A 47309-nucleotide genomic window follows, 5' to 3' on the forward strand; every position below is an offset into this window, starting at 1 on the left:
TGTGTCGGCGGTTCGATTCCGTCTCGCGCCATTTCTTATATTACACGGAAGGGTAGCGAAGAGGCTAAACGCGGCGGACTGTAAATCCGCTCCTTCGGGTTCGGGGGTTCGAATCCCTCCCCTTCCATCTTATACGGGCATAGTTTAAAGGTAGAACTAAGGTCTCCAAAACCTTCAGTGTGGGTTCAATTCCTACTGCCCGTGTTAAACGTTATGGCGGGTGTGGTGAAGTGGTTAACACATCAGATTGTGGCTCTGACATTCGGGGGTTCGATTCCCCTCACTCGCCTATTTTATATTTTTGGGGTATAGCCAAGCGGTAAGGCAAGGGACTTTGACTCCCTCATGCGTTGGTTCGAATCCAGCTACCCCAGTTACTATTTGCCGGCGTGGCGGAATTGGCAGACGCGCTGGACTCAAAATCCAGTGTCCGCAAGGACGTGCCGGTTCGACCCCGGCCGCCGGTATAGTATTAAAGACAAGGTTTTCGGACCTTGTCTTTTTTTCTTTGTTGTATGTCGAGTTACCAATTTTTTCCATTTTAAAATAAATCATCAAGTTTATTAGCTAATGTTTTCTGTTTGCTAGGGTACAAATGGGAATAAGTATCAATTGTTGTTGTAATAGATGCGTGTCCTAATCTTTCTTTAACAACAAGATAATCTTCCCCTTGATTTATAAGTAATGATGCATGAGAGTGTCTTAAATCATGAATTCTTATTCTCTTTAAATCTTTATCCCTTTCTAGTATTTGCTTAAACTTCTTATCAATCATATTTTTTGTAATTGTTATTGGTGTACTCTGTATTATTTGTAGTTCTTCAGTATTTTTCGTAAATTCCTCAAGTTTTTCTTTTTGTTTTACTTTCCAATCTTTTAGCATTTCTGCTAATTTCTGATTTATTGTTATATTTCTAGTTCCTGATCGTGTTTTTGTAGTATTAATGTAGCTTGTATTATTGACAAAGTATACCGTTTTGGTAACGTATATCGTATTTGTTAAAAGATTTATATCATTCCAGTTCAATGCGAGGATTTCTCCCATTCTCATTCCAGTAAAGAAAGCAATTATGAAAAACAGGTCATAACTTATTTCATCATCTCGAATAAGTTCTCTAAATTTCGTGAATTCTTCTATACTCCAAAATTTAATATCAGGCTTCCTAATTGGTAATTTTCTCAGATTCTTAACTGGATTTTTGTCAATGAGAGATTTTCTTATACCAGTATCAAAAATTTTTTTAAGTAGAATTAGAACCTTATTAATTGTATTATAGCTTAAAACTTCATTTTCATTTTGTTTTTTAGGTTTTGTTTTTAGGTATTCACGAAATTCGAATATATGGTCATACGTTAATTTATTTAAATTTGTATTTTTAAAATATGGCTTGATATGACGCTCATAATTGTTTCTTTGTGTACTTGTGTAGCTTACTTTTCTGCCATTTTTCAAATCATCTTCTTCAAGTAAGTCGAATAACATATCCGTTGTGACTACAAAGTCAAATTGTTTTTCTTTTAATTCTACAACTTGAATATGTTGTTCTAGTTCTAGGGCTTCCTTTTTAGATTTTAATCCTTTTCGAATGATACGTATTCTTTTTTGTGTGACGGGGTGGAAACCATTAGAAACATCAACGGTCCATTTACCACTTTTAGTTTTACGAATAGTCATTCATTATGCTTCTTTCTGGAGTTCAATTCCTAGTAGTTCTTCAGCGACACTGGCTGGAATTGTACCAATCCGTTTGTTATCGTAGATATTAAAACCACGATTCACTAATAGTAATTTGCCAGTATGGATAATCTTTCTTGCAGTTCCTGGAGCAAATCCAAGTTCGATAAGGTCATCTTTTGTTACAGTTTTAATCATGTGCTCTCCTTTTCTAATTAGATTAAGTAAGGGGAGGATTAACTCCCCTTGTCTGATACTTATTTTTGTTTTACATCTACTAGATGGATTGCATCCGCCTTGTAATACATTGTCGTGCTAATCATAGTAGCTTGTAAATTGTCAAATGTTACTGGTACTTCATCCATTGCTTGGATATAGTCATTATCAACTAAAGCTTCTGGATTGTCTACTGAGACTTGGGTTGATTTCTTTTTGAATTGTCCATCCTTGATTGTTACATTGTATTTCCAACCAATGATTTTATCGGTATTAAAACGTCTTTCGCTACCATCTCGGTTTTTGATAATTTCTCCGTTTGCATCTGCTCGGACTTCAGTTTCAAATTTTGGAATAACTTCATCCAATTCAAATTTTGTTCCAATGTTATTAAAATTCCAGTCATTTTGTGAAAGCATTTTTGCCATAATTAATTTCTCCTTTTGATATTTTCTTTGATTGTAGGGATTAAATCTTCTCTTTTAAAGAGAATTGCCCTTTCTATTAATCCACTTGCTAAATCTGGTGGATATTCCATTTTGTTGAGTGCGAGATAGTTAGATTTCTCATACTCATGCAGTAAATTATTGTCGTATAGAAATTTATACGCTTTTAGAATAGCTCCAGAACCTTTATAGGTAAACCATTCTAATTTTTGTTCTAGTTCTGTTTTTTGTTTTGAAATAATGATAGAGACAGGTTTTGAGTGACCTAAAAACTTTTCCCAAGATCTCAAGGGTTTTGAGAAGTGACTATCACTATAGAATCTCACTTTTTCTTTGAGATATCCCTTGGTAAAGTTGAGAAGATCTATTTCTGAATGCAACCATTCTTGAATGAAGTAGTGAGCTTTTTCTTTCCTAAGTTCTAACTCAGTTCTTATCCAATTTTCTATATACCGCTTGCTGATCCCGAGCTTCTCAGCTCGTTCTAAGCGCTTATCGTAAATTCTAAGTCTTTCATCATCATTGGGTTTTCTTAAATATAAGGTCTGACCGATTGTTTCATCTCCGTAGGTATTGTAGTAGGTGCTTTTTCCATATATAAAGCGTTTCTTCTGACAAACCTTTAGAAGTTGATTAGGAGTGAAATAGGGTGTTTCATTAAAATCATCTATTGCAATATCAATTCGTCTTACTGAAAATTGATTGTAATTGTAGTAGAGGTTGTTCAAAAACTGTCTTTCGGACAGACTATTTGGATCTAATACCATATCTCTATAGAACTCGAGTGCCTGTCCTGACATGACAAGCATGTAGGACGACTCTTTCGCTCCATAGTAGATACGGATATTCCCATAATGAAGCTGGCTATCATAGTTATAGTATTTAAGGCTCCCTTTATTCTCAATAAATAGGTCATAGTCAAGAAATAGAATGTCTTCGATTATTTCTCTTGGCGAAAATTCAGTCTTATCAAACTGAATTTGAATCCAGTCAAATACAGAACGTAAATGTTCATTTTTTGCCATAGATTTTGATTCAACTTTTTGCTTAATTTTGCCACCCTTAAAATCTCCGAAACCCTTGGAAATACTGAATTCTTTCGATGGTACACCTAACTTGCAGAGGGTGGTGTTACTACACACCCTATCGGTCAAAAATGGTCCGTCCGCATCTACGCTCATTTTCGGCTTTCTGCCTCATGGCTCAGCCGAAAACTCGCTATTAGCCGAACCTATTTTTTGACCTCTTGTTAACAAACCCTAGTAAGCCGGTTTGCATCGACTCTTCAATATCTTGGATTTTCTTTTTTAGGTTGGAATTCTCAATTTTTATCAGTCGCATTTCTCGCTTAAATTCCTGTTTTAAGGCGCTCAGTTCATCGTAGAGCTCATCTATTACTTGGTTTAGGGATTCATGCTCATTGTCTGCTAGACTCCCAAATACGGCTTGTATAGCCTCTTTTAGACCTATTTCAAGTTTTAGTTTAGCTAACTTTTGAAATTGTCTAAGGTCTTCGTCTGTAAAATCATAGGCAACTGTATAACTTAATTGATGAGTTCTGGGATTTCTACTGATAGGAACTTTAATTTTCTTAAATTCCTTGCCACTTATCTCTTTAATCAGTTGAATCCAATTTTTAAGAGTAGAGGTAGAGTTTAGGCCAGAAATTTGATTGACTAACTCTTTATTGGTCATCTTTTTGTGAAACCTCCGAAATTTTCTTGTGCAACTGAAGAGTTTTCTGTGGTATAATTGTTACATAATATGTTTTGATCTTGGAACGAACGGCACATTTGTTTCAAGATTTTTTATTTTGTCGAATCTTACCTCCTTTATTAAAATTTTTTAAATCGACTACTAGTTACATACGCTTTTACCTCCTTTTATGCTATAATATTCTCAATGGAATATTCAATCTCAAAATAAATATTCCTTATGGAATAATTCTATTTTATACCGTTTGGAATATTTTGTCAAGCTAAAATATACGAATAAGAATATCTATAGGAGAATTATGTATACAGAGGATTATAAATTTTCAGAGAGGTTAAAAACTCTCAGAAAATCAAAAAAGTTAACTCAAGTACAAATATCGGAATTAATTGGAGTTCAACAAGGGACATATTCTCGGTGGGAGAATGGAACGTTAGAACCAGGATTAGAATTCGTTGTGAAATTGGCAAATATCTTTGGGACTACTACAGATTATTTGCTGGGACAAAAACCTTATTCAATTATCAGTAGTTTACCTCTAGAACAATTAGATCTTACCAATATTGCAAACTTTTCAAAGGATGAGTTTGATATTTTGAAACATTCAATAGCAGTTTCGGTGGCAAGAAATAAAATAAAGGCAACAGAACTAAAAGATAGAGTTATAGAAAAAAATCAGTTGTCAGAAAAAGATGCAGAACTTTTGAATAAGATTTTTGAAGAAGTTAAAACTTATTGGGAAAATTAGGAGGACGCTAGTCTTCAAAATTCCCTCCCAAAATGTGTCCAAAATATTGACAGAATTCTAGCTTTTCATTATAGTTCTTATGGAACTTTTTTTCTACAACAAAATAGGCTCCATAATATCCATAGGGGATTTACCCACTACAAATAGTATAGAGCCGGTTTTATTAATGTCCTGCATTTCCTAATAAGTTAACCATGACAACACCAATGATAATCAAAATTAAACCGATAATGCTATAAACATTTAGTGTTTCTTTGAAAATCATTACTGAGATAGAGGCTATCAAAACTAAACCGACAGCTGACCATGTTGCATAAGCTATTCCTACAGGAATTTTTTGCATTGCTAGTGATAAGAAATAGAAACAAACGCCATAGCTAAGTAGGGCAGAAACGGTTGGAATAGGCTTTGTAAAACCGTCTGATAATTTCAAAAGGTTAGTTCCCAATATCTCTCCTACAATGGCGATAAAAAGATAAAAGTATGACATGTCTTTAACCTCCTATATGTCATGTTTTTGCTCTAAGAGCTATTATAGCTATCCGTTTTTTATAAATCTTGGCACAAGTCATGAGAATTTGTAGTAAAACTGTGGCAGACACTTTTTCAGAACCAATAGCTGATAAGTTTAGTATATCATAAGATAAATTTTAAATAAAGTCTTGATTTATTTCAATGTCTTGCGTGGTCTCGATTTTACTGGTAAAATTACTTTTAAGAACTTTAAAAAAGAGGCTTCTATATTTGACAAAACAATGACTTGTTGTCCCGAATGTGGGCATCCTTTGGAGAAAAAATTTTTAAAAGATGAGGGAGATATTCCTTATTGTTCACAATGTGCGAGTTTTCGTTTTCCAGTCTTTAATACAGCAATTAGTGCGATTTTATTTAATGAAAAACATGATAAGATTCTCTTGATTAAGCAATATGACATGGCTGAGCATATTTTGCTAGCTGGTTATGTGTCTAATGATATTCACAACCAATTTCTACAATCATTAAAGGCAATTAATTTAGCCTCTCTTATTACGGATATGGGTAATAAAATTGCACAAAACTAGTCCAAAACTCTTTTTAATAAGGAGTATACTTTCTAGCATTTTATAGTTACTAAAAAGTATCTAAACTTTGGAAGTGATACTAAGTTTTAAAAAATATTATGGAAAAAAAGCTTATAAAATCAATATTTCTGAGATTTAAAACTAATAATATTAGACTCAAAATCCAGTGTCCGCAAGGACGTGCCGGTTCGACCCCGGCCGCCGGTATAGTAATAACGACAAGGTTTTCGAGCCTTGTCTTTTTATTTTTTCTTCCAATTTTTTCTCTAGGAGTTACTTAAAATTATTTAATATTTTTTTCAAATTTTCTTGTAAAGTTAATTTTTTATATTCTAGTTTTACTATATGTTTACTAAATCTTAATTTATTTCTTTATAAATTTAACTATAATAGGTCTATACCATTTACAAATTACACAGAAAGGTTTATAATGTAATTGACATAATAAATATTAGAAAAATGAATTACGGAGGTTATCATTATGCCTAAATATATTAAAGCGGATCAATTTTTCTATCCTCATGGTGTGCGCCGTGGTGGTTTTCTTGAACTAGTTGATGGAAAATTTGGTAAGCATGTGGATCAAGTATCTGAGGACGCAGAAATTATTGACTATACTGGTTATAGTATTGCTCCTGGTCTTGTTGATACACATATTCACGGATTTGGTGGGGTTGATGTTATGGATAATAACATCGAAGGTACTCTTCATACAATGAGTGAGGGTCTTCTTAGCACAGGTGTTACTAGTTTCCTACCAACTACTCTAACATCATCATACGAACAATTATTAGCTGTTACTGAAAATATTGGTGCGCGTTATCAAGAGGCTTCTGGTGCTAAAATTCGTGGGATTTACTTTGAAGGTCCATACTTTACTGAGGAATTTAAAGGAGCTCAAAACCCTGCTTACATGAAAGATCCTCGCATGGATGAATTTCGTGCTTGGCAGAAGGCTGCTAATGGTCTTCTAAATAAAATTGCCCTTGCACCTGAACGTGAAGGTGTTGAGGACTTTGTACGTACGGTTACTGGTGAGGGTGTTACTGTTGCTTTAGGTCACTCAAATGCAACTTTTGATCAGGCTAAGAAGGCTGTTGACGCTGGTGCAAGTGTTTGGGTTCATGCTTATAATGGTATGCGTGGCTTAACTCACCGTGAGCTTGGTATGGTTGGTGCTATGTATGAATTGCCACATACTTATGCTGAATTGATTTGCGATGGGCATCACGTTGATCCTAAGGCCTGTGACATTCTACTTAAACAAAAAGGTACTGAAAATATTGCTCTTATCACTGACTGTATGACAGCGGGTGGTTTGCAAGATGGTGACTACATGCTAGGAGAATTCCCAGTTGTGGTTGCAAATGGTACTGCACGTCTTAAATCTACTGGGAACTTGGCAGGTTCTATTCTCAAACTTAAAGACGGTTTGAAAAATGTTGTTGAATGGGGTATTGCAAATCCACATGAAGCAGTTATGATGGCCAGTCTCAACCCAGCAAAATCAGTTCATATTGATGACGTTTGTGGACAAATCCGTGAAGGCTACGATGCTGACTTTATCGTTCTTGATAAGGATTTGGAATTGGTAGCAACTTACCTTGATGGTGAAAAACGTTATCAAGCATAATCTCTAAAGTAGAAACTAGTTTAGTTTCTACTTTTTTTAATTTAGTTTGTTATTTCCTTCACATATTACTTGATTTTATTTATGAAAAGGCTTACAATTATGATATAAACAATACAAATAAAAAAACGGAGGTAAGCTTTATGAAAGCCTATACTTATGTTAAACCAGGACTTGCTTCATTTGTTGATGTTGACAAACCAGTTATTCGCAAGCCAACAGATGCTATTGTGCGTATCGTTAAGACTACTATTTGTGGTACTGACCTACATATCATTAAAGGGGATGTTCCTGCTTGTAAGAGTGGAACTATCCTTGGACATGAGGGAATTGGTATTGTAGAGGAAGTTGGAGCAGGCGTTTCAAACTTCAAAAAAGGCGATAAAGTTTTGATTTCTTGTGTTTGTGCCTGTGGTAAATGCTACTACTGTAAAAAGGGAATCTATGCCCACTGTGAAGACGAAGGCGGTTGGATTTTTGGACATTTGATCGACGGTATGCAAGCAGAATATCTTCGTGTTCCTCATGCTGATAATACTCTCTACCACACTCCAGCTGATTTGTCTGATGAAGCCTTGGTTATGTTATCTGATATCCTACCAACTGGTTATGAAATTGGTGTCTTAAAAGGGAAAGTAGAGCCTGGTTGTAGTGTGGCTATCGTTGGTTCAGGTCCAGTTGGCTTAGCAGCTCTATTGACTGCTCAATTCTATTCACCTGCTAAATTGATCATGGTAGACCTAGACGATAACCGTTTGGATACTGCAGTTTCTTTCGGTGCTACTCATAAGATTAATTCTTCAGACCCTGAAAAAGCAATTCAAGAAATTTATGATTTAACAGATGGTAGAGGTGTGGATGTTGCTATAGAAGCTGTTGGTATTCCTGAAACGTTTGATCTCTGCCAAAAGATTATCGGTGTAGATGGAACAGTAGCCAACTGTGGTGTGCATGGTAAGCCAGTTCAGTTTGATTTGGATACTCTATGGATTCGTAACATTAACGTAACTACCGGTTTGGTTTCTACCAACACAACTCCTCAGCTTTTGAAAGCTTTAGAAAGTCATAAAATTGAACCAGAAAAATTGGTAACTCATTACTTCAAACTAAGTGAAATTGAAAAGGCCTATGAAGTATTTGGTAAGGCTGCAGATCATCATGCGATTAAGGTTATCATTGAAAACGATATTTCAGAAGGTTAATCGAATTTTGAATCCAGTTATTCTTTTTAGAATAGCTGGATTTTTTGAAAATATTAGATAATTCGTGAAAGCAAGCAAATTTCTTTCATTGTTCTTAAAATTTCGCTATAATATACGATACAAAGGAAATGAAACTATGTATCGAGTTATAGAAATGTACGGGGATTTTGAACCTTGGTGGTTCATAGAAGGATGGGAAGAAGACGTCATTAGTAGTAAGAAATTTGAAAATTACTATGATGCCTTGAAGTATTATAAATCTTGCTGGTTTGAACTGGAAAAGAAAATTCCACTATATAAAAGTCGAGGAGACTTAATGACCATATTTTGGAATCCGGAGGATAAGCGTTGGTGTGAGGAATGTGATGAATTTCTGCAGCAATATCATTCCTTGGCTTTACTGGAAGATGGTCAAGTTATACCAGATGAAAAATTCAGACCGGGTTATGAAAAACAAACTGGTTTAGAAATCCACCGGACGTGTCGCATCAAAAAAGATGGAACAACTTTTTAATAAAGTTGTTCTTTTTTTTGTATTTTCTTCGAATAATTAACTGAGGAGGGAATATGGTACAAGCACTTGCACAAGAATTGATTAGTCTCGCAAAAAAGGATGGAGCTCAGGATATCTATTTTATTCCCAAGGACAAGGGTTATGAGTTGCATATGCGAATAGGTGATGAAAGGCGTTTGATTAATAGCTATGACTTTGAAAAGTTGGGCGCAGTGATTAGTCATTTTAAATTTATTGCGGGGATGAATGTTGGAGAAAAGCGTCGTAGTCAGCTTGGGTCCTGTGATTATCAGCATGATGGCAAGGTTTCTTCACTCCGCTTATCGACGGTAGGAGATTATCGTGGTCATGAGAGTTTAGTTATTCGCCTTTTGCACGATGAAGAACAAGAGTTGCGCTTCTGGTTTCAAGACCTTAAGGAACTAGAAAAGGGCTTTAGGCAACGCGGCCTTTATCTATTTGCAGGACCTGTAGGAAGTGGCAAAACTACCTTAATGCATGAATTAGCTAAGTCATTGTTTAAGGGACAACAAGTCATGTCCATTGAGGATCCAGTCGAGATTAAGCAAGAAGAGATGCTGCAATTACAACTCAATGAAGCTATTGGATTGAGTTATGAAAACTTGATAAAACTTTCTTTGCGACACCGACCAGATCTTTTAATCATTGGAGAAATCCGGGATAGCGAAACAGCCCGTGCTGTTGTAAGAGCGAGCTTAACGGGAGCTACAGTGTTTTCGACCATACATGCAAAGAGTATTCGTGGGGTCTATGAGCGTCTTTTAGAACTTGGTGTTAGTGAAGATGAACTCGCAGTTGTTTTACAAGGTGTTTGCTACCAGAGACTAATCGGGGGAGGAGGAATTATTGATTTTGCAAACCAAAATTATTCAGAACACCAGGCAGAAAAGTGGAATGAGCAAATTGATCAGCTTCTTAAAGACGGACATATCACTGCCCTTCAAGCTGAAACGGAGAAAATTAGCTACCAGTAAGCAGAAGAAAATCATCACTCTCTTTAACAATTTGTTTTCTAGTGGTTTTCACTTGGTAGAAATCATTTCCTTTCTTGATAGAAGTCTTTTGTTGGAGAAGGAATATGTTTCGCAGATGCGCCTAGGACTATCGAAAGGAAAATCTTTCTCGGAAATGATGGGGAATTTAGGTTTTTCGAGTGCGATTGTCACTCAGCTTTCATTGGCTGAAGTTCATGGAAATCTCCATTTGAGTTTGGGGAAAATTGAAGAATATTTGGATAATCTTGCTAAGGTCAAGAAGAAGTTAATTGAAGTTGCGACCTACCCACTTATTTTGCTAGCTTTTTTACTGTTAATTATGCTAGGATTGCGGAATTATCTCTTGCCCCAACTGGATAGTAGTAACATAGCTACCTTAGTGATTAGTAACCTGCCACAGATTTTTCTCGGACTTATTCTGGCACTAAGTCTTGCATCTTTAACAGGACTGATATTCTACAGAAAATCTAGGAAGATATCAGTCTTCTCTTTTCTGGCTAAATTTCCATTTCTAGGTGTGTTTGTTCAGTACTATCTAACTGCCTATTATGCTCGGGAATGGGGAAATATGATTGGACAAGGTTTAGAGTTGGCACAGATTTTCCAGATGATGCAGGAGCAAGGAGATCCTCTTTTTAAGGAAATTGGATACGATTTAGATCAAGCCTTGCAAAATGGGCATGAATTTTCGAAAGTTGTTCAGACCTATCCCTTCTTTAGAAAGGAGTTGGGATTAATCATTGAATATGGAGAGGTTAAATCCAAGTTGGGAAGTGAATTGGAAATCTATGCGGAAAAAACCTGGGAATCCTTCTTTACCCGAGTCAATCGGACCATGAACCTTGTTCAACCACTGGTCTTTATTTTTGTAGCCCTGCTAATCGTTTTATTGTACGCAGCCATGTTGCTGCCAATGTATCAAAATATGGAGGTAAATTTTTAGATGAAAAAAATGATGATGAAATTAAAAGAAACGAAGGCAAAAGCTTTTACACTGGTAGAAATGTTGGTGGTGTTGCTTATCATTAGCGTCCTACTTTTACTTTTTGTTCCAAATCTTACCAAGCAAAAGGATGCAGTCAATGATAAGGGGAAAGCAGCTGTCGTTAAGGTGGTAGAAAGCCAAGCAGAACTCTATAGTCTGGATAAAAATGAAGATGCTAGTCTAAGCAAATTACAGGCAGATGGACGCATTACTGCTGAGCAAGCAAAAGCCTATAAAGAGTATCATGCCAAGCAAAATAAGAGTCAGTCAGTTGCAGATTAGGGCCTTTACCATGCTAGAAAGTTTATTGGTCTTAGGAATAGTCAGCCTGTTAGCCTTGGGTTTGTCAAGTTCAGTTCAATCCACTTTTGCAGCTGTGGAAGAACAGATTTTCTTTATGGAGTTTGAGGAACTTTATCGAGAAACCCAGAAGCGAAGTCTGGCTAGTCAGCAAAAGATGAACTTGATTTTAGAAGAGACAAGTATTGGGAATGGCTATCAGAAATTGGCTATTCCTAAAGGCATTCAATTGCAGTCTAATCAGTCAATTACCTTTGATAAGGCTGGAGGGAATTCGTCTCTAGCTAGCGTGAGATTTCAAACAAGGAAAGAAGTGGTTCGCTACCAACTATATCTAGGAAATGGAAAGATTAAACGTATTCAAGAAGCAAAAAATTAAGGCGGTTATTTTACTGGAAGCAGTGATTTCACTAGCCATTTTTGCCAGTATAGCAACCCTCTTGCTGGGACAGATTCAAGAAAGTAGAAAAAGAGAAGTAGAACTTCTAAAACAGGAAGAAGTTTTGCGAGTGGCTCGTATGGCCTTGCAGACTGGACAAAAGCAGTTGACTGTCAATGGCCTTACGGTTCATGTTGTCTCGAATGAGCAAGGTTTGGAGGTATACCATGGAACGGAGAAATTACTGGCGATTCAAGACAAGTAGGGTCAGAGCTTTTACACTTTTAGAATCCTTGGTTGCCCTTATCGTTATTAGTGGTAGCTTGCTCCTCTTTCAAGCTATGAGTCAGCTCTTGGTTTCAGAGGTTCGCTACCAGCAGAGAAGTGAGCAAAAAGAATGGCTTTTATTTGTGGATCAGCTAGAAGCAGAGCTGAATCGAGCCCAATTTGAAAAAGTGGAGAATGATAGGCTTTACCTCAGACAGGAAGGTAAACCCATTTCCATGGGTAAATCAAAGTCAAATGATTTCCGGAAAACAGATGCCAGTGGACGTGGTTATCAACCCATGGTCTACGGTCTAAAATCAGCTCGAATTCAAGAAAAAGGGCAGGAGCTGCACTTTCACTTTCAGTTTGAAAAGGGACTAGAGAGGGAATTTATCTATCGTGTTGAAAAAGAAAAAAGTTAGAGCAGGAGTTCTCCTATACGCTATCACTATTGCTGGAATTTTTAGTCTTTTGTTGCAGTTTTATCTAAATCGGCAAGTAGCACATCATCAGGATTATGCCTTAAATAAACAAAAACTTCTTGCATTTGCTATGGCTAAGAGAACCTATGAAAAAGCTTTTTCTGAAAATGGAGAGCAGTCATTTAATGTAGGGAAGTCAACTTATCGAAATGACGAGAATTTCTTCACAACGACTATTGACACAGGAAAAAATAAGTTTGAATTTCACTTTTCTCCTTTAAAAAAGACCGGTCAAAAGTCTGAGAAAACAGAAAACAAGTCCAAAGAAGGAAATGAGGAGAAAACAGAAGAAGGGAGCAAAAAAGAGACTGCTAGGTCTTCAAAATTAGCACCTTCAAAGAAGGGCACAGAGTAGTTTGGACGAGGTTTTTACCTGAAATCATGCTATAATAGATACATATGGAGGACCAAAAATGGCAAGTGTAAAATTGTATCTAGTGCGTCATGGGAAAACAATGTTTAATACGATTGGGCGTGCTCAAGGATGGAGTGATACTCCTTTAACAGCTGAAGGTGAGCGAGGTATTCACGAACTGGGAATTGGCTTGCGTGAATCAGGCTTAAAGTTTGAGCGTGCTTATTCAAGTGACTCAGGACGTACCATCCAGACTATGGGAATTATCCTTGAGGAACTAGGTTTGACAGGACAAATTCCTTATCGTATGGATAAGAGAATCCGTGAGTGGTGTTTTGGTAGCTTTGATGGTGCTTATGATGGGGACCTATTTATGGGCATCATTCCTCGTATCTTTAATGTTGATCATGTGCATCGTTTGTCCTATGCGGAGCTAGCTGAAGGTCTGGTAGAAGTGGATACAGCAGGCTGGGCTGAAGGATGGGAAAAACTAAGTGGTCGTATCTGGGAAGGTTTTGAAGCCATTGCCAAGGAAATGGAAGCCAATGGGGGAGGAAATGCTCTGGTAGTCAGCCATGGAATGACTATTGGTACCATTGTTTACCTCATTAACGGCATGCATCCACATGGTCTTGATAACGGAAGTGTGACGATTCTAGAGTACGAAGATGGTCAGTTCTCAGTCCAGATTGTTGGGGACTGTAGCTACCGTGAAATTGGACGAATTAAGCTAGACGAGCAAGCTAGTTCAGAACAATAAAATTCAGCACTAAATTTAGAAGAATTTTTAAAGGATTGATAGAATGCTAATGTCGTGCTTGCACAAGCTTCTGAGAGCTGAGTGCTTTGACAATAGCATTCTTTTTTGTTAGAATAGTATCAACATGAAAGCATAAGAAGGGACTGACAGAACTGTCGTCCCCTTTTGTCTATCTTATAAGGGGGAAATATGCTGTTTCAGAAAATAAAAGCCTATAAATGGCAGGCCCTGGCTTCCTTGGTTATGACAGGTCTAATGGTAACGAGTTCACTCTTGCAACCACGTTATTTGCAGGAGGTTTTAGAGGCCCTACTAACAGGTGATAATGAAGCTATTTATACTATCGGTTTTTGGTTAATTCTTGTTGCCTTGATTGGTTTGGTTGCAGGTGGGATCAATGTAGTGTTAGCAGCTTACATTGCTCAAGGAGTTTCGTCTGACTTACGTGAAGATGCCTTTCGTAAGATTCAAACTTTTTCATACGCCAATATTGAGAAGTTTAATGCAGGGAACCTTGTCGTTCGTATGACCAACGATATCAACCAGATTCAAAACGTCGTTATGATGACCTTCCAAATCCTCTTTCGACTACCACTTTTGTTTATCGGTTCCTTTATTCTAGCAGTTGTCACCCTACCTTCACTGTGGTGGGTGCTAGTTCTTATGGTCATTCTGATTGTTGCCATAATGGGTTTTATGATGGGAGTTGTGGGACCACGCTTTGCAAAATTCCAGACCTTACTAGAGCGTATCAATGCCATTGCTAAAGAAAATTTGCGTGGTGTGCGCGTGGTTAAGTCTTTTGTCCGAGAAAAAGATCAGTTTGATAAATTTACGCAGGTGTCAGATGAATTGTTGGGAGAAAACCTTTATATCGGTTATGCCTTTTCTGTTATGCAACCTGCAATGATGTTGATTTCTTACGGGGCTGTTTTTCTCTCAATCTGGCTTGTAGCCGGTATGGCAGAGTCAGATCCATCAGTTGTTGGATCCATTGCTTCCTTTGTAAACTACCTGAGTCAGATTATCTTTACCATCGTCATGGTTGGATTTTTGGGGAATTCAGTCACTCGTGCTATGATTTCCCTCCGTCGTATTCGTGAAATCCTTGATACAGAACCAGCTATGACTTTCAATGATGTGGAAGATGAAGTTTTAGAAGGAAGTCTCAGCTTTGAACATGTAACCTTCACCTATCCAAATGATGAAGAACCTATCCTAAAAGATGTATCCTTCGATATCGCAGCTGGTGAAATGGTTGGGGTTGTCGGAGCAACTGGTGCAGGAAAATCAACCTTGGCTCAATTGATTCCACGATTATTTGATCCTCAGCAAGGTTCGATCAAGATTGGTGGAAAGGACATTCGGACAGTTAGTGAAGGGACGCTTCGTAAGACAGTTTCTATCGTCCTACAAAGAGCCATTCTCTTTAGTGGAACCATCGCAGATAATCTCAGACAAGGTAAGGGAGATGCGACAGTTTCAGAAATGGAACGCGCGGCTCGCATCGCCCAGGCCAGTGAATTTATTAGTCGTATGGACTTGGCCTTTGAAAGTCCAGTTGAGGAACGTGGGACTAACTTTTCTGGTGGACAGAAGCAACGAATGTCTATTGCGCGTGGGATTGTCAGCAATCCTCGTATCTTGATTTTTGATGATTCAACCTCTGCCCTTGATGCCAAATCGGAACGTTTGGTTCAAGAAGCTCTCAACAAGGATTTGAAGGGGACGACTACGATTATCATCGCACAAAAGATTAGCTCTGTTGTGCATGCTGATAAAATTTTAGTGCTTGACCAAGGTCGCTTGATTGGTCAAGGCAAACACACTGACTTGGTTGCATCAAACCCGGTCTATCGTGAAATTTACGAGACGCAAAAAGGAAAGGAGGAGTAGGATGAAGACATTTGAATTCTTTTGGAACTATTTTAGAGTTTATAAGATATCTTTTGTCGTTGTTATTGCTATGATTATCATTGCAACGATTGCACAAGCCCTCTTTCCAGTATTTGCAGGTCAAACAGTCACGGAACTAGCTAATTTAGTTATAGCTTATCAAAATGGAAATCCTGATATAGTTTGGCAAAGTCTATTAGGACTCTTGATTAATCTTGCTTATATTTTGATTGTGCTCGTGGTGTCGAGTCTTATCTATATGGTTTTGATGAGCCGTATTATTGCCGAATCGACAAATGAGATGCGTAAGGGACTTTTTGGCAAGCTTTCTCGCTTGACTGTTTCCTTCTTTGACCGCCATCAAGATGGTGATATCCTGTCACGTTTTACCAGTGATTTGGATAACATCCTACAGGCTTTCAACGAAAGTCTGGTGTCTGTTATGACCAATATTGCCCTTTATATTGGCTTGCTGATTGTCATGTTCGCAAAAAATGTGACCTTGGCCTTGATTACGATTGCTAGCACTCCGATAGCTGTCATCATGTTGATTGTCATTTTGAAATTGGCAAGAAAATACACCAACCTCCAACAAAAGGAAGTTGGGAAGCTCAATGCTTATATGGATGAGAGTATTTCGGGTCAGAAAGCCGTTATTGTTCAAGGTATTCAAGATGATGTGATTGCAGGTTTTGTTGAGCAAAACGAGCGTGTCCGTAAAGCAACCTTTAAGGGCAGAATGTTTTCAGGAATTCTCTTTCCTGTCATGAACGGAATGAGCTTGGTCAATACAGCTATTGTTATTTTTGTCGGTTCAGCTGTTTTACTGAATGATCAGAATATCGAGACAGCGACAGCTCTGGGTTTGATTGTCATGTTTACCCAGTTTTCTCAGCAATATTACCAACCAATTATCCAATTGGCAGCGAGTTGGGGAAGTTTGCAACTTGCTTTTACAGGTGCAGAACGTATCCAAGAAATGTTTGATGCAGAAGAAGAAATTCGTCCTCAAGATGCTCCAGTCTTTAATGAATTAAAAGAGGGTGTGGAGATTCGCAAGGTAGACTTTTCATACCTGCCAGGGAAACCGATTCTAAAAGATGTTAGCATTTCAGCGCCAAAAGGGAAGATGATTGCGGTTGTTGGTCCGACAGGTTCGGGGAAAACAACCATCATGAACTTAATCAATCGTTTTTATGATGTGGATGCAGGTAGTATCAGCTTTGATGGAACAGATATTCGCGAGTTTGATTTAGACAGTTTGCGAAGTAAGGTGGGAATTGTCTTACAGGATTCAGTTTTATTTAGCGGAACCATCCGAGACAATATTCGCTTTGGTGTCCCTGATGCTAGTCAAGAAATGGTAGAAGCGGCAGCTAAGGCTACACACATCCATGACTACATCGAAAGCCTGCCAGATAATTATGATACTTTGATTAATGATGACCAGAGCGTATTCTCAACCGGTCAGAAGCAGTTGATTTCCATTGCTCGAACCCTGATGACAGATCCCCAGGTCTTAATTTTGGATGAGGCAACATCAAACGTGGATACTGTAACAGAGAGCAAGATTCAAAATGCTATGGAGGCGATTGTAGCAGGAAGAACTAGTTTTGTGATTGCCCATCGCTTGAAAACCATTCTTAATGCCGATCAGATTATTGTCCTTAAGGATGGTGAGGTTATCGAACAAGGAAATCACCATGAATTACTCAAGCTTGGAGGCTTTTACTCCGAACTTTATCACAATCAATTTGTCTTTGAATAATACTCTTCGAAAATCTCTTCAAACCACGTCAGCGTCCTAGTTTGCTCTTTGATTTTCATTGAGTATAAGCAAAAAAGTTGTCCTAATTTTGGGCAACTTTTTCTGATAAAAAATTTTTATCACGGACTTAAAAAATACATATTAGACAGGAGTGGGCAAGGATGATAAGATAAGATTATCAATGGAGAAGGAAAGGAAATCAGTGATGGCAAGAACAGTTGTTGGAGTTGCAGCAAATCTATGTCCTGTGGACGCAGAAGGAAAAAATATTCATTCATCAGTCTCTTGTAAATTTGCTGAGAGTATTCGTCAGGTTGGCGGACTTCCTTTGGTCATTCCAGTTGGTGATGAGTCGGTGGTCCATGACTATGTAGAAATGATTGATAAGCTTATCTTGACTGGGGGACAAAATGTTCATCCTCAGTTTTATGGTGAGGAAAAAACAATTGATAGCGACGACTATAACCTAACTCGCGACGAGTTTGAGCTAGCTCTTCTACAAGAAGCCTTGCGTCAGAACAAGCCAATCTTAGCCATTTGCCGTGGCGTTCAGCTTGTCAACGTTGCCTTTGGTGGGACACTCAATCAGGATATTGAAGGTCATTGGCAAGGTCTACCTTTTGGGACTTCACATTCTATTGAGACAGTGGATGGCAGTGTAGTATCTAAATTGTTTGGTAAAGAAAGTCAGGTTAATTCAGTGCATCGTCAGAGCATTAAAGATCTGGCACCCAATTTCCGTGTGACGGCTGTGGATCCACGTGATCAAACTGTTGAAGCAATCGAATCTATCGACGAACACCGCATTATCGGCTTGCAGTGGCATCCAGAATTCTTGGTCAATGAAGAAGATGGCAACTTAGAATTATTTGAGTATTTATTGAATGAATTATAACGACTAGAATCTTAGTCGTTTTTTTATTCATTATTTACGAATCTTTATAGAATCGTGTTTTTACGCAAACGTTTGAATTGTGATAAAAATTGGAAATTTTTAGTATAAAAACTTGAAAAAATTGTTAGTAAGCGTTATGATAGAAAAGAAGAAATTTTGGAGGAATACTATGTCACATATTAAATTTGATTATTCAAAAGTATTAGACAAATTTGTTGCACCACATGAAGTGGAATACATGCAAGCACAAGTTACAGCAGCAGACGAATTGATCCGTAAAGGAACTGGTGCTGGTAGCGACTTCTTGGGTTGGTTGGACCTTCCTGAAAACTATGACCGCGAAGAATTTGACCGCATCTTGAAAGCTGCTGAGCAAATCAAAGCAGACAGCGATGTTTTGGTGGTTATCGGTATCGGTGGATCTTACCTTGGAGCGAAAGCTGCCATTGACTTCTTGAACCACCACTTTGCAAACTTGCAAACAAAAGAAGAACGTAAAGCACCACAAATCCTTTACGCTGGGAACTCAATCTCATCTACTTACCTTGCTGACTTGGTAGAGTACGTTTCAGATAAAGATTTCTCAGTAAACGTGATTTCTAAATCAGGTACAACAACTGAACCAGCGATTGCTTTCCGTGTCTTCAAAGAACTTTTGGTTAAGAAATACGGACAAGAAGAAGCTAACAAACGTATCTACGCAACAACTGACCGCCAAAAAGGTGCTGTTAAGGTTGAAGCAGATGCTAACGGTTGGGAAACATTTGTTGTTCCAGATGATATCGGTGGACGCTTCTCAGTATTGACAGCAGTTGGATTGCTTCCAATCGCTGCGTCAGGTGCAGACATCAAAGCCCTTATGGAAGGTGCTAACGCAGCTCGTAAAGACTATACTTCAGACAAAATCTCTGAAAACGAAGCTTACCAATATGCAGCTGTTCGTAACATCCTTTACCGTAAAGGTTATGCAACTGAAATCTTGGTAAACTACGAGCCATCACTTCAATACTTCTCAGAATGGTGGAAACAATTGGCTGGTGAGTCAGAAGGAAAAGACCAAAAAGGGATTTACCCAACTTCAGCTAACTTCTCAACAGACTTGCACTCATTGGGTCAATTTATCCAAGAAGGAACTCGTATCATGTTTGAAACAGTTGTCCGTGTAGACAAACCACGTAAGAACGTGATCATCCCTACTTTGGAAGAAGACCTTGACGGACTTGGATACCTTCAAGGAAAAGACGTTGACTTCGTTAACAAAAAAGCAACTGACGGTGTTCTTCTTGCCCACACTGACGGTGACGTGCCAAACATGTACGTAACTCTTCCTGAGCAAGACGCCTTCACTCTTGGTTACACAATCTACTTCTTCGAATTGGCCATCGCCCTTTCAGGTTACTTGAATGCCATCAACCCATTTGACCAACCAGGTGTTGAAGCTTACAAACGTAACATGTTTGCCCTTCTTGGTAAACCAGGATTTGAAGAATTGAGCAAAGAACTTAACGCTCGTCTATAATAGAATAAAAAAGAGTGGTTTTACCACTCTTTTTGCTTTTTCTCGAAAAGAGAAATTGGACTCTGGCGAGACTTGTGATATAATATAGAGAGCGAAAAGGCAGATGCCTAGAGACTTTATAGGAGAAGATATGTCAAAAGATATTCGTGTGCGTTATGCACCAAGTCCAACAGGACTATTACACATCGGTAATGCTCGTACAGCATTGTTTAACTACTTGTATGCACGCCACCATGGTGGAACTTTTATCATCCGTATCGAAGATACTGACCGCAAACGTCATGTCGAAGACGGAGAACGTTCACAGCTTGAAAACCTTCGTTGGTTAGGCATGGACTGGGATGAGAGTCCAGAGACTCATGAAAACTACCGCCAGTCTGAGCGTTTGGAACTCTATCAAAAATATATCGACCAACTCTTAGCTGAAGGAAAAGCCTACAAATCTTACGTTACAGAAGAAGAATTAGCAGCAGAACGTGAACGTCAAGAAGCAGCAGGTGAAACACCTCGTTACATTAACGAATACCTTGGCATGAGCGAAGAAGAAAAAGCAGCTTATATCGCTGAACGTGAAGCGGCAGGCATCATCCCAACGGTTCGTTTGGCTGTCAATGAGTCTGGTATTTACAAGTGGCATGATATGGTCAAAGGTAATATCGAATTTGAAGGTGGCAATATCGGTGGGGACTGGGTTATCCAAAAGAAAGATGGTTACCCAACTTACAATTTTGCCGTTGTCATTGATGACCACGATATGCAAATCTCTCATGTCATTCGTGGAGATGACCACATTGCTAATACGCCAAAACAGCTCATGGTCTATGAAGCGCTTGGATGGGAAGCACCAGAGTTCGGTCACATGACACTTATCATCAACTCTGAAACTGGGAAGAAGTTGTCTAAACGGGACACCAACACCCTTCAATTTATCGAAGATTACCGCAAGAAAGGTTACCTTCCAGAAGCAGTCTTTAACTTCATCGCCCTTCTTGGATGGAATCCTGGTGGGGAAGATGAAATCTTCTCTCGTCAAGAACTTATCAACCTCTTTGATGAAAACCGCCTTAGCAAATCTCCAGCGGCTTTCGACCAGAAGAAAATGGACTGGATGAGTAATGAGTACATTAAGAATGCGGATCTTGAGACTATCTTTGAAATGGCCAAACCATTCCTTGAAGAAGCAGGACGATTGACTGATAAGGCTGAGAAATTGGTGGAACTCTACAAACCACAAATGAAGTCAGTGGACGAAATTGTTCCATTGACAGACCTTTTCTTCTCAGATTTCCCAGAATTGACAGAAGCAGAGAAAGAAGTCATGGCTGGTGAAACCGTTCCGACTGTACTTGAAGCCTTTAAAGCCAAACTCGAAGCCATGTCAGACGATGAGTTTGTGGTAGAAAATATCTTCCCACAAATCAAAGCAGTCCAAAAGGAAACTGGTATCAAAGGGAAAAATCTCTTCATGCCAATCCGTATCGCCGTTTCAGGTGAAATGCATGGTCCTGAATTGCCAGATACCATCTACTTGCTTGGACGTGAAAAATCAATCCAACACATTGAGAAAATGTTGGCAGAAATTGCAAAATAGCATACAAAAAGAGCTCAAATATTGAGTTCTTTTTATATGTATACTTGTTTGAAAATGCAAAGATTTTAGTGTATAATATGAATTGACAGGGCAAGGAAATAAGTTAGTGAGATGGTATTTTTACAGCTAGACTCGGCATAGTCTAACATTATTCCTAATGTTGGTTAGTCTACTTATTTTTTCTTTGCGTTTTGCTGGATAGAAGTAGAAATTCTTTTGTTCATGCAATTACCATCCCTTACAATGACTTTGTTTTCGATCACCAGAGTTTCTCTACAAAGATTTTGGTCCAATTTGTCCAGCTTTTTAGAGAAGTATATCTACTCTTTCTTCTCCAAAAATAGAAAGAAATCGGATTTGTCCTGTTACCTTGCGTTAAGCAAGGTTTTTTTGTGGAATAGTACTGGGAGATTTACGATTTCTTTTTGGAGTGGTATAATATTAACTATCCTGATGAATAGAGGAACTCAAATGAAAGAATTTAACAAATCAATAAAATTAGAGCATGTGGCTTATGATATCCGTGGTCCAGTTTTGGAAGAAGCGATGCGCATGCGCGCAAATGGTGAAAAGATTTTGCGTCTAAATACAGGAAACCCAGCTGAGTTTGGCTTTACGGCTCCAGATGAGGTTATCCACGACTTGATTATGAATGCGCGTGATAGTGAGGGATATTCTGACTCCAAAGGGATTTTCTCAGCTCGCAAGGCCATCATGCAGTATTGTCAACTGAAGAAATTCCCCAATGTGGATATTGATGATATCTACCTTGGAAATGGGGTTAGTGAGCTAATCGTTATGTCTATGCAAGGGCTTTTGGATAATGGCGATGAGGTCTTGGTTCCTATGCCTGACTATCCTCTTTGGACTGCTGCTGTCAGCTTGGCTGGGGGAAATGCCGTTCACTACGTCTGTGATGAAGAAGCGGAATGGTATCCAGACCTAGATGATATCAAGTCTAAGATTAGTTCAAATACCAAGGCCATTGTTTTGATCAATCCGAATAACCCAACGGGGGCTCTCTATCCTAAAGAACTCTTACTAGATATCATCGAGATTGCTCGTCAAAATGACTTGATTATCTTTGCGGATGAAATTTACGACCGTATGGTGATGGATGGCAATGTCCACACACCAGTCGCTAGTTTGGCTCCAGACCTTTTCTGTGTCAGCATGAATGGTTTGTCTAAATCTCACCGTATCGCTGGTTTCCGTGTTGGTTGGATGGTCTTGTCTGGACCTAAACATCATGTAAAGGGCTACATTGAAGGTCTCAACATGCTCTCAAACATGCGTCTCTGTTCGAACGTCCTTGCTCAACAGGTGGTTCAAACGTCACTAGGTGGTCACCAGTCAGTGGATGAGTTGCTTCTTCCTGGTGGTCGTATCTATGAGCAAAGAAACTTTATTTATAATGCCATTCAAGATATCCCTGGTTTATCAGCTGTTAAGCCAAAAGCAGGTCTTTATATCTTCCCTAAAATCGACCGCAATATGTACCGTATCGATGACGATGAACAATTTGTCCTTAATTTCTTGAAACAAGAAAAAGTGCTTTTGGTACATGGACGTGGCTTTAACTGGAAAGAACCAGATCACTTCCGTATCGTTTATCTACCACGTGTCGATGAGTTGGCCCAAATACAGGAAAAGATGACTCGCTTCTTGAAGCAGTATCGTAGATAAGGCTTTCATAGCAAAAAAGCTGGAAACATTTGTCAGAGCTATTGACAAATACGTAAGAATCAGATAGAATAGTAAAGTATGTTTAGTAACTGATCACTTTATAGCCGGCTAAACGAATACAAAATCTATGAGGAGGTATTCATCGTGAAACGTACTTATCAACCAAGTAAACTTCGTCGTGCGCGCAAACACGGATTCCGTAACCGTATGTCAACTAAAAACGGTCGTCGCGTATTGGCAGCTCGTCGTCGTAAAGGACGCAAAGTTTTGGCTGCATAATCCAAACAAATGAAACAAAGAAGTCAGTAGGAACTCGAGCCTACTGATTTTTCTTTTATTTAAAAAGATTGTTTTCTAAAGTTATTGATTGAGAATAAACATTTTAGAAGACGTCTTGAAAAAATCACATATAGAAAAAGCTCAAGATCAGAAGATAATTTCTCTGATTTTGAGCTTTTCTTTATTCTTTCAAATGATAAGAGTAGCTAGCAACGACGACATCTTCGTGCCATCTGAGAGCATATTTTAATTTAAGGCTCATTTGATTGTGGAGGATATTTTGCCAAGGTTTGTTAGGGATAAATTGGGGTACAAGAACTGTAACCGTGTAGTTCTTTTTCTTGGCTTCTTGAGAAATCTTTCGAACATATCGAACTGTAGGTGTGATAATATCGCGATAGCTGGTATTAATGTTTTTAAGAGTAATATTTGGGAAGTAGTCGGCAAATTCTTGGAGGATTTCTTGGTCTTTTTCCTCAGTTTCCTTGGTGGAAATGTGCATAGCCAAAACTTCATCTCCTATGCTTTGAGCGTAATTAATCGCTCCAACACTGACTCGAGTAACATTTCCTACTAAGACAAGGACGACATTGCCATCGTAGCTTTGTTTTTGAATCCCTTCATAAAGTCGAAGTTGCTTGGCCACTTTTTGGTAATGACTGTGGATGGACAGAAATAGGAAGGTTAGGACCAGGATAATTGGGAAGAATGGCCAGATATCTCCAAGTCTGAAGAGGAGTAGAATAAGAACGATAGCGTAACAAATGATGGCACCGAGGATATTTGCAAAGGCAGATTTTAAGAAATGAGAGCCTTTTTCTTTTTTCCAATGGCGAATCATCCCTGTTTGAGAAAGTGCAAAAGGAACGAAAACTCCGATAGTATAGAGAGGAATCAAGCGTTCCGTATTTCCGTTAAAAATGAGCAGAAGAATCATAGCGCCAAAGGCTAGTGTTAAGATACCGTTTGAGTAACCTAGGCGATCTCCCTTCTCCATAAAGAGATGGGGCATGTACTTGTTTTTAGCCATATTGTAAGCCAACATCGGAAAGGCAGAAAAACCAGTATTTGCAGCTACGGCAAGGATGAGAGCTGTTGAAAATTGGAAGAGATAATAAACAACCTGACCGAGAGCTGAATCCCCTAAAATTCCTTTAGCCATTTGTGAGAGGATTGTTTCTCCGTGTTGAGGTGTAATCCCCATCCAGTAGTTTAGGAAAGTAATTCCTGCAAAGAGAAATCCAAGAATCAGAGACATGATGGTCAGTGTCTGAGCTGCGTTCTTTTCTTTAGGGGTCTTGAAAAATGGAACAGCATTTGAGATGGCTTCAACCCCAGTTAATGAAGCTGAACCGCTGGTAAAGGCTCTTAAAATCAGGACAATTGAGAGACTTGGGACAGTTTGACCAATTGCAGAAGTTGCATGATAGCTTAGAGAACCTGTCAATAGTTGGAAGATACCAAACAATAAGAGGAAGACTGTACTAAAGATAAAGAGGTAGACCGGAATCATCAGAGAACTAGCAGATTCCCTCAAGCCTCGCAGATTCAAAAGCATGAGCAAACAGACCAGAAAAATGGAGATGTGGAGGTTGTAAGGATGGAGTGCGGGAAGTGCAGCAGTGATTGCATCCGCACCTGCAGCCACTGATACGGCTACTGTTAGCATATAGTCGACAAGCAGACTTCCCCCAGCAATCAAACCTAACTCAGGAGAGAGGTTTTCTCGAGTAACCATATAGGCACCTCCACCTTGAGGGTAGGCATGGATGATTTGTCTATAAGAAATGGTCAGGCTAGCTAATAGTAAGAGGACAAAAATGCCAATAGGGAGACTCCACCAGATAGCAAGCGGAGAAAGACTAGCCAATACGAGAACGACCTGTTCAGGTCCATAAGCGATAGAAGATAGGGCATCACTTGATAGCATTGCGAGTGCCTGCGTTTTTCCAAGTAGTCCTCCCTCGCCTTCAGTTAAGGATTTAAGGGGACGACCGATAAAGGTATATTTTAGTTTTGTAAACATTTTCTTTCCTTTTCTGAAAATTTCAACAAGAGTTATTATACTGCTATGAAAAAAAGTCGTCAAGAAAAAATGAATGATTTCAAAATATTTTTTCCTATAAGGATGAGGCTAGTTTTTTTGGTATAATAGAAGGTAGAAAAAACGAGGAAATATAAATGATTTTTGATACTCATACCCACTTGAATGTGGAAGAATTTTTGGGACGCGAAGAAGAAGAACTTGCCTTAGCGGCTGAAATGGGCGTAACTCGGATGAATATTGTTGGTTTTGACAAACCGACTATTGAGCGTGCTCTTGAACTAGTGGATAAGTATGGCCAACTCTATGCGACGATTGGCTGGCATCCAACGGAAGCAGGAACCTATACAACGGATGTTGAGAATTACTTGCTAGAAAAACTAAAACATCCAAAAGTTGTTGCCTTGGGCGAGATTGGTTTGGACTACCACTGGATGACGGCATCTAAGGAAGTTCAAGAAAAGGTTTTTCGTCGTCAGATTCAGCTATCTAAGGAATTAGATTTACCTTTTGTGGTTCACACCCGTGATGCGCTCGAAGATACCTATGAAATTATTAAGAGTGAGGGAGTCGGTCCACGTGGTGGGATTATGCACTCCTTTTCAGGTTCTTTGGATTGGGCGGAGAAGTTTGTGGAGCTTGGCATGACCATTTCCTTTTCTGGAGTAGTAACCTTTAAAAAAGCGACTGACATACAGGAGGCAGCTAAAGGTTTACCTTTGGATAAGATTTTGGTAGAGACAGATGCCCCTTATTTAGCCCCAGTACCCAAGCGTGGTCGTGAAAACAAGACAGCTTACACGCGCTATGTAGTAGACTTTATTGCAGACTTGCGTGGTATGACGACAGAAGAATTGGCAGAAGTGACAAGTGCTAATGCAGAAGGCATCTTTGGATTGGAACGTGAATCATGAAAGAGAAAATTTCCCAAGTCATCGTGGTAGAAGGACGCGATGATACGGCCAATCTCAAACGTTATTTTGATGTGGAGACCTATGAGACTCGTGGCTCGGCTATCAATGAACAGGACCTTGAACGAATCCAACGTCTACACCAACGTTATGGGGTGATTGTCTTTACGGATCCTGATTTTAACGGGGAACGCATTCGTCGGATGATTATGACGGCCATTCCGACAGTTCAGCACGCCTTTCTCAAACGTGATGAGGCAGTGCCAAAATCTAAGACCAAGGGACGTTCTCTAGGAATTGAGCATGCTAGCTACGAAGACTTGAGAACAGCGCTGGAACAAGTAACTGAGCAGTTTGAAGTAGAAAGCGACTTTGATATTAGCCGTAGTGACTTGATTCGCCTTGGTTTTCTAGCTGGAGCAGATAGCCGAAAACGCAGAGAATATTTAGGAGAGAATCTTCGCATCGGTTATTCCAATGGGAAACAACTTCTTAAACGTTTAGAGTTATTTGGTATCAGTTTGGCAGAAATTGAAGAGGCCATGAAATATTATGATAATTGAGAAACTCCCCCAAAATGTGGAGGGAATGTGATACAATAGAAGTAATCATATACGGTTTAATCAGGCTTGGTAGCAAGCATTAGAAAAGTGACTCCATAGGAATTGAGTTAAGTGGAGATGATGAGGAAAAGTTATGGGAATCTTTGATTTTTTAAAAAAGACAGAAGCAACAAAACCTACTGAAACAAATGAATCCAATAAGGAAGTAGAAGAGGCGAAAGGCAATGCTTGCGTGGGTGTTCTAGATCTGTTCCCGATGAAGGAAACGAACCAATTATTGATTGTTGGGAGTCTAGAAGGTAGTATCAAGGTTGGAGATCAGTTGCAGTTTTGCAATCCCGACCAAGGAATGGAAAGTCTTGGTACTGTAGAGGTTAAAAAACTCAGCAGTCAAAACAAAGATGCAGATAGTCTAACTGATGAAGTTCTTGCCCATCTAGTGGTTGATAGGAATCCTTCTTTGGATAAATTGAAAAAAGGAAGTGTACTTTATAGCCCAGGTGTGGATGAAGAGACTCGCTTGTCTGCTTATTCAGATGCTCTTTATCGTGCTTTTGTAGCCATCCAAGAGGGTCAGTTAACAAATGAAGACTATTTGGCAGCTAGCCTTGATGACAGTGTAGAGATTTTACGTCTCTTTTTATGGAAATGCCGTCAAAATCAGGAAACTGAAAGTGAAGAAAGCTATCAAGCCAACACTCGCAAGTTGGAACGTCTCGCGGAAATCGTCAAAGACAAGTTGTTAGTAGCAGATTCTATTTATGCAGTTTATTCTGAAAAAACAGGCGAACCTTATCTCTTTTCAACTACTTATGACAGAGGTGAGGAAGGTTATCTGTGTACTGATCCCATGATCATGCTTTTGACCCCATCTTGGTATCGCCAATTCAAGGAAACCATTGATAGTCGACCAAATTCAGTCGTAAAACTGATTGAAAATACGGAAGATAAAAAAGGGATTGAAAATTTCCTAGGGACAGCCTTTTACCTAAATGGTGCCTTGGGAGCAATCTTTAATTCCAAGGAAGTCAGCATCAGTGCCTCTGCCTTGGTTCAAAAACCAGATTTTTCTGATTTACCAGAAATACAAGTGCCTGTCATGAATCCTGACCTGGTAAGATGGATGCTGTTGATGGGGCAACTAGATTATCCGATTACGGAAGAGCAAGAATTACTTTATAAACTCTATTATAAGTTCTTCTCAGAAGCTATGCCTAAAGCAAAATTCCTATTGCCTTTAGATGCAGCTTCGGAATTTAAGGGAGAGAGTCAGGAAGGGAACTCCTTTGTCTTGGAAAAAGATTCCAGTTTTAACATTCCAGTCAAAGAAGGAAAAAATGGCAGAAATTCTGTTCCAGTATTTACTGATTGGAAACGTCTGAGAATGGTCTTTGATGAAAAGTGGAATGGCATGATAGAAGAAGCAGGAGGCATGATTGAAGTTTTTGACTATGCCATTAACCCAACGGAATACTATGAAGCGGGTGCCTATGTTAGCCTAACAGCTTTTAGAGACATGCAAAAGCTTAGTGAGGAACAAGAAGGAAGAGCTCAAGATTAGAAAGTTCTTTAATATTAGAAAAGAGAATAAATGAGAATTGCAGATTATAGCGTGACCAAGGCAGTGCTGGAGCGTCACGGTTTTACCTTTAAAAAATCCTTCGGACAAAATTTCTTGACCGATACCAATATCCTTCAAAAAATTGTGGATACGGCTGAAATTGATGACCAGGTCAATGTCATCGAGATCGGTCCAGGGATTGGTGCTTTGACGGAATTTTTAGCTGAGCGTGCAGCTCAAGTCATGGCCTTTGAGATTGACCACCGTTTGGTGCCAATTCTAGCGGATACTCTGCGTGATTTTGATAATGTGACCGTAGTCAACGAGGACATTCTAAAAGTTGACCTAGCGCAACATATCCAAAATTTTAAAAATCCTGACCTGCCTATTAAGGTAGTAGCCAACTTGCCTTACTATATCACGACGCCTATTCTCATGCACTTGATTGAAAGTGGTATTCCTTTTAGTGAGTTTGTGGTCATGATGCAAAAAGAAGTGGCAGATCGTATCTCTGCTAAGCCAAATACCAAGGCATACGGTAGCTTGTCAATTGCAGTTCAGTATTACATGACGGCCAAGGTTGCCTTTATCGTGCCTCGTACAGTATTTGTGCCAGCGCCCAACGTAGATTCAGCTATCTTAAAAATGGTACGCCGTCCAGAACCTGCTGTAGCAGTAAAAGATGAGAACTTCTTCTTTAAAGTTTCCAAGGCTAGTTTTACTCATCGTCGTAAGACCTTGTGGAACAACTTGACAGGTTACTTTGGGAAGTCTGAAGAAGTCAAGGATAAATTGACCAAGGCTTTGGACCAAGCAGGCTTGTCACCATCTGTACGTGGTGAAGCTCTCAGCTTGGCAGAATTTGCTAGTCTAGCAGATGCGCTTAAAGGACAAGGGCTCTAAGATGCAGGGACAAATCATTAAAGCCTTAGCGGGTTTCTACTATGTGGAAAGTGATGGTCAGGTTTATCAAACACGCGCGCGTGGGAATTTTCGTAAAAAAGGCCACACACCCTATGTTGGAGATTGGGTAGATTTTTCTGCGGAGGAAAATTCTGAAGGTTATATTCTCAAGATTCATGAACGAAAAAATAGTCTGGTTCGTCCACCCATTGTCAATATTGACCAAGCCGTTGTCATTATGTCCGTTAAAGAACCTGACTTTAATAGCAACTTGTTGGATCGTTTTTTGGTTCTTTTAGAGCACAAGGACATTCATCCTATCGTCTATATTTCCAAAATGGACTTACTAGAGGATAGGAGAGAACTGGATTTCTACGAGAAAACCTATCGTGCTATTGGTTACGATTTTGTGACGAGTAAAGAAGAACTTTTACCCTTGTTGACAGACAAAGTGACAGTCTTTATGGGGCAGACAGGTGTTGGGAAGTCAACCCTGCTTAATAAAATTGCTCCTGACCTCAATCTAGAGACGGGAGAAATCTCTGATAGTCTAGGCCGTGGTCGTCATACCACTCGAGCTGTTAGTTTTTACAACCTAAATGGAGGCAAAATCGCAGATACACCAGGTTTTTCGTCGCTAGATTATGAAGTATCAAGTGCTGAAGAGCTGAACCAGGCCTTTCCAGAGATTGCTAGTGTCAGTCGCGACTGTAAGTTCCGTACTTGTACGCATACTCATGAACCATCTTGTGCAGTGAAACCAGCAGTAGAAGAGGGCATCATTGCAAACTTCCGTTTCGACAACTATCTACAATTCCTCAGTGAGATTGAAAATCGCAGAGAAACCTATAAAAAAGTCAGCAAAAAAATTCCAAAATAAGGAGAAACCTATGTCTCAATACAAGATTGCTCCGTCAATTCTGGCAGCAGATTATGCCAACTTTGAACGTGAAATTAAACGCCTAGAAGCAACTGGGGCAGAATACGCCCATATCGATATCATGGATGGTCACTTTGTACCTCAGATCAGCTTTGGTGCAGGTGTAGTCGAAAGTCTTCGACCTCATAGTAAGATGGTCTTTGACTGCCACTTGATGGTCTCTAACCCAGAACATCATTTAGAGGATTTTGCGCGTGCAGGAGCTGACATCATCAGCATCCATGTTGAAGCGACACCTCATATTCATGGCGCTCTTCAAAAGATTCGTTCTCTCGGTGTTAAACCTTCGGTTGTCATTAATCCAGGTACGCCTATTGAGGCGATTAAACATGTCCTTCACTTAGTTGATCAAGTTTTGGTCATGACGGTGAACCCTGGATTTGGTGGGCAAGCTTTTCTGCCTGAAACCATGGATAAGATTCGTGAGTTAGTTGCTCTTCGTGAAGAAAAAGGCTTGAACTTTGAAATCGAAGTCGATGGTGGTATTGATGACCAAACCATTGCTCAAGCCAAAGAAGCTGGCGCTACAGTTTTTGTAGCGGGATCTTATGTCTTTAAGGGAGATGTCAATGAACGAGTGCAAGCTCTCAGAAATCAACTGGACTAAAGCTGCAGTTTTTGCAGGGGGAGACCGCGGTCACTACCGGACAGATTTTGACTGTTTTGTCGGTGTGGATCGAGGCTCACTCTGGGTATTGGAAGAAGAACTTCCTCTTGCTTTAGCAGTTGGGGATTTTGATTCTGTGACTGTAGAAGAGCGTCAGTTGATTCAAGAACGTGCCCAGCACTTTGTCCAAGCTCAGCCAGAGAAGGATGATACCGATCTGGAACTAGCACTTTTAACGATTTTTGAAAAAAATCCTCAGGCTCAGGTGACCATTTTTGGTGCCCTAGGTGGTCGTATTGACCATATGCTGGCCAATGTCTTTCTACCCAGCAATCCCAAATTGGCACCCTATATGCGCCAAATAGAGATTGAGGATGGGCAAAACTTGATTAGCTATTGCCCAGAAGGGATCAGTCAGCTAGAACCACGTTCGGACTATAATTATCTAGCTTTTATGCCTGTGAGGGATAGTCGATTGACTATTCTCGGTGCCAAGTATGAATTGACAGAGGAGAATTTTTTCTTTAAGAAAGTTTACGCTTCTAACGAATATATAGATAGGGAAGTTTCAGTGACTTGCCCAGATGGCTATGTGGTTGTACTGCATAGCAAGGACAGGAGATAGGATGGAGATTATATTACTACTGTTACTAATTGCTAACCTAGCCGGCCTCTTTCTTATTTGGCAAAGGCAGGATAGGCAGGAGAAATACCTGACCAAAAGTTTAGAAGACCAGGCAGATAACCTTTCAGACCAGTTAGATTATCGATTTGAGCAAGCCAGACAGTCTAGTCAGCTGGACCAAAAAAATCTTGAAGTGGCTGTTAGCGACCGTTTGCAGGAGGTGCGAAACGAATTGCACCAAGGTTTGACTCAGGTTCGACAGGAGATGAATGAAAACCTCCTCCAAACCAGAGATAAGACCGACCAACGACTACAGGCCTTGCAGGAGTCAAATGAGCAACGTTTAGAGCAGATGCGCCAAACGGTCGAGGAAAAGTTAGAAAAGACCTTGCAGACACGCTTGCAAGCGTCTTTCGAGACAGTTTCAAAACAACTGGAATCTGTCAATCGTGGCCTTGGAGAAATGCAGACGGTGGCGCGTGATGTTGGTGCGTTAAATAAAGTTCTTTCCGGAACTAAGACCCGAGGGATTCTAGGAGAATTACAACTGGGGCAGATTATCGAAGATATCATGACACCTGCTCAGTATGAACGAGAATTTGCAACGGTTGAAAATTCGAGTGAGCGAGTCGAGTACGCCATCAAGTTGCCTGGGCAAGGTGACCAGGAATATGTTTATCTACCGATTGATTCTAAGTTTCCACTGGCGGATTATTACCGCTTAGAAGAGGCTTATGAAGCAGGTGACAAGGACGAGATTGAGCGCTGTCGTAAGTCTCTCCTAGCAAGCGTCAAGCGTTTTGCTAAGTATATTAAGAGTAAGTACCTGGCGCCACCTCGGACAACTAATTTTGGAGTCTTGTTTGTTCCGACAGAAGGTCTTTACTCAGAAATCGTTAGAAATCCGATTTTCTTTGATGGCTTGAGACGGGAAGAGCAGATTATCGTTGCGGGACCAAGTACCTTGTCAGCCCTTCTTAACTCCCTATCGGTCGGCTTCAAGACTCTGAATATCCAAAAGAGTGCTGACCATATTAGCCAAACTCTAGCCAACGTTAAAACCGAATTTGGAAAGTTTGGTGGTATTCTGGTTAAAGCGCAAAAACACCTCCAACATGCCACTGGTAATATTGATGAATTGTTAAACCGACGTACTTCAGCTATCGAGCGAACTCTCCGACATATTGAATTGTCAGAAGGTGAGTCTATGCTTGATTTGCTCCAGTTCCAAGAAGATGAGGAAGAATATGAAGATTAGTCACATGAAAAAAGATGAACTGTTCGAGGGCTTTTATCTGATCAAATCAGCCGATCTGAGACAGACGCGTGCTGGGAAAAATTACCTAGCTTTCACCTTCCAAGATGATAGTGGGGAAATCGAAGGAAAGCTTTGGGATGCTCAACCTCATAACGTTGAGGCCTTTACTGCAGGAAAAGTTGTCCACATGCAAGGGCGTCGTGAAGTTTACAACAACACTCCACAGGTAAATCAAATCACCCTTCGCTTACCTCAGCCTGGCGAACCCAATGACCCAGCAGACTTCAAGGTCAAATCACCAGTGGATGTTAAAGAAATCCGTGAGTACATGGCACAGATGATTTTCAAGATTGAAAATCCCATCTGGCAACGAATTGTTCGGGCCCTCTATACCAAATATGATAAAGAATTTTATTCTTATCCAGCTGCAAAAACCAACCACCATGCCTTTGAAACAGGGCTTGCTTATCATACGGCGACTATGGTTCGTTTAGCAGAGGCAATTGCGGATGTGTACCCACAACTCAATAAGAGCTTGCTCTATGCGGGAATTATGCTTCATGACCTGGCTAAGGTTATTGAGTTAACAGGTCCGGACCAGACAGAGTATACAGTGAGAGGAAATCTTATCGGCCATATCGCTTTGATTGATGGCGAGATTACCAAAGCAGTTATGGAACTTGGTATCGATGACACTCGAGAAGAAGTGGTGCTTCTGCGCCATGTGATTCTCAGTCACCATGGATTACTCGAGTATGGTAGTCCAGTTCGTCCTCGTGTGATGGAAGCTGAAATTATTCATATGATTGATAATTTGGATGCGAGTATGATGATGATGTCAACAGCTCTGGCTCTTGTTGATGAGGGGGAAATGACCAATAAAGTCTTTGCAATGGACAATCGTTCCTTCTACAAGCCAAAATTAGACTAGAAACTAAAAAAATGAGCTTTATTTAGACAATAAAGTTCGTTTTTTTTGCTTTAGTGTGTTATAATGAGAAAAAGACTAATTAAAAAGAATGGTGAATAACTAATGAAATTAAGAAGAAGTGATCGGATGGTTGTTATTTCCAATTATTTGATTAACAATCCATACAAATTAACCAGTCTCAATACCTTCGCGGAAAAGTATGAATCTGCCAAATCTTCTATTTCAGAAGATATTGTCATTATTAAGCGCGCCTTTGAAGAAATTGAAATCGGCCATATTCAAACGGTGACAGGTGCTGGTGGTGGGGTTATTTTCACACCTTCTATCTCTACCCTTGAGTCTAAAACAATTATCCAAGAGCTTCGTGATAAACTTTCAGAGAGTGACCGCATTCTGCCAGGAGGCTACATTTATTTGTCTGATCTCCTTAGTACTCCGGCTATTTTAAAAAATATCGGTCGCATTATTGCCAAGAGCTTTATGGACCAAAAGATTGATGCTGTTATGACGGTAGCGACCAAAGGGGTTCCGCTTGCAAATGCAGTAGCAAATGTTCTCAACGTACCTTTTGTCATTGTTCGTCGTGACTTGAAAATCACAGAAGGTTCAACTGTGAGTGTTAACTACGTCTCAGGTTCTAGCGACCGTATTGAAAAAATGTTCCTTTCAAAACGTAGCCTTAAGGCAGGAAGCCGTGTCCTGATTGTTGATGACTTTTTGAAAGGCGGAGGAACGATTAACGGTATGATTAGCCTTTTAACAGAGTTTGATTCTGAGTTAGCTGGTGTAGCTGTCTTTGCTGATAATGCGCAGGAAGATCGTGAACAGCAGTTTGACTACAAATCACTCTTAAAAGTTACCAATATTGATGTGAAGAACCAACAAATTGAAGTTGAAGTTGGGAACATCTTCGAAACAGAAAAATAAGAGAGAATAAGATGCTTAAAGGTTGGAACTTTCGTCCCAGCCTTTCTTTGATAATGAATATGAAGGAGCCCTATGAAGACGCCATTTATTAAACGTGAAGACTTAGAAAAGATTGTTGAAGAGTTTCCAACTCCATTCCATCTCTACGATGAAAAAGGTATTCGCAAGAAAGCACGCGCAGTAAACAAAGCTTTCTCTTGGAATAAAGGCTTTAAAGAATACTTCGCAGTTAAGGCAACCCCAACTCCAGCTATCTTGAAGATTTTGCAAGAAGAAGGATGTGGAGTGGATTGTTCTAGTTATGTAGAGCTCTTGATGAGTCACAAGCTTGGGTTTACAGGGGCGGAGATGATGTTTTCATCAAACAATACACCAGACCGAGAGTACGCCTATGCCCGTGAATTAGGGGCGACTATCAACTTGGATGCCTTTGAAGATATCGACCATTTAGAGCGCGCTGCGGGAATTCCTGAGATTATCTCTTGCCGTTACAATCCTGGTGGCGTATTTGAACTAGGAACGGATATTATGGATAATCCTGGTGAAGCTAAGTTCGGGATGACAAAGGAACAGCTCTTTGAAGCCTTTGCTATCTTGAAAGAAAAGGGAGCAAGAACTTTTGGGATTCATTCCTTCCTAGCTTCCAATACTGTTACTCATCTCTATTATCCAGAATTGGCGCGACAGCTTTTTGAATTAGCTGTAGAAATAAAAGATAAATTAGGAATCTCCCTTGATTTCATCAATCTTTCTGGAGGAATCGGGGTCAACTACCGCCCAGAACAAGAGCCTAATGACATTGCTTTAATTGGTGAGGGTGTTCGTCAGGTTTATGAAGAAGTTCTTACGCCAGCAGGTCTTGGTCAAGTTAAGATTTTTACAGAACTAGGACGCTTTATGTTGGCACCTCATGGAATTCTAGTGACTAAAGTAACCCATAAAAAGAAAACCTACCGAACTTATCTCGGAGTAGATGCATCAGCTGTCAATCTTATGAGACCGGCTATGTATGGAGCTTATCACCACATCACCAATATGATGAATCCTGACGGTCAGACGGAGGTCGTTGATGTTGTTGGTTCACTTTGTGAAAACAACGACAAGTTTGCAGTTAATCGTGAACTACCTCAAACAGAAATTGGTGATCTGTTAGTCATTCATGATACAGGTGCGCATGGATTCTCTATGGGTTACCAGTACAATGCGAAACTTCGTTCAGCAGAGATTCTCTACACAGAGGACGGTGGTGCACGACTAATCCGCAGAGCAGAGCGACCTGAGGACTATTTTGCGACTCTCTATGGATTCGACTTTGACAAGGATTAGAAGAATTTTTGAAAATCATGAAAGTTGAAAGTGAAAAACAGTTTGTTTTCTAAAAAATAGACAAAATCTGTGGTTTTTCTTTTCAGGCATGATATAATAAAGCTATAAAACGGTTTCAAGGAAGGTGACGTGATGTCTGAAGAAACAATTGACTATGGACAAGTGACAGGAATGGTGCATTCGACAGAGAGTTTTGGGGCGGTAGATGGCCCTGGAATTCGTTTCATTGTCTTTTTGCAGGGCTGTCAGATGCGTTGCCAGTATTGCCATAACCCTGACACATGGGCGATGGAAACCAATAAATCTCGTGTACGAACAGTAGATGATGTTCTAGAAGAAGCGCTTCGTTATCGTGGTTTCTGGGGAGACAAGGGAGGTATCACAGTCAGTGGAGGAGAAGCTCTCTTGCAGATTGATTTCTTGATTGCTCTCTTTACAAAAGCAAAAGAAAAAGGAATCCACTGTACCTTGGATACTTGTGCCCTTCCATTCCGTAATAAACCACGTTATTTAGAGAAATTCAACAAACTAATGGCCGTGACAGACTTGGTTCTTCTTGATATCAAGGAAATCAACGAAGCACAACACAAGATTGTAACCAGTCAAACCAATAAAAACATCTTGGCTTGTGCTCAGTACTTGTCAGATATTGGGAAACCTGTTTGGATTCGTCACGTTCTTGTGCCTGGATTGACAGACCGTGATGAAGATTTGATTGAACTTGGGAAGTTCGTAAAAACTCTTAAAAACGTTGATAAGTTTGAAATCCTACCCTACCACACTATGGGAGAATTCAAATGGCGTGAACTTGGGATTCCGTATTCACTTGAAGGGGTTAAACCTCCAACAGCAGATCGTGTGAAGAACGCTAAGGAATTGATGGATACAGAAAGCTATCAAGATTACATGAAACGTGTACATGGATAAAAAGAAGCCTGATGGAAACATCGGGCTTTTAAGTTTACACAAATAAATACAAATAAGATTAAATTAAACAAAATTTTTATGATTTATATGACAATACAGATTTTATAAAGATTTAAAATTCTGAAAAAAATCCGAAAATTATTGGTTAATATATACTTGTTTAAAACGATAAAACAAAAAATTGAACAGGAGACATCTATGGAACAAAGTATTACCATTAAAAATCTATGTAAGTCATATGGTCACACTCAAATTTTAAAAGATATTTCTTTTGAAGCAAAAGCAGGTAGAGTGACTGCTTTCCTTGGTCCAAATGGAGCTGGTAAAAGTTCAACCTTACGTATCTTATTAGGATTAGACAAAGCAACATCTGGTCTTACCAAAATTGGAAATCAAACTTATAAGGAATTAAAATTTCCTCTAAAGACTGTAGGAGCTTCATTTGACAGTGTCGGAGCTCCTGATGATCGGACTGTTTATCAACATTTGAAAATTGTTGCTGCTAGTAATGGAATATCCAGCCAGCGAATTGAGCAAGTCTTGGATATGGTGGATATTAGCCATAAGAAAAAATCTAAAATAGGAAAATTATCATTAGGAGAAGGACAACGCTTGGGAATTGCAACAGCTCTATTAGGGGATCCTCAGTATTTGATATTGGATGAACCGACAAATGGGTTGGATCCAAGAGGAATTCGGTGGTTTAGAGAGTTTATAAAAAAACAAGCTCAAGAAGGAAAGACCGTCTTGCTATCATCTCATATATTATCGGAAGTGGAAGCAGTGACAGATGATGTGGTCATCATAAATAAAGGCAAAGTTCTTATAAAAGGGACTTTACAAGAAGTGATGAAAAATCTTTCTTCACTGGAGGAAGTCTTCTTTAGATTAACAGAGGGAGGAAAGTGACATGGCACTTATTTACTCTCTTCATTCTGAAATATTGAAATTACTTTATAAGAGAGCTACTCATGTTGTACTATTCTTGATACTAGTATTTCAAACGTTTTTAGCAAATATTGGTGCATCTCAAATTGTTTCAGTTGGTATCCATGCTACCCCAGAGACAACCCCAGAGTTAGTAGAAGCTATTCCCCCTATTGAATTTTTAGGTTTTGATGTTACTTTAGTTGGCGTTTTTTTTATGATTATCTTAGGCTCAATCTACGGAGCTGAAGAGTATAAAGGCTCTGCTATTCGCACAAGCCTCCTTTCTAATACGAGTAGAAGTACTTTCCTAGTTTCAAAAACATTAGTTTGGCTGGTATTTTCTTTTGTCATTTCCTTCCTATCAATATTTCTGACGATTAACATGACACATTATGTTTTAGGACAAGATGGTTTATTACTTTTTTCACTAAATGGGACAGTTTGGTTCTATATGTTTTTGGACAGTATAGCTTGGACGTTGTTGGGGCTTTTAGCCTATATTCTGGCTTTAACATTTAAAAAAGCCCTTGTTCCCCTATTGTTTTTGCTTCCTCAAGTCTACAATTTAGGAACATTCTTAGCCGATCATATATCAATTGCGAAATTTCTTCCAGTTTCATTGAGCTATGGACTGATTGCTACATCTCCTCAAATGTTGGAACAGAATAGTTTACAAAATATTTTGCTTTTACTTTGTTGGAATTTGTCATTCTTGGTTTTGGCAATTTACCGGTTACTTAAGTCAGATGTTGGAGGAGGGGAATGAGTTGAAAGAGCAATTTAAAAGTGAGTATCTCAAGTTTATTATGAATCCTTGGCATTGGTTGATTATAGGTGCTCTATTACTTTGTGTTCCGCCGATGGTTATTTTTTTAAATAGTAAACCAGATCAGTTGACCCTACACTTTGTTTTGGAACAGCTACTGCAAAGTCTCTATTTAGGACAGGCAGGTTTTATTAGTCTAGCTATACTATTTATAGGTCAAGAATTTACAGGTTCTAGCCTTCGTACAAGTTTTCTTACATGTCCAAATCGTTTAAAATTTATAATATGTAAACTAGCTATTGTGTTATGTGTGGAAATTGTATTATTGCTAGCTTTAATATCAGTATGTATACTAATTGCCCAAGGATACTACAATATCAATCTTTTGAGCAATATTAAAAATGTTCTAACAATCCTATTTCCAGTTTGTATTTCTATTTTAACCTTCTCTCTTTTAAGTGGTATTTTTGTATTTATTTTCCGATCTTTTACCTTAATTTTGGGAATAAGTTTATCTCTTTTATTGGGCTTGGGACAAATGCTACTACAATTCAGTTCTTTTTTTAGAAATTTACCATTACTAGCTAGTATGAACTGTTACTATATCCATCCTTTATCACTTTATTACCCAGTTTGGCAAGGTCTGGGGATACAAATAGTTTGGTTATTAATTGTTTTTGTAGTTGCTACACTGATACTTATAGGAAGAAATGTACGCTAAAGACAGGGGCTATCCTGTCTTTTTCTCAGTTAATGATATAATATAACTTAGGAGCGTGAGTTATGGCTTATAAAATTTTAGTTGTAGATGATGATCTTGCTATTCTTCGCCTAATAAAGAAGGTACTAGAGTATGAAAAGTATGAAGTAGTCATACGAGATAACATAGAAGAGATTGATCTTTGTGATTTTACAGGATTTGACTTGATTTTATTAGATATTATGATGCCTGTTAGTGGTTTAGAAGTCTGTCAGATGATTCGCGAGCAGATATCTGTTCCTATCTGTTTTATAACTGCTAAGGATATGGATGAAGATTTGGTGGCTGGAATCAATGCAGGAGCTGATGATTATATTATCAAGCCCTTTAGTATGCCAGAGCTTTTAGCACGTGTTAAAATGCACTTACGTCGTGAAGAACGGACTAAAGGAAATGTTCATCAAATAAAGATTGGGAAGCTTATACTATATACGGATAGTAAGGAACTATTTGTAAACGAAGATAAGATTGCCTTGACAAGGAGGGAATTTGATATAGTGAATCTTTTAGCAAGTAACCCAAGTAAAATATATTCTATAGAGGAAATCTATAATTATTTATATCCACAAAGTTCAGAAGCTCTTTTACGTTCGGTTTCAGAGTACATTTATCAAATTCGTCAAAAGCTGAAACCTTATCAATTAAATCCAATTAAAACCTTGTACGGTGGAGGATATCAATGGGTAGAATCAAAAGTTTTAGACAATTAATTCGAGAAACCTGCTGGAGAATTATTTGGCAGTTTAGTCTTGGCTTACTAATGGCCTATCTTATTCCCTTAGCTTCAGTATCTATACAAATAAATGAAGATGGGAAGCCTCTTAAAAATAATGATGTTCAATCAATTTTTTTTAATGTGTCATCATGGATATATATTTGTGTTTTATTGATTATTCTAATAAGTTATCACATTGGTAAATTGTTGAAAAAACTAAGTTATGAAATGAATTTGATTTATGAAAATAGTATGTGGCTTGAAAGCGAATGTACAGAAAGATTAACGGTTAAGGAGTTTCGTGAGACTGGTAATCGCATTATTGTGATGCAAAATCGTATTCGACAGCTATTAGATGATGAGAAGCAACAGAAAGAAGATTTGATGTTTCAGGTTTCAGCAGCTTCTCATGATTTAAAGACACCTCTAACTATCATCAAAGGGAATGCAGAATTTTTGCACATTTCCACTAAAGATGAGCAGTCTAAAGAATGTTTAGCGGATATAGTTCATGCTAGTCAACGCTTGCTTGATTATTTTAATCAGTTGATTCATTATTCTAAAACTTACTATGATGATGAGACAGGTTGGACGGAGTATTCTTCTTCAGATTTTATCAATGAATTAGAGAAAGAAGTCTCTTTTTTGATAAAAAATCAGATGAAGTTTTCTTTTGAACAAAATTTGAAAGGAACTGAAAGCTATTATATAAATCCATCTCTTCTGATTCGTGCAATACAAAATATTTTAACAAATGCTTTGGAGTATGCAGATAAACAGAATCCTAAAATTAAAATTAGGGTAGAGCAAGAGGGGAAGGAATTGAAAATAGGGATATGGAATAATGGCTCTGAATTTCCAGATGAAGTTTTAACTAATTTTGGGAAGCTCTTTTATCGTATGGATAAAGCTAGAACGGTTAAAGAGCAACATTTTGGTATTGGACTTAGTTTTGTATGTAGAGTTGCAAAACTGCACAAAGGCCGAGTTGAGCTTAGAAATAGAGACGAGGGAGCAGAAGTTTTAATGGCTCTTAATTGTATTAAATCAAAGTGATTTACTTACTAATTTGTTGTCATAGGATTTAAATAAATTAAGATGTGAAAGTAGATAATAAAAACGAATGAATGATACCTAGTTCATGAAAACTAATTGTCATTCATTCGTTTTTTTAATTATTGGATAGCACACGTAGCTTTATCTAGAATGTTGTTTTCCAGAATTGCGTTTTTTATTTTTCTTCTTAGCAGAAGTTGAGATAATTGCTGCTGATTCAGGAGTTACATCTTTACGAGCACCTGAAGTTTTACTTGCTTTTGGTGGGTTCTTGGCATATTCTTCACGTACTTTTTTACGAAGTTTTGGACGAATGATGTAGTTGACGATGAATTGTTGAAGGATCATCATGAAACCACCGACAACCCAGTAAAGCGTAACGCTGGCTGGTGAGAAGATAGAGAACATGACAATCATCATTGGACTCATGTAAATCATCTTTTTGAGTTGTTCTCTTTGAGTCTCGTCTTCAACTCCGTGTAGTGAAAGGAGCGATTGGACGTAGTAGAGAACACCTGCACAGGCGATAAGAATCCAACTTGGAGAACCAAGTGCAATTCCTAAGAAGCTAGCTTCAGAAACACCTTCTGTATGTTGAGCTGCAAAGTAGATTGCTGAGAAGAAAGGCATTTGAATGAGGATAGGGAAACATCCTACTCCGCCAAACATGCTGATACCGTGCTCTTTTTGAGCAGCAAAGAGAGCTTGTTGGGCTTCCAGTTTTTCTTCTTGAGTAGTTGCTTCTTTGAGACGAGTTTGATGTGGCTCAAGAACATGCTTGAGGGCGTTCATCTTTTCAGAATGAAGCGTTGCCTTCCATGATTGGTAGATCCCAAGTGGCAAAATAATCAAGCGGACGATAATGGTTACGATAATAATAGCGACCCCGAAGCCTAGCCCTTTATCAGTAGCAAAGTACTTGATGGCTTCAGCCATAGGTGCTCCGATTGTATTCCAAATAAATCCTGTTGGTTGTCCGGTTGCTTTATCAACCTGGACACAGCCTGTTAAGACTAATAGCATGGCCACTCCCATGATAGAGAGGGCGATTCGTTTAATTGATTTCACTGTTTTAATTCCTTCTTAAAAATGATACCTTTCTATTCTACTGTTTTTTTTGAAAATATACAATAGTTCTAGAGACCTAATTTGCTACTTTGAAATCTGAATAGGATGGGAAGTTGCTCAATTGAACATCTAGATAGGTTACTTTTGAGAAGGGAGTAGGTCCTTTTCGGATCTCTTGGATGAACTTAGCCATGATAGCTGAAGACTCTGCTTGGGCAAGAATTTCAACTGTTCCGTCATCGTTGTTCCAGACACGTCCAGTGATTCCACCTAGCTCGAGGGCAAGGGTATAGACGCCCCAGCGGAAACCAACGCCTTGAACGCGACCCTGTGCGATCATTTTGACCTTTTGCATACCAAACCTCCTTGATTGTGTTATAATACTCCTATGACTATTATAACCTCTAAAGCGAATTCTGTGGTAAAAAATGCCAAGAAATTGCATCAAAAAAAATATCGAAAATCATCTTATTTAATAGAAGGATGGCATTTGTTTGAAGAGGCTGTTCAAGCAGGTGCAAAGATAGAGAGAATTTTTTCCCTTACAGAGTATGGTAAAAAATTAACGGACTATCCTCAGACTGTCTTTGTGGCCGAAGAAATTTTGCTTGATTTAGCAGATTCACAAACTCCTCAGGGCATTGTAGCCATTGTTCAAAAGGAAGAAGAGCAGTTGCCGGATTTGAGTCAAGGGAAATATCTTTTCTTGGAAGACGTGCAGGATCCTGGAAATGTTGGCACAATGATCCGAACGGCAGATGCAGCAGGTTTTTCTGGAGTCATCGTTTCAAGCAAGTCAGCAGATATTTATAGTTTGAAGACTCTCCGATCCATGCAGGGCAGTCATTTTCATTTGCCGATTTATCGGATGCCTGTTGAAACATTTGTAGAAGAGGCTAAAAAGAGCAATTTACCAATTCTAGCAACCACCTTATCACAAAACTCTAAAGACTATCGTGAGCTTGCTCGGCTAGAGAATTTTGCCCTAGTTATGGGAAATGAAGGTCAAGGCATTAGCCCATTCATGACAAATCAGGCAGACCAACTGGTTCATATTACCATGAAAGGGCAAGCGGAAAGTCTCAACGTTGCCATTGCTGCAGGCATACTCATGTTTTATTTGAGTTAAATTGTTTTATTTTTGTTATAATCAGTAAAAAGATTTCATAAGGAGAAAAAGATATGAATCAAACAATTATTCAAGGACGTTCTGGTCTGAATCAATTTTATGCAAAAGTCTATGCTTTTGTCGGGATTGGGATTGCCTTATCTGCAATTGTTTCAGCCTTGATGTTAACAACCTTTCAAGATCTTCTTGTTCAGTTAATGCTTAACGCTCGCGTATGGCTAATCGTAACAGGAATTGTTGAAGTTGCTCTAGTGATTTTTGCAAGTGGTTTAGCAGCAAAGAATAGTCCAGCAACTCTTCCGATATTCCTGCTATATTCAGCGGTCAATGGTTTCTCACTAAGCTTCATTGTGTCACTTTATCTTCCAGGGACAGTTCTGACAGCCTTTATCTCCAGTGCGGCCCTCTTCTTTGTGATGGCTATCGTAGGAGTAGTCATTAAAAAGGATTTGAGTGGAATCGGTCGTGCTTTGATTGCAGCCTTATTTGGTTTGATACTAGCCATGGTTATCAATATCTTCTTAAATAGTGACCTTATGGATTATATCATTAGTATCATTATGGTTCTTGTCTTTTCAGGATTGATTGCTTGGGATAATCAAAAAATTCGTTATGTTTACGAAGAGTCAGATGGCCAGGTAGCTACTGGTTGGGCAATTTCTTTAGCACTTAGCCTCTACCTCGACTTTATCAACCTCTTCCTTAGCTTCTTACGAATTTTTGGAAGAAACGATTAATACTTTTAGAGCTCAAATGAGCTCTTTTTTAATTTTTACTTTCATTTTCACCAACAAAAAGGTATAATCTTTTTATTATTCAAAAGGAGCAACGTATGAAGAAAAGTTTTATCCATCAGCAAGAAGAGATTTCCTTTGTAAAAAATACCTTTACCCAATATTTGAAAGATAAGTTAGAAGTCGTAGAAGTACAGGGACCAATCTTGAGCAAGGTTGGGGACGGGATGCAGGATAACCTTTCAGGTATTGAACACCCAGTATCTGTTAAAGTTCTGCAAATTCCAGATGAAACCTATGAGGTGGTGCATTCCCTTGCTAAGTGGAAACGCCATACCTTAGCACGTTTTGGTTTTGGTGAAGGAGAAGGTCTCTTTGTTCATATGAAGGCTCTTCGTCCGGATGAAGATTCACTAGATGCGACTCACTCAGTTTATGTCGACCAGTGGGACTGGGAAAAAGTCATTCCAAATGGGCAACGCAATCTAGCCTATCTCAAGGAAACAGTTGAAAAGATTTACAAGGCTATTCGTTTAACAGAGTTGGCAGTCGAAGCCCGTTATGATATTGAGTCAATCTTGCCGAAGCAAATTACCTTTATCCATACTGAAGAATTGGTAGAACGCTACCCAGACTTAACTCCAAAAGAACGTGAAAATGCTATCTGTAAGGAATTCGGTGCAGTTTTCTTGATTGGTATCGGTGGCGTATTGTCAGATGGAAAACCCCATGACGGACGCGCACCAGACTATGATGACTGGACAACTGAGTCTGAAAATGGTTATCATGGCTTGAATGGAGACATCCTTGTTTGGAATGATAACTTAGGTGCGGCCTTTGAGTTGTCTTCTATGGGAATTCGTGTTGATGAAGACACCCTTCGTCGTCAGGTTGCGATTACAGGAGATGAAGACCGTTTATCCCTAGAATGGCATAGGGCTCTCTTGAACGGACTCTTCCCATTGACAATTGGTGGAGGAATTGGACAGTCTCGTATGGCGATGTTCTTGCTTCGTAAGAAGCACATCGGTGAAGTCCAAACTAGTGTTTGGCCACAAGAAGTTAGAGATACTTACGAGAATATTCTTTAATCAATCGAACCGAGAGGTTCGATTTTCTTATTTCATCAGAATTTGGTATAATATACCTTATGAAAATCGTATCAGGAATCTACGGAGGACGTCCTTTAAAGACCTTGGACGGGAAAACAACGAGGCCGACATCGGACAAGGTCCGAGGGGCTATTTTCAATATGATTGGCCCTTACTTTGAAGGAGGGCGTGTGCTAGATCTCTATGCTGGTAGTGGGGGCTTATCCATTGAAGCAGTTTCAAGAGGGATGTCGAGCGCTGTCCTAGTTGAGAAGGATCGCCGAGCACAGAATATTGTGGCAGAAAACATTCAGATGACCAAGGAAACCTCTAAATTTCAATTATTGAAAATGGAATCCAGTCGCGCATTGGAGCAAGTGGATGGTGTCTTTGATCTCATCTTTTTGGACCCTCCCTATGCAAAGGAACAGATCGTATCCGACATTGAAAAAATGGCTGAGAGAAATCTTTTTTCAGAAGATGTCATGGTGGTCTGCGAGACCGATAAATCAGTAGAGCTTCCAGAAGAAATCGCCTGTTTAGGCATCTGGAAGGAAAAAATATATGGGATTAGTAAGGTGACGGTTTATGTCAGATAAAATTGGGCTATTTACAGGTTCGTTTGATCCAATTACCAATGGTCATTTGGACCTTATTGAACGCGCAAGTAAGCTCTTTGATAGATTGTATGTGGGAATTTTTTATAATCCACACAAAAATGGATTTTTACCGATAGAAAGTCGGCTAGAGACGGTTGAAAAAGCGGTGGGACACCTTAAAAATGTCCAAGTCATTGCCTCTCATGATGAATTAGTCGTTGATGTTGCTAGAAAACTGGGTGTCCATGTTCTTGTTCGTGGTTTGCGTAACGCTGCGGATCTTCAGTATGAAGCCAGTTTTGATTTTTACAACCATCAATTAGCAGGAGAGATTGAGACAGTCTATCTCCATAGTCGCCCAGAGCATGTTTACATCAGCTCTTCAGCTGTGAGAGAACTATTGAAGTTTGGTCAAGATATTAGCAAGTATGTACCAAATGCTGTCTTAGAGGAGTTAAAGAATGAAGAAAAAAACTAGATGGCCCATATATTTAATCATCGGGCTCATTATCACTTTTATATCTTTTACGGTACCACTTCCTTATTACATTGAGGTGCCAGGGACTTCAGAAGATATTCGAAAGGTTTTACAAGTAAATAACCAATCTGACCAAGAAGAAGGTTCCTACCAATTTGTAACAGTTGGAGTTAAGCACGCTAGACTGGTTGACTTGGTTTATGCTTGGCTAACACCTTTTACGGACATACATAGTGCTAAAGAGATGACTGGTGGTTCGTCAGATGCGGAATTTATGCGAATCAACCAGTTTTACATGGAAACTTCGCAGAACATGGCCAAATATCAAGGTCTGAAGGCAGCGGGCAAGGAGATAGAACTCAAATACCTGGGAGTCTATGTTTTGACCGTAACAGATAACTCAACCTTCAAGGGTATTCTCAATATCGCTGACACAGTAACGGCTGTCAATGATAAGACTTTTGAGAGTTCTAAGGAGATGGTCGACTACGTTAATTCTCAAACGCTAGGTGACAAGGTTAAGGTTACTTACCAAGAAGACGGGAAAGTCAAAACCGCTGAAGGAAAAATCATTACTCTGGAAAATGGGAAAAACGGTATTGGAATCGGTTTGATTGACCGCACAGAAGTGTCAAGTGACGTGCCAATCAAGTTTTCAACTGCTGGCATTGGTGGTCCGAGTGCTGGAATGATGTTTAGTTTATCCATCTATACGCAAATTGCAGATCCAACTCTTCGAAATGGACGTATCATTGCTGGTACAGGAAGTATCGACAGAGATGGAAATGTTGGTGATATTGGTGGAATTGACAAAAAAGTTGTTGCTGCTGCAAAAAAAGGAGCTACTGTATTCTTTGCTCCTAACAATCCAGTAACTGAAGAAGCTAAAAAGGCCAATCCTAATGCTAAAAGTAATTATGACACGGCTGTAGAAGCGGCTGAAATGATTAAAACAGACATGAAGATTGTTCCTGTAAAAACACTTCAGGATGCAATTGATTACTTGAAAAACAACCCATAGAATATAGTGCAAGTCCATAGACTAGCGTAGAAAAAAAGAAGATGGTATAATAGGCA

Annotated in this window: 52 protein-coding genes and 5 tRNA genes; 48 read left to right on the plus strand and 9 right to left on the minus strand. The window is 39.1% G+C overall.

Annotated features, from left to right (window positions below; all coding sequences use genetic code 11):
* The first annotated feature begins 46 nt into the window (after nt 1-46).
* From HMPREF2957_RS00580 to HMPREF2957_RS00600, 5 genes are all read left to right on the plus strand, one after another.
* A tRNA-Tyr gene (locus HMPREF2957_RS00580) sits at nt 47-127 on the plus strand.
* A gap of 6 nt (nt 128-133) precedes the next feature.
* Nucleotides 134-204, plus strand: a tRNA-Trp gene (locus HMPREF2957_RS00585).
* Between the two features lie 12 nt (nt 205-216).
* A tRNA-His gene (locus HMPREF2957_RS00590) sits at nt 217-289 on the plus strand.
* A gap of 13 nt (nt 290-302) precedes the next feature.
* Nucleotides 303-374, plus strand: a tRNA-Gln gene (locus HMPREF2957_RS00595).
* A 9-nt stretch (nt 375-383) separates the two neighbouring features.
* Nucleotides 384-467: transfer RNA gene (locus tag HMPREF2957_RS00600), tRNA-Leu, on the plus strand.
* Between the two features lie 74 nt (nt 468-541).
* Here HMPREF2957_RS00600 and HMPREF2957_RS00605 read toward each other — a convergent pair.
* The 5 genes from HMPREF2957_RS00605 to HMPREF2957_RS00625 are packed head-to-tail and all read right to left on the minus strand — an operon-like array spanning nt 542 to nt 4032.
* Nucleotides 542-1675: a tyrosine-type recombinase/integrase gene (locus HMPREF2957_RS00605; RefSeq protein ID WP_070676992.1), complete on the minus strand. Its 1134-nt coding sequence runs from the start codon at nt 1673-1675 to the stop codon at nt 542-544.
* 3 nt (nt 1676-1678) lie between these two features.
* Nucleotides 1679-1873: a DUF3173 domain-containing protein gene (locus tag HMPREF2957_RS00610; RefSeq protein WP_000598356.1), complete on the minus strand. Its 195-nt coding sequence runs from the start codon at nt 1871-1873 to the stop codon at nt 1679-1681.
* Between the two features lie 59 nt (nt 1874-1932).
* Nucleotides 1933-2319: a hypothetical protein gene (locus HMPREF2957_RS00615; protein ID WP_061599443.1), complete on the minus strand. Its 387-nt coding sequence runs from the start codon at nt 2317-2319 to the stop codon at nt 1933-1935.
* Between the two features lie 2 nt (nt 2320-2321).
* Nucleotides 2322-3518, minus strand: a complete 1197-nt coding sequence (locus HMPREF2957_RS00620; RefSeq protein ID WP_070676993.1) for a replication initiation factor domain-containing protein — start codon at nt 3516-3518, stop codon at nt 2322-2324.
* Between the two features lie 40 nt (nt 3519-3558).
* Entirely contained in the window at nt 3559-4032 is a 474-nt protein-coding gene (locus HMPREF2957_RS00625) for a hypothetical protein (RefSeq protein ID WP_000182279.1), read from the minus strand.
* Between the two features lie 319 nt (nt 4033-4351).
* Between HMPREF2957_RS00625 and HMPREF2957_RS00630 the strand changes: the two genes are divergently transcribed.
* The gene (locus HMPREF2957_RS00630; protein ID WP_000287814.1) at nt 4352-4798 is read left to right on the plus strand and encodes a helix-turn-helix transcriptional regulator; all 447 of its coding nucleotides are present in this window, start codon (nt 4352-4354) and stop codon (nt 4796-4798) included.
* A 163-nt stretch (nt 4799-4961) separates the two neighbouring features.
* Here HMPREF2957_RS00630 and HMPREF2957_RS00635 read toward each other — a convergent pair whose 3' ends face one another.
* Entirely contained in the window at nt 4962-5288 is a 327-nt protein-coding gene (locus HMPREF2957_RS00635; RefSeq protein WP_049505554.1) for a DMT family transporter, read from the minus strand.
* Nucleotides 5289-5460: 172 nt separating this feature from the next.
* Between HMPREF2957_RS00635 and HMPREF2957_RS09310 the strand changes: the two genes are divergently transcribed.
* The 19 genes from HMPREF2957_RS09310 to rpmH all read left to right on the plus strand — a co-directional run bounded on the left by HMPREF2957_RS09310 (nt 5461) and on the right by rpmH (nt 23383).
* The gene (locus HMPREF2957_RS09310; RefSeq protein ID WP_049496811.1) at nt 5461-5859 is read left to right on the plus strand and encodes a hypothetical protein; all 399 of its coding nucleotides are present in this window, start codon (nt 5461-5463) and stop codon (nt 5857-5859) included.
* Between the two features lie 481 nt (nt 5860-6340).
* Nucleotides 6341-7492: an N-acetylglucosamine-6-phosphate deacetylase gene (gene nagA, locus HMPREF2957_RS00645; RefSeq protein ID WP_070676994.1), complete on the plus strand. Its 1152-nt coding sequence runs from the start codon at nt 6341-6343 to the stop codon at nt 7490-7492.
* A gap of 140 nt (nt 7493-7632) precedes the next feature.
* A complete protein-coding gene (locus tag HMPREF2957_RS00650; protein ID WP_004251543.1) occupies nt 7633-8691 on the plus strand; it encodes a zinc-dependent alcohol dehydrogenase family protein in 1059 nt (352 codons plus the stop codon).
* 136 nt (nt 8692-8827) lie between these two features.
* On the plus strand, nt 8828-9205 hold the full coding sequence (locus HMPREF2957_RS00655; protein WP_036752150.1) for a DUF1033 family protein: 378 nt from the start codon (nt 8828-8830) through the stop codon (nt 9203-9205).
* 53 nt (nt 9206-9258) lie between these two features.
* Nucleotides 9259-10200, plus strand: coding sequence for a competence type IV pilus ATPase ComGA (comGA, locus tag HMPREF2957_RS00660; RefSeq protein ID WP_070676995.1), 942 nt, complete (start codon nt 9259-9261; stop codon nt 10198-10200).
* The gene (gene comGB / locus HMPREF2957_RS00665) at nt 10121-11164 is read left to right on the plus strand and encodes a competence type IV pilus assembly protein ComGB (RefSeq protein ID WP_070676996.1); all 1044 of its coding nucleotides are present in this window, start codon (nt 10121-10123) and stop codon (nt 11162-11164) included. The genes comGA and comGB overlap by 80 nt, the downstream gene beginning before the upstream one ends.
* Nucleotides 11165-11488: a competence type IV pilus major pilin ComGC gene (gene comGC, locus HMPREF2957_RS00670; RefSeq protein WP_036752159.1), complete on the plus strand. Its 324-nt coding sequence runs from the start codon at nt 11165-11167 to the stop codon at nt 11486-11488.
* Nucleotides 11451-11885 carry a competence type IV pilus minor pilin ComGD gene (gene comGD / locus HMPREF2957_RS00675; protein ID WP_261674140.1) on the plus strand — a complete coding sequence of 145 codons (435 nt, stop codon included), beginning with the start codon at nt 11451-11453 and terminating at the stop codon, nt 11883-11885. Before comGC ends, comGD begins: the two co-directional genes overlap by 38 nt.
* Nucleotides 11848-12150 carry a competence type IV pilus minor pilin ComGE gene (gene comGE, locus HMPREF2957_RS00680; RefSeq protein ID WP_016466889.1) on the plus strand — a complete coding sequence of 101 codons (303 nt, stop codon included), beginning with the start codon at nt 11848-11850 and terminating at the stop codon, nt 12148-12150. Before comGD ends, comGE begins: the two co-directional genes overlap by 38 nt.
* Entirely contained in the window at nt 12113-12574 is a 462-nt protein-coding gene (gene comGF / locus HMPREF2957_RS00685; protein WP_070676998.1) for a competence type IV pilus minor pilin ComGF, read from the plus strand. The genes comGE and comGF overlap by 38 nt, the downstream gene beginning before the upstream one ends.
* The gene (comGG, locus tag HMPREF2957_RS00690) at nt 12552-12989 is read left to right on the plus strand and encodes a competence type IV pilus minor pilin ComGG (RefSeq protein WP_070676999.1); all 438 of its coding nucleotides are present in this window, start codon (nt 12552-12554) and stop codon (nt 12987-12989) included. Before comGF ends, comGG begins: the two co-directional genes overlap by 23 nt.
* Nucleotides 12990-13047: 58 nt before the next feature.
* A complete protein-coding gene (locus HMPREF2957_RS00695; RefSeq protein WP_070677000.1) occupies nt 13048-13749 on the plus strand; it encodes a histidine phosphatase family protein in 702 nt (233 codons plus the stop codon).
* A 189-nt stretch (nt 13750-13938) separates the two neighbouring features.
* Entirely contained in the window at nt 13939-15645 is a 1707-nt protein-coding gene (locus HMPREF2957_RS00700) for an ABC transporter ATP-binding protein (RefSeq protein WP_070677001.1), read from the plus strand.
* A gap of 1 nt (nt 15646) precedes the next feature.
* Nucleotides 15647-17413 (plus strand): ABC transporter ATP-binding protein, encoded by a 1767-nt coding sequence (locus HMPREF2957_RS00705; protein ID WP_070677002.1) that lies wholly within the window; start codon nt 15647-15649, stop codon nt 17411-17413.
* 205 nt (nt 17414-17618) lie between these two features.
* Nucleotides 17619-18308, plus strand: coding sequence for a gamma-glutamyl-gamma-aminobutyrate hydrolase family protein (locus tag HMPREF2957_RS00710; RefSeq protein ID WP_004251575.1), 690 nt, complete (start codon nt 17619-17621; stop codon nt 18306-18308).
* 169 nt (nt 18309-18477) lie between these two features.
* Nucleotides 18478-19827, plus strand: a complete 1350-nt coding sequence (locus HMPREF2957_RS00715; protein ID WP_004251578.1) for a glucose-6-phosphate isomerase — start codon at nt 18478-18480, stop codon at nt 19825-19827.
* 130 nt (nt 19828-19957) lie between these two features.
* On the plus strand, nt 19958-21418 hold the full coding sequence (gene gltX / locus HMPREF2957_RS00720; RefSeq protein ID WP_070677003.1) for a glutamate--tRNA ligase: 1461 nt from the start codon (nt 19958-19960) through the stop codon (nt 21416-21418).
* Between the two features lie 471 nt (nt 21419-21889).
* Nucleotides 21890-23104, plus strand: a complete 1215-nt coding sequence (locus HMPREF2957_RS00725) for a pyridoxal phosphate-dependent aminotransferase (RefSeq protein WP_004251584.1) — start codon at nt 21890-21892, stop codon at nt 23102-23104.
* A gap of 144 nt (nt 23105-23248) precedes the next feature.
* A complete protein-coding gene (gene rpmH, locus HMPREF2957_RS00730) occupies nt 23249-23383 on the plus strand; it encodes a 50S ribosomal protein L34 (protein WP_000831905.1) in 135 nt (44 codons plus the stop codon).
* A 181-nt stretch (nt 23384-23564) separates the two neighbouring features.
* Here rpmH and HMPREF2957_RS00735 read toward each other — a convergent pair whose 3' ends face one another.
* Nucleotides 23565-25409, minus strand: coding sequence for an APC family permease (locus tag HMPREF2957_RS00735; RefSeq protein ID WP_004251587.1), 1845 nt, complete (start codon nt 25407-25409; stop codon nt 23565-23567).
* A gap of 155 nt (nt 25410-25564) precedes the next feature.
* Here HMPREF2957_RS00735 and HMPREF2957_RS00740 point away from each other — a divergent pair, with 155 nt between their 5' ends.
* The 17 genes from HMPREF2957_RS00740 to HMPREF2957_RS00820 all read left to right on the plus strand — a co-directional run bounded on the left by HMPREF2957_RS00740 (nt 25565) and on the right by HMPREF2957_RS00820 (nt 41133).
* A complete protein-coding gene (locus HMPREF2957_RS00740; protein WP_004251591.1) occupies nt 25565-26341 on the plus strand; it encodes a TatD family hydrolase in 777 nt (258 codons plus the stop codon).
* The gene (gene rnmV / locus HMPREF2957_RS00745) at nt 26338-26901 is read left to right on the plus strand and encodes a ribonuclease M5 (RefSeq protein WP_004251592.1); all 564 of its coding nucleotides are present in this window, start codon (nt 26338-26340) and stop codon (nt 26899-26901) included. Before HMPREF2957_RS00740 ends, rnmV begins: the two co-directional genes overlap by 4 nt.
* Before the next feature lie 133 nt (nt 26902-27034).
* Nucleotides 27035-28462 (plus strand): SseB family protein, encoded by a 1428-nt coding sequence (locus HMPREF2957_RS00750; protein ID WP_004251595.1) that lies wholly within the window; start codon nt 27035-27037, stop codon nt 28460-28462.
* A 30-nt stretch (nt 28463-28492) separates the two neighbouring features.
* Nucleotides 28493-29365, plus strand: coding sequence for a 16S rRNA (adenine(1518)-N(6)/adenine(1519)-N(6))-dimethyltransferase RsmA (rsmA, locus tag HMPREF2957_RS00755; protein WP_004251598.1), 873 nt, complete (start codon nt 28493-28495; stop codon nt 29363-29365).
* A 1-nt stretch (nt 29366) separates the two neighbouring features.
* A complete protein-coding gene (gene rsgA / locus HMPREF2957_RS00760; RefSeq protein WP_004251602.1) occupies nt 29367-30245 on the plus strand; it encodes a ribosome small subunit-dependent GTPase A in 879 nt (292 codons plus the stop codon).
* Nucleotides 30246-30255: 10 nt separating this feature from the next.
* Entirely contained in the window at nt 30256-30912 is a 657-nt protein-coding gene (rpe, locus tag HMPREF2957_RS00765; protein WP_070677004.1) for a ribulose-phosphate 3-epimerase, read from the plus strand.
* On the plus strand, nt 30875-31537 hold the full coding sequence (locus HMPREF2957_RS00770) for a thiamine diphosphokinase (protein WP_070677005.1): 663 nt from the start codon (nt 30875-30877) through the stop codon (nt 31535-31537). The genes rpe and HMPREF2957_RS00770 overlap by 38 nt, the downstream gene beginning before the upstream one ends.
* A 1-nt stretch (nt 31538) precedes the next feature.
* Nucleotides 31539-32795: a DNA recombination protein RmuC gene (rmuC, locus tag HMPREF2957_RS00775; protein WP_070677006.1), complete on the plus strand. Its 1257-nt coding sequence runs from the start codon at nt 31539-31541 to the stop codon at nt 32793-32795.
* Complete coding sequence (locus HMPREF2957_RS00780; RefSeq protein WP_070677007.1) at nt 32785-33726, plus strand: 3'-5' exoribonuclease YhaM family protein; 942 nt, start codon at nt 32785-32787, stop codon at nt 33724-33726. Before rmuC ends, HMPREF2957_RS00780 begins: the two co-directional genes overlap by 11 nt.
* Before the next feature lie 102 nt (nt 33727-33828).
* Nucleotides 33829-34653 (plus strand): pur operon repressor, encoded by an 825-nt coding sequence (gene purR, locus HMPREF2957_RS00785; protein WP_006147832.1) that lies wholly within the window; start codon nt 33829-33831, stop codon nt 34651-34653.
* Nucleotides 34654-34725: 72 nt separating this feature from the next.
* Nucleotides 34726-35979 (plus strand): diaminopimelate decarboxylase, encoded by a 1254-nt coding sequence (locus tag HMPREF2957_RS00790; protein WP_070677008.1) that lies wholly within the window; start codon nt 34726-34728, stop codon nt 35977-35979.
* A gap of 132 nt (nt 35980-36111) precedes the next feature.
* Nucleotides 36112-36906 (plus strand): pyruvate formate-lyase-activating protein, encoded by a 795-nt coding sequence (pflA, locus tag HMPREF2957_RS00795; RefSeq protein ID WP_004251620.1) that lies wholly within the window; start codon nt 36112-36114, stop codon nt 36904-36906.
* 198 nt (nt 36907-37104) lie between these two features.
* Entirely contained in the window at nt 37105-37815 is a 711-nt protein-coding gene (locus tag HMPREF2957_RS00800) for an ABC transporter ATP-binding protein (RefSeq protein ID WP_004251622.1), read from the plus strand.
* Between the two features lies 1 nt (nt 37816).
* Entirely contained in the window at nt 37817-38602 is a 786-nt protein-coding gene (locus HMPREF2957_RS00805) for an ABC transporter permease (RefSeq protein ID WP_004251625.1), read from the plus strand.
* A gap of 1 nt (nt 38603) precedes the next feature.
* Complete coding sequence (locus HMPREF2957_RS00810; protein WP_004251626.1) at nt 38604-39323, plus strand: ABC transporter permease; 720 nt, start codon at nt 38604-38606, stop codon at nt 39321-39323.
* A gap of 62 nt (nt 39324-39385) precedes the next feature.
* Nucleotides 39386-40072: a response regulator transcription factor gene (locus HMPREF2957_RS00815; protein WP_004251628.1), complete on the plus strand. Its 687-nt coding sequence runs from the start codon at nt 39386-39388 to the stop codon at nt 40070-40072.
* Nucleotides 40042-41133 (plus strand): sensor histidine kinase, encoded by a 1092-nt coding sequence (locus HMPREF2957_RS00820; RefSeq protein WP_070677010.1) that lies wholly within the window; start codon nt 40042-40044, stop codon nt 41131-41133. Before HMPREF2957_RS00815 ends, HMPREF2957_RS00820 begins: the two co-directional genes overlap by 31 nt.
* Nucleotides 41134-41274: 141 nt before the next feature.
* On the opposite strand, the gene yidC is transcribed toward HMPREF2957_RS00820, so the two are convergent.
* Nucleotides 41275-42201, minus strand: a complete 927-nt coding sequence (gene yidC, locus HMPREF2957_RS00825) for a membrane protein insertase YidC (RefSeq protein WP_070677011.1) — start codon at nt 42199-42201, stop codon at nt 41275-41277.
* Between the two features lie 76 nt (nt 42202-42277).
* On the minus strand, nt 42278-42556 hold the full coding sequence (locus tag HMPREF2957_RS00830; RefSeq protein ID WP_001174501.1) for an acylphosphatase: 279 nt from the start codon (nt 42554-42556) through the stop codon (nt 42278-42280).
* Between the two features lie 33 nt (nt 42557-42589).
* Between HMPREF2957_RS00830 and HMPREF2957_RS00835 the strand changes: the two genes are divergently transcribed.
* The 6 genes from HMPREF2957_RS00835 to HMPREF2957_RS00860 all read left to right on the plus strand — a co-directional run bounded on the left by HMPREF2957_RS00835 (nt 42590) and on the right by HMPREF2957_RS00860 (nt 47253).
* Nucleotides 42590-43330 (plus strand): TrmH family RNA methyltransferase, encoded by a 741-nt coding sequence (locus HMPREF2957_RS00835; RefSeq protein WP_070677012.1) that lies wholly within the window; start codon nt 42590-42592, stop codon nt 43328-43330.
* Between the two features lie 53 nt (nt 43331-43383).
* Complete coding sequence (locus tag HMPREF2957_RS00840; RefSeq protein ID WP_070677013.1) at nt 43384-44067, plus strand: Bax inhibitor-1/YccA family protein; 684 nt, start codon at nt 43384-43386, stop codon at nt 44065-44067.
* A gap of 95 nt (nt 44068-44162) precedes the next feature.
* Entirely contained in the window at nt 44163-45155 is a 993-nt protein-coding gene (gene asnA / locus HMPREF2957_RS00845) for an aspartate--ammonia ligase (protein WP_070677014.1), read from the plus strand.
* A gap of 59 nt (nt 45156-45214) precedes the next feature.
* Nucleotides 45215-45754 (plus strand): 16S rRNA (guanine(966)-N(2))-methyltransferase RsmD, encoded by a 540-nt coding sequence (rsmD, locus tag HMPREF2957_RS00850; RefSeq protein WP_049494510.1) that lies wholly within the window; start codon nt 45215-45217, stop codon nt 45752-45754.
* Complete coding sequence (coaD, locus tag HMPREF2957_RS00855; protein ID WP_004251661.1) at nt 45744-46232, plus strand: pantetheine-phosphate adenylyltransferase; 489 nt, start codon at nt 45744-45746, stop codon at nt 46230-46232. Before rsmD ends, coaD begins: the two co-directional genes overlap by 11 nt.
* Complete coding sequence (locus HMPREF2957_RS00860) at nt 46216-47253, plus strand: SepM family pheromone-processing serine protease (RefSeq protein ID WP_004251664.1); 1038 nt, start codon at nt 46216-46218, stop codon at nt 47251-47253. The genes coaD and HMPREF2957_RS00860 overlap by 17 nt, the downstream gene beginning before the upstream one ends.
* Nucleotides 47254-47309 lie beyond the last annotated feature (56 nt).

The sequence above is a fragment of the Streptococcus sp. HMSC062D07 genome (genome assembly GCF_001814215.1).
GTDB lineage: Bacteria > Bacillota > Bacilli > Lactobacillales > Streptococcaceae > Streptococcus > Streptococcus infantis_I.

Coding starts and splice junctions, on each gene's coding strand:
- HMPREF2957_RS00820 (WP_070677010.1), top strand. CDS start 40,042: ATGGGTAGAATCAAAAGTTTTAGACAATTAATTCGAGAAACCTGCTGG.
- comGC (WP_036752159.1), top strand. CDS start 11,165: ATGAAAAAAATGATGATGAAATTAAAAGAAACGAAGGCAAAAGCTTTT.
- HMPREF2957_RS00610 (WP_000598356.1), bottom strand. CDS start 1,873: ATGATTAAAACTGTAACAAAAGATGACCTTATCGAACTTGGATTTGCT.
- comGE (WP_016466889.1), top strand. CDS start 11,848: ATGGAAAGATTAAACGTATTCAAGAAGCAAAAAATTAAGGCGGTTATT.
- asnA (WP_070677014.1), top strand. CDS start 44,163: ATGAAGAAAAGTTTTATCCATCAGCAAGAAGAGATTTCCTTTGTAAAA.
- HMPREF2957_RS00805 (WP_004251625.1), top strand. CDS start 37,817: ATGGCACTTATTTACTCTCTTCATTCTGAAATATTGAAATTACTTTAT.
- rsmA (WP_004251598.1), top strand. CDS start 28,493: ATGAGAATTGCAGATTATAGCGTGACCAAGGCAGTGCTGGAGCGTCAC.
- gltX (WP_070677003.1), top strand. CDS start 19,958: ATGTCAAAAGATATTCGTGTGCGTTATGCACCAAGTCCAACAGGACTA.
- pflA (WP_004251620.1), top strand. CDS start 36,112: ATGTCTGAAGAAACAATTGACTATGGACAAGTGACAGGAATGGTGCAT.
- HMPREF2957_RS00710 (WP_004251575.1), top strand. CDS start 17,619: ATGGCAAGAACAGTTGTTGGAGTTGCAGCAAATCTATGTCCTGTGGAC.
- HMPREF2957_RS00780 (WP_070677007.1), top strand. CDS start 32,785: ATGAAGATTAGTCACATGAAAAAAGATGAACTGTTCGAGGGCTTTTAT.
- HMPREF2957_RS00740 (WP_004251591.1), top strand. CDS start 25,565: ATGATTTTTGATACTCATACCCACTTGAATGTGGAAGAATTTTTGGGA.
- coaD (WP_004251661.1), top strand. CDS start 45,744: ATGTCAGATAAAATTGGGCTATTTACAGGTTCGTTTGATCCAATTACC.
- HMPREF2957_RS00750 (WP_004251595.1), top strand. CDS start 27,035: ATGGGAATCTTTGATTTTTTAAAAAAGACAGAAGCAACAAAACCTACT.
- rsmD (WP_049494510.1), top strand. CDS start 45,215: ATGAAAATCGTATCAGGAATCTACGGAGGACGTCCTTTAAAGACCTTG.
- HMPREF2957_RS00615 (WP_061599443.1), bottom strand. CDS start 2,319: ATGGCAAAAATGCTTTCACAAAATGACTGGAATTTTAATAACATTGGA.
- comGD (WP_261674140.1), top strand. CDS start 11,451: ATGCCAAGCAAAATAAGAGTCAGTCAGTTGCAGATTAGGGCCTTTACC.
- rpe (WP_070677004.1), top strand. CDS start 30,256: ATGTCTCAATACAAGATTGCTCCGTCAATTCTGGCAGCAGATTATGCC.
- HMPREF2957_RS00770 (WP_070677005.1), top strand. CDS start 30,875: ATGAACGAGTGCAAGCTCTCAGAAATCAACTGGACTAAAGCTGCAGTT.
- HMPREF2957_RS00650 (WP_004251543.1), top strand. CDS start 7,633: ATGAAAGCCTATACTTATGTTAAACCAGGACTTGCTTCATTTGTTGAT.
- HMPREF2957_RS00705 (WP_070677002.1), top strand. CDS start 15,647: ATGAAGACATTTGAATTCTTTTGGAACTATTTTAGAGTTTATAAGATA.
- HMPREF2957_RS00830 (WP_001174501.1), bottom strand. CDS start 42,556: ATGCAAAAGGTCAAAATGATCGCACAGGGTCGCGTTCAAGGCGTTGGT.
- comGB (WP_070676996.1), top strand. CDS start 10,121: ATGAGCAAATTGATCAGCTTCTTAAAGACGGACATATCACTGCCCTTC.
- HMPREF2957_RS00695 (WP_070677000.1), top strand. CDS start 13,048: ATGGCAAGTGTAAAATTGTATCTAGTGCGTCATGGGAAAACAATGTTT.
- HMPREF2957_RS00605 (WP_070676992.1), bottom strand. CDS start 1,675: ATGACTATTCGTAAAACTAAAAGTGGTAAATGGACCGTTGATGTTTCT.
- HMPREF2957_RS00835 (WP_070677012.1), top strand. CDS start 42,590: ATGACTATTATAACCTCTAAAGCGAATTCTGTGGTAAAAAATGCCAAG.
- HMPREF2957_RS00655 (WP_036752150.1), top strand. CDS start 8,828: ATGTATCGAGTTATAGAAATGTACGGGGATTTTGAACCTTGGTGGTTC.
- HMPREF2957_RS00815 (WP_004251628.1), top strand. CDS start 39,386: ATGGCTTATAAAATTTTAGTTGTAGATGATGATCTTGCTATTCTTCGC.
- HMPREF2957_RS00860 (WP_004251664.1), top strand. CDS start 46,216: ATGAAGAAAAAAACTAGATGGCCCATATATTTAATCATCGGGCTCATT.
- HMPREF2957_RS00715 (WP_004251578.1), top strand. CDS start 18,478: ATGTCACATATTAAATTTGATTATTCAAAAGTATTAGACAAATTTGTT.
- rnmV (WP_004251592.1), top strand. CDS start 26,338: ATGAAAGAGAAAATTTCCCAAGTCATCGTGGTAGAAGGACGCGATGAT.
- HMPREF2957_RS00625 (WP_000182279.1), bottom strand. CDS start 4,032: ATGACCAATAAAGAGTTAGTCAATCAAATTTCTGGCCTAAACTCTACC.
- HMPREF2957_RS00635 (WP_049505554.1), bottom strand. CDS start 5,288: ATGTCATACTTTTATCTTTTTATCGCCATTGTAGGAGAGATATTGGGA.
- comGF (WP_070676998.1), top strand. CDS start 12,113: ATGGAACGGAGAAATTACTGGCGATTCAAGACAAGTAGGGTCAGAGCT.
- HMPREF2957_RS00735 (WP_004251587.1), bottom strand. CDS start 25,409: ATGTTTACAAAACTAAAATATACCTTTATCGGTCGTCCCCTTAAATCC.
- purR (WP_006147832.1), top strand. CDS start 33,829: ATGAAATTAAGAAGAAGTGATCGGATGGTTGTTATTTCCAATTATTTG.
- HMPREF2957_RS00840 (WP_070677013.1), top strand. CDS start 43,384: ATGAATCAAACAATTATTCAAGGACGTTCTGGTCTGAATCAATTTTAT.
- comGA (WP_070676995.1), top strand. CDS start 9,259: ATGGTACAAGCACTTGCACAAGAATTGATTAGTCTCGCAAAAAAGGAT.
- rsgA (WP_004251602.1), top strand. CDS start 29,367: ATGCAGGGACAAATCATTAAAGCCTTAGCGGGTTTCTACTATGTGGAA.
- rmuC (WP_070677006.1), top strand. CDS start 31,539: ATGGAGATTATATTACTACTGTTACTAATTGCTAACCTAGCCGGCCTC.
- HMPREF2957_RS00620 (WP_070676993.1), bottom strand. CDS start 3,518: ATGAGCGTAGATGCGGACGGACCATTTTTGACCGATAGGGTGTGTAGT.
- HMPREF2957_RS00700 (WP_070677001.1), top strand. CDS start 13,939: ATGCTGTTTCAGAAAATAAAAGCCTATAAATGGCAGGCCCTGGCTTCC.
- nagA (WP_070676994.1), top strand. CDS start 6,341: ATGCCTAAATATATTAAAGCGGATCAATTTTTCTATCCTCATGGTGTG.
- HMPREF2957_RS00725 (WP_004251584.1), top strand. CDS start 21,890: ATGAAAGAATTTAACAAATCAATAAAATTAGAGCATGTGGCTTATGAT.
- HMPREF2957_RS00630 (WP_000287814.1), top strand. CDS start 4,352: ATGTATACAGAGGATTATAAATTTTCAGAGAGGTTAAAAACTCTCAGA.
- HMPREF2957_RS00790 (WP_070677008.1), top strand. CDS start 34,726: ATGAAGACGCCATTTATTAAACGTGAAGACTTAGAAAAGATTGTTGAA.
- HMPREF2957_RS00800 (WP_004251622.1), top strand. CDS start 37,105: ATGGAACAAAGTATTACCATTAAAAATCTATGTAAGTCATATGGTCAC.